We start from the raw sequence: 45,426 nt of genomic DNA, 5'->3' as shown, positions 1-45,426 counted from the left end.
GTTCCAACGCGCGAGGCTCCAGTCCTGGTTCGCGACCAGGTCCACCGATTGGTGCACGACCGCGTCTCCGGTCCACGCCCGCTGCTCCCTGGTCGGGCAGTCGACGTACGCGTCGTGCGCGGTCAGGTCGACGGTCCGCAGACCGACCCGGTAGATCTCGTCCAGCCTCTCGTCGCTCGAGGTGAACGGTTGGACCGCACGCCGCGGGCGGTGCGACTCGCGGAGACGGACGGACCGTACGACGGTCGGATGGTCCAGCAGCAGTACGGCGTACCGTCCGCCGATCGGATCGCCCGAGATGTACCGGTCATCGTGGCCTCGGGTCACGTACCGGAACACCGGAGCGCTGTCGAGCGCCGCCACCGTCGGCACCTCGAGCAACGCCCCCACGACAACCGCACCGGCCGGCCCATCGACCTCCAACTCCAACCGCCCAGCCACCACCATCCCAAAGTCCGCCACCACCAACACCCGATCGCCGTCCCCACCCGAGACCCGATCCCCAGCACCCACCCGCCGACCAAGGACAGCGCTCAACTCGCGCCACACATCACCACGCCCGTTCCCACCCGCGACCGGCTCGTGGGGGATGTGGTGGTGGATGGTGGTTGCGGTTCGGAGATCGCCGGTTAGGTGTGGGATAGGGCGGGGCGCGAGTGCGCCCCACGGCTCGGTTGGTGGGTGGGTCGCGCCTTGAGGGCCGACGATCGAGTGCTCGGCGAGTACCCGTGCGTCCTCCCAGCCGCTGTCGTCGAAGTCGGGCTGTGTCCACCGCGGATCCAGCAGTCTCGCGTCGAGGAACTCAGGCAGTTGCGTCAGCAACATGCTCGGCGGCTCCGCGGCCTGCCACGCGATGCCCGGCGAGCAGCGCCAGGTCTCGTCGGTCCCGATCACCCGATCGCCGGTCCTGAGCTCGGCGACCAGTCCGCCGCCGCCCATCGTGAAGCTCGGCGGCGACGGCTCCCACCACGGCACCGGATGCCCGTAGAACCGCCCGAGCACCGCGACCACGTTCCGCCCCGGAACCAGCAGCGCGCGTACGTCGTACACGTCGTACTCGAGCCGCCGAGGACCATGCCGCACCGGCCCGGCACCGACCTCGGATCCGTTGACATACAGCAAGTACCGAGCATCCGCGCTGATCCGGAGCCAAGCGTCACCCGGTACGTCGGCCACCTCGAACACCCTGCGGAACAGCACCCGCTGGTCGAACCGAGCGCGGTCGAGCGACCCGTACGGCTGCGACCGCGTCGGCCCGCCGAGCGCCGTACCCGCCGACCAGATCCATTGCCCCGTCCACATCCGGCCTCACTCCTCCCGCGCCGACCCGGTGACGAGGATTCTACTTACCACTAGGTAGAATTCAAGAGATCGCGATAGGAAGGTTCCATGACGTCATCCAGCCCCGCACCGACCGGACGGCAGGGCCGCAAGGCCTCGGCCCGGGGCGAGTCCCGGCGCGAGGAGCTGATCGCGGCCGCCGCCACGCTGTTCGCCGAACGCGGCTACGCGACCACGAGCATCGCCGACGTCGCCGCGGCAGTGGGCGTCACGCAGCAGGCCCTGCTCTACTACTTCGGCAACAAGGTCGGCCTGCTGCACGCCGTCATCGACCAGCGTGACGGCGCGAGCCTCGAGTTCGCCGAGGAACTCACCGCGCTCGGCGGGCCCGCCGCCATCGAACAACTCCCCCGCTACGCCCGCCGCAATGTCGCGAACCCGAGCCTCGCCAGCCTCTTCGCGGTGCTGGTCATGGAGAACCTCCGGCCCGGCGACGTCGCCCACGAGCACTTCGTCACCCGCTACCGCAACCTGCGCGCCGTCATCGAGCAGATGATCACCGCCGGCCAGGAATCCGGTGAGTTCAGCCGTACGGTCGACGCCCGCCTGAAGGCCTTCGAGATCCTCGCCTTCATCGAAGGAGCCAACACCCAGTGGCTCCTCGACCCCGACTCCGTCGACCTGGTCGCCGCCACCACGGCCTACGCCACCGACCTCCTCCGCACGCTCACCCCATAGGTTCAGACGGCCGGCGGTACGGCCACGACCTTGCCGTGGATCTCGCCGGCCTCGGCCTGCTGGTGGATTGCGGGTAACTCGCTCAGTGGTATGCGTCGGGCGATCTCGACATGGAGTGCGCCGTCGTCGACGAGTTGTACGAGCTGCGAGAGCACGCCCGCGTCGGGGTGGAGGAAGATCGTTGCCGCGCGCACCTTTCGCTGCTCGTCGCCGGGCGTCGGTACGGTCGGCGTCGTGGAGACGACCACGCCACCGTCGCGGACCCGCGCGACCAGGGCAGTGAACCCGTCGGGCGTGATCGGTGCCAGGTTGAGCAGTACGTCGACCGGCTCGGTGACAGCGTCGAGTACGGGCGTGGCCGTGTGGTCGACGATCTCGTCCGCGCCGGCCGCCCTCACCGTCTCGCTGCTCCGTGGGCTCGCCGTCGCGATGACATACGCACCGGCGCGCTTGGCCAGCTGTACGGCGTACCCGCCGACCGGGCCGCCGGCACCGTTGATCAGCACCCGCTGACCGGCCTTCAGCTCACCGGCCTCGAACAGCGCTTGTGATGCGGTCAGCCCGACGGACGGCAACCCGGCGGCGTCGGCCAGCGGGATGCTGGTCGGCGCCTTGACCAGCGCGTCCGCCGGGCGACGACGTACTGCGCCGCCGAACCGTCGGCATCCATCGGGATGAATCCGACGACGTTCTCGCCCACGCCGAGGCCGTCCACGCCGTCGCCGAGCGCGTCGATCGTGCCGGAAACGTCGTACCCCGGAACGTGCGGCAGCGTCACCGGGATCGGCAGGAATCCGCCGCGGAGACCACCGTCGGCCGGGTTGTACGCCGACCCCGCGACCCGGATGCGCACCTCGCCCGCGCCGGGGATCGGCTGGTCCGCGTCCTCGTAGCGCAGAACCTCCGGGCCGCCCGTCTCGTGGAACCGTACAGCCTTCATGATGTGCCCCTTCGATGATGTGCTTCGGATTCGAAGCAACTGCCATCACCGTAGTACTGCTTCGAACTAGAAGCAAGTGCTTCGAACTAGAAGCACTGATAGAGTCGGCTCATGACCTCCGCGCCACGTTCCCTGGATGCCACGCAGCTGGGCGCGTACTTCGCGCTCATCGAGGCGAGCAGCCTGCTCAAGCACGCCGTCGAGCAGCAGCTGCGGGACGCCGGGGATCTCAGCTACGTGCAGTTCCAGCTCCTCGCCACCCTCGGCGACTCCCCCGCGGGCAGCCGGCGGATGACCGATCTGGCCGACGGAGTCGTGTACAGCCGGAGCGGACTGACGTATCAGGCGCAGACGCTGGAGAAGCGCGGCCTCGTGACCCGTACGCAGTCCTCGGACGACGAGCGCAGCGTCACCGTCACGATCACCGATGAGGGACGTGGTGTGCTCGCGAAGGTCTTCCCCGGGCACATCACGGTCCTCGACGAGCTGCTGTTCGCACCGCTGTCCCGCGCCGACATCGAAACCCTCGCCGACATCCTCGCCCGCGCCCGGGACCACATGCGCCGGACCCCACCAAGGTCCGCAGAGCCACGCCGCCGCCGCAAACCGGCCGGAACGGATCAGTTGCCATAGTTCGGTCCAGGTGGGCCCTCAGTCACGCTCGCCGTGCACCACGCGACCGCCGATGATGGTGTACGTCGGGTTCAGGTCGCGCAGCACGTCGCTCGAGCAGGTCGCGGGGTCGCGGTCCCAGATCGTCAGGTCGGCGAGCCTTCCCGGCGTGAGCATGCCGCGCAGCTGTTCCTCACCGACCAGTCGGGCGGCCTGTGTGGTGTGCAGGGCGACCGCCTCGTCATAGCTGATCGCCTGCTCCGGCCCACGGACGCCGACCACGGTCTCGCGGGTCGTCATACCCCACACCGATCGCATCGCGCCGAACTGCCCGACCGGGAAGTCCGATCCGGCCGCGATCAGCGCGCCCTGGTCGAGCCACCCACGCGCCGGGAACATCGCGGCGACGCGCTCGGTGCCCCAGAACTCCTGCTCGACCTCGGCGGTGTCGTGCTGCAACGGCTGCTGGATCGTGACCGGGATGCCCAGGGCGACCGCGCGAGCTCGCTGTTCGGGTCCGGCCAAACCCGCGTGTTCCATCACGAGCGAGTTCGCGGGCAGGCCCGGATTGCGTTCGAGGACACGCTCGTACACGTCGAGCAGAACGCGCACCGCACGGTCGCCGTACGCATGAGTGCCGACGCGCCAACCCCGCCGTACCACCGCCTCGACCGCCTCCGTGAGCGCGTCGGGCTCCCACAGCAAGGTCCCTGAGAACGTGTGATCGCAGGCGTACGGTTCCTCGGTCGCGCCGGCCTCGAGCCCGCCGTCGAGGCCGAGCTTGACGCCCCACACCCGCAGCCACGGATCGGCCTCGTACCGCCGGTCCTCGAGGGCGTCGAGCAGTTCGTCGAAGTCCGTGACGCCGAACCCGGAGATCAGCGCGCGGACCCGGACGTTCAGCACTCCCGCGTTCCGCGCCGCCTGCAGCGCCGCGTAGTCGTCGAGCGACACCAGGCAGTCCCGAACCGTGCCGATTCCGGTCGCGGCGTACTGGTCGCCGGCAAGCCGCAGACCGTCGACCTGCGTCGCTCGGTCGGGTGCCGGGAAGTGCCGCTCCACGAGGCCGATCGCGCTGTCGATCAGGCGCCCGGTCAGCCGGCCGTCAGCGTCCCGGCCGATCACCCCGCCGGGCGGCGCCGGGGTGTCCTCGGTGATCCCGGCAAGGCGGAGTGCATACGTATTCAGCACGTCGTTGTGACCACCTCGCTTGACCAGTACCGGATGCCGGCCGGTCGCCTGATCCAGCTCGGCCGCCGTCGGCATCCGGCGTTCGGCGAGGTTGAGTTCCTGCCAGTTGGCCGTCGTCCGGATCCACTGCCCCTCGGGAGTGGAGGCGGCGCGGCGGCGGATCAGCTCCAGGAACTCCCCGAGGTCACGGGCCTGCTGCACCGGTACGTCGTGGGCGCTGTGGCCGGCGAAGATCAGGTGCGTGTGCGTGTCGTCGAAGCTCGGCAGTACGGCGGAATCCGGCACGTCGAGGACCTTGGTCCGCGCGGTGACCCAGGCGTCGAGGCCGCCGGGATCGGCCGACAACGCGACGACCCGATCGCCGCGGACGGCGACCGCTCGTCGCGGAGCCGCCCCGGGGACCAGCGTGTGCACCGCTCCGGCTCGGATCAACAGGTCTGCACCGTGTTCGGTCATGATCACCGTTCTACGGCCTCCGGGCAGATCGACCATCAATCCGCCGCCTCCACTGCACATAACCGGACAGATCGCGGCAGTAGGATGCAGATCATGCGTCAGGAGCTCGACGACACGGATCGGCGGATCATCGCCGTTCTGCTGGCGTCGCCGCGGGCCTCCTGGCGCGAGATCGGCACCCGCCTCGGCCTGTCGGAGCGCACCGTCGTCCGCCGGGCCACCCCGCTGTACGCCGACGGAACCCTCCGCGCCACCGCGGTACCCAACCCCTTGTACTTCCCGCAGTTGATCCCGATGGCCCTGCGGATCCGGTGCCGGCCGAGCAAGATCCGGCAGGTCGCCGGCGCCCTGGTCCGCCGTACCGACACGGTGTGGGTCGACATCCTCGGCGTCGGCGACGAGCTCTCCGCGGTCTTCTTCCTCGACGGCGCGGAGGCGCGCAACAACCTCTTGCTGCGTGACCTGCCGGCCACCGACGCCGTCGACTCGTGGACCGCGCACACCTTGCTCCGCGTCTTTCCCACGGCCTTCCGCTGGACCGCCGGCCTGCTGTCCGCCGACGAGATCGCCGGACTCGGGCCCATCGTGCCGCGCCTGCCTACCGCGCCGACGCCGATCAGCCGGATCGACACCGCACTGATCGAAGCGCTCGCCAAGGACGGCCGAGCGACGTACACCGATCTCGGCCAACGCGCCGGCATCACCGCGCTGACCGCGCGCCGCCGCCTCGACGCACTCACCCGCTGCCTCGTCCTCCGCCTCGCCACCGAAGTCGACCTCGCCCTCCTCGGCGCGCACAGCGAAGCATTGCTGTGGATCTCGGTACAGCCGAGCAGCCTCGACCAGACCGCGAGCGCCCTCAGCACCCACCCGCAGGTCCGCTTCGCCGCCGCCACCACCGGCCCGGCGAACCTCCTGATCGCGGTCGCCGCCACCGACCTCGATGCCCTCTACACCTTTCTCACCACCACCCTCGGCCCGCTCAACGGCATCACCTCCATCGACACCACACCTCTCCTCGCCACCGCCAAACGCACAGGTCTCCCCCGCCCCTTCAAGGCGTGATCACTCCGGCCAGCTGTTGTTCTGGATGATGTCGACGAAGTCGGTGCGCCGGAAGGTGGGGTCGAAGTGGGCGAGTACGTCGTCGTTCATGGTGCCGAAGGTGGTGCCGGGGCGGGCCGACATGCCGGTGTAGAAGGCACGCAGGATCTGGTTCTTGAAGTCCGGGCGCGGGTGAGCGGCGACGACCTCGGCGCGCTGGGTGTCGGTGATCTCGTGGAGGTCGAGGCCGAGTACGTCGGTCTCGACGCCGAGCGTGACGACGGCGACCTCGGGTGCGAGCCGGGCGGGGATCTCGGGCGTGGTGTGCAGCGCGATACCGAGCCAGACGCTCTCGGCCGCGCGGTCCGGTACGCCGTGGTCGAGCAGAAAGGCCCGGGCGAGGTCGGCGCCGTCGATCTCGAACCGCTGGTTGGTGGTGCGGTACTTCGCGGTCAGGCCGAGGTCGTGGAACAGGCCGCCGACGTACGCGAGTTCCGGCTCGACCTCGAGTCCGCGCGCGGCCGCCTTCAGGCTGCCCCAGAGGAACACCCGGCGGGAGTGGTGGAACAGGTTGTCGTCGGCAACATCCCGGACCAGGGCTGTCGCCTCGCGGACGAGGGCGGTGCCGGGGATCGTGACTCCGGCGATGATCTCGGTCATGGCGTCTCCAGTCGTCGAGGGGTCTTGAGTCCCATCGTGCTGGCGCGAGGCTCGGGATCGGCAGGCGCAATCTGACGCCTACCCCACAGATGCGGACATCACGAACGCGCGGCGCTGGCGAACCGGTTCCGGTACTGGCTGGGTGACACGCCGAGCCGGGCGACGAACACGCGCCGCAGAGTCTCCGAGCTGCCGAAACCGGCTCCCGCGGCCGTTTGCTCGACCGTGTGCCCGGCGTCGAGAAGTGCTTTGGCGTGGTCGATCCGCACCTGCTCGACATACGTGGCCGGCGTCATGCCGAACTCCGCCTGGAACAGTCGTACGAGGTGCCGTGTACTGACGCCGACCCGATCGGCGAGGTTCTGCGCGCTGTGGTCGAGGCCGGGGTCGGCCGAGATCAGGTCCACGATCTCCCGCAGCGTCGGCGTCCGCGCCCGCCGGAGTTCGAGTGGCGCGGAGAACTGCGACTGACCGCCGGGACGCTGCATGAACACGACAAGACTGCGGGCCACCGCGCGGGCGACGTCCGGCCCGTGGTCGGCCTCCACCAAGGCCAGCGCCAGGTCGATGCCCGCCGACACTCCGGCCGAGGTGAAGACCCCGCGGTCCTCGACGAAGAGCGCGTCCGGCAGTACGTCGATGTCCGGGAAGGCGCGGGCGAGCAGCCGGGTATGCCGCCAGTGGGTGGTCGCCCGACGGCCGGCCAGCGCTCCGGAGGCGGCGAGCGCGAACGAGCCCGTGCAGATCGACACGACCCGGCGCGCCCGCGGCCGCAGTACCTGAATCGCCGCGATCAACTCGGGATCGATGGGCGATCCAACGAGCACGTCACCGCCACACACCACGACGGTATCGGTTCGCGAGACGCCGTCGGCCGGTCCGTCGACCGGCAGGGACGCGCCGGTGGACGTCGAGACCGCTTCGCCCGACGGCGAGACGTACTGCAGGGTGTACCGTCCGCCGAACCGATTCGCCTCCGCGAACACCTCCGCAGGCCCGGCCACGTCCAACGACTTCACGCCGTCGAAGACGACGAACACCACTTTCCGCGCTCTCGGCATGGCACCCAGCGTCCCACCCCGCGCCGGGCCACGCGCAGGCGGTGTCCGGATCTGTGGGATCCGTGTCGCCTTCCGGACTGCCACGACGCCACCCGATCCACAACGCTGGAATCACCACGTCTGCCGGTCCCGGCAACCAACAACGGAGAAGAGCTGATGGACAACACCGAACCGTTGACCACCGCCGCGGGCGCACCAGTCACCGACAACCAGAACAGTATGAGCGCGGGCGAACGCGGGCCGCTGCTGCTGCAGGACCTGTGGCTGATCGAGAAGCTCGCGCACTTCTCCCGCGAGGTGATCCCCGAGCGGCGGATGCACGCCAAGGGCTCCGGTGCGTTCGGGGTCTTCCGGGTCACCGGCGACATCTCGGCGTACACGAAGGCTGCGATCTTCGGTGCTGTCGGCAACGAATGTGAGCTGGTTGCCCGCTTCTCCACGGTCGCGGGCGAGCGCGGTGCCGCGGACGCGGAGCGCGATATCCGTGGGTTCGCCCTGCGGTTCTACACCGAGGAGGGCAACTGGGACGTCGTCGGCAACAACACCCCGGTGTTCTTCCACCGCGACCCGCTGAAGTTCCCCGACCTCAACCGGGCCGTGAAACGCGACCCGCGGACCAATCTCCGCAACCCCGAGAACAACTGGGGCTTCTGGACCAACCTGCCCGAATCCCTGCACCAGGTCACGATCATCATGAGCGACCGCGGCATCCCGAGGTCCTACCGGCACATGCACGGGTTCGGCTCGCACACGTTCAGCCTGATCAACGCCGACGGCGTACGGCACTGGGTCAAGTTCCACTTCCGCACCCAGCAGGGCATCGAGAACCTTACCGACGACGAGGCGGCGGCCGTGATCGCCCGCGACCGCGAGTCGCACGGGCGCGACCTCTACGAGGCGATCGAGCGCGGCGACTTTCCGCGCTGGAAGCTGTACGTGCAGATCATGCCGGAGGCGGACGCGGCGACGTACCGCTTCCATCCCTTCGACCTGACCAAGGTGTGGAGCAAGTCGGACTACCCGCTGATCGAGGTCGGCGAGTTCGAGCTGAACCGCAACCCGGAGAACTACTTCGCCGACATCGAGCAGGCGACGTTCACCCCGGCGAACCTGGTCCCCGGCATCTCCTACAGCCCGGACAAGATGCTCCAGGGCCGGCTCTTCTCGTACGGCGACGCCGCCCGCTACCGGGTCGGCGTCAACCACCACCAGGTCCCTGTCAACTACCCGCGCGGCGCCAAGCTCGTCAACACCTATCACCGCGACGGAGCGATGCGCGTCGACGGCAACCAAGGCGGCGTACCCGGAATCGAGCCCAACAACTTCGGGCGCTGGCAGGAGCAACCGCAGTACGCCGACCCCGCCGAGCCGGTCGGCGCCACCGCGGACCACTTCGACTTCCGCGCGGACGATGACGACTACTTCACCCAGGTCGGCAACCTCTTCCGCCTGATGACGCCGGTCCAGCAACAAGCCCTCTTCGACAACACTGCCCGCGCGATCTACGGAGCCCGCCCCGACACCGTCCGCAAACACATCCACAACTGCACCCAGGCCGATCCGCAGTACGGCGCCGGCGTCCGCACGTCCTGCGAGGCGAACGGCGCCCTGTGATCCCGCTTCAGCCCCGCGACAGGGCTGTCTGTGTCGCCTGATCCGGCTCGGCAGCTTCGAGATTCTCGGTCAGGTGGGCCACGGTGCGGGTGCCGGGGATCAGCAGGATGTTCGGAGCGAGGCCGAGGAGCCAGCCGAGGGCGAGCTGGGCCGACGTCACGCCGAGGCGCTCGGCGTGACGGGCGAGCAGCGGGTGCGACAGCAGGCGTCCACGCTGCTCGCCCGGCAGGCCGAGCGGGCAGAACGGAACGAAGGCGATACCCCGAGCGGTGCACTCGTCGAGCACATCGGTCGACCCTCGCTCGATCAGGTTGAACAGGTTCTGCACGCAGACGATGTCCGTCTGCTCGACCGCTCGCAGCAGATGGTCCCGGGACACGTTGCTGAGGCCGACGCCCTCGATCAGCCCCTCGTCCCGGGCCTTGCCGAGCTCGGCGAGTCCCAGCTCGAAGGTTGCGTCCGGGGGCGCGGCCGGATTCATCAACCGGTAGTTCACCGCCGCGAGCCGGTCGGCCCCGAGCGCGGCCAGGTTCTCCTCGATCCCACGCCGCAACTCCCCCGGTCGCAGGCGACGGACCGAACCCACCTTGCTCACGATCGCCAGGCTCTCCGGGTACGGCGAGAGCGCCTCGCGCAGCACCTGGTTGACCGACCCGCCGCCGTAGAACTGCGCGGTGTCGATGTGATCCACACCGGCGTCCACGGCCGCCCGCAGCACCCGCAGTGCCTCGTCGCGGTCGCGGGGTGGGCCGAAGACGCCGTCGCCGGCGAGTTGCATCGCGCCGTACCCGACGCGATGCACCTGCCTGGGCCCGAGCCCGAACGTCCCGCCGAGGAAGGTCACGGATGCACCTGGGAGCCGACGCCGAGGTCGAGGCGGACCGATTCGAGGATCAGGAAGGTCGTCGTGGCCGTGTAGACGTCCGCGGCGGCCAGGACGCCGAGGTACTTCTTGATCACCGGGCCGGACGCGTACTTCACCTGGGCGGCCTGGTACTCCTTCACCGCCGCCCACACGTTGTTCCCGTACTTCGTGAAGTACGGCGTCGGGTCGACGTTCGCCAGCGCCAGCTTGACGTTGGCGACGATGTCGTCGATGTACTGCCGGTACACGACCATGTCCTGCCGCGTCCCGAGTCGCCCGATGTGGCCGCCGATGTAGTGCTTCCACGGGTATGACAGCGCCTTGGCCGGCGCGGCGATCGAGCCGGGCACGTCCTCGTTGATGTTGAAGAAGTCGAACGGCACCCAGCCGGGCAGGTTCACGTCGACCAGCATCAGTGTGTCGTGGTCCGGGAAGTGGATGTAGATGTTGTCCGGCGTGTGATTCGTCCCGTGGTACGCCAGCTCGACCCGCTCGCCGCCGACCCGCAGTGTCATCCGGTCCTCGAACGTCACGTCCGGCACCGGCCGGGCCGGATCGTTGTCCCGGGCAAGCAAGCGCTTGTTCTCGGTGTGACCGATCCGGACGACCTGGTTGCCGAACAGCGACGACGCGCCGAGGTGGTCGGCGTGGTGGTGCGAGTAGACCAGGTGGGTCACCGTGTTCGGCACCCCGTTGGCGGCCGCGACCTCGTCGATCGAGCGCTGCAGGTTGGCCCCGATCGACGGCGGCGCGTCGAACAGCACGACACCGTCCTTCGTGGTCAGGAACGCGGCCTGGTACGTGCTGTCGGTCACCCAGTAGAGGTTCTTCCGCATGCGCCCGACGAAGTACCCCTGCGCGTTGACCGCGGGCCCCAGCGCCGACGGCGGGATCGGTGCATAGTCCGGCAGCGTGTCCGCGTTCGCGGGCAGCTCTCCGAGCATCGGAACCGCGGCGAGGGCGGCTCCCCCGGCCAGGAAGGTACGACGGTTCGCTGTCATCTCGGTCCTTTCGGGTTCTCAGGCGCCGTACGTCGGCACGATCGCGCCGCTCACCGGGGCGGCGCCGTCACTGACGAGGAAGGCGATGACCTCGGCCACGGCCTCCGGCTCGACCGCATGCGCGAGCAGTTCCGGCGGCAGATACGGCCGGTTCTTCGCGGTGTTGAGCACGGCCGGCGCGACCGCGTTGACCCGGATCCCCCGCGGCCGCAGCTCGACGTCGAGGACCCGGACCAGGTGCACCAGCGCCGCCTTGCTCACGGCGTACGTCGTCATGCCCGCGGTCGGCTCGATACCGGGCCGCGCCGCGACGTGGAGGATCGCGCCACGATCCTTCATGTACGGCACGACCGCCTGCGTGAGCCAGAGCGCCGCGCCCGTGTTGACGTCGAGCATCAGCTTGAGGTCGTCCGGCGTCGCGTCCAGTGCGTCGCCCAGGTGGTAGGTACCGAGCGTGTTCACCAGAACCTCGGGAGGGCCGACCTCGGCCGCGATCCGGTCGACGAGGGTCTTCGCGGCAGCCGGATCGCTGGCGTCGCCGACCACCGACTCGATACCGTCCGGCAACTCCTTCAGCCCGTCGGCACTCCGGTCCACACCGACGACGGTGAAACCGGCCGCGGCCAGTTTGCCGGCGGTCGCGCGGCCGAGTTCGCCACCGGCGCCGACGACGATCGCCACCCGCGCGCTCATGGGTGCACCTGCGATCCGCCGCCGAGATCGAGCCGGATCGACTGCAGGATCGAGAATGTCGTGGTCGTGGTCAGCGCCGGTATGTCGGCCGCTGCCAGCACGCCGGTGTACTTCTCGATGACCGGCGCCGCGGCCTGATCCGTGACCGCGTCGAGGTATCCGGCGACGCCGGCCCAGGCGTTCGCGCCGTACCGGGCGAAGTACGGCGTCGGATCGACCGATCCGAGCGCGGCGTGGGCACTGTCGACGATGTCCGCGATGTAGCGCTGATGCAGTACGACGTCGTCGCGCGTGCCGAGCCGGCCGAGATGACCGCTCAGGTAGTGCGTCCACGAGTACTCCATGGCGCGGTCCGGTGCTTCCAGGTAACCGGGTACGTCCTCGCTCAGGTTGAGGTTGTAGATCGGGACCCAGCCGATGTTCACGATGTCGATCTGCATCAGCGTGTCGTGGTCCGGGAAGTGGATGTAGATGTTGTCCGGCGAGTGGTTCGGCCCGTGGTACGCCAGCTCGACCCGCGAGCCGCCGACCTCCACCGTGTAGCGGTCCTCGAACGTCACGTCCGGCACCGGCCTGGCCCGGTCGTTGTCACGCCGGAGCAGCCTCCGCGTCTCCACGTGACCGATCCGCGTGACATCGCCGAACAGGTACGACGCCCCGGCGTGGTCCGCGTGGTGATGCGAGTACACGAGGTGCGTGACGTTGTTCGGCAGGTCCTCGGCCGCGGTGACCTCGTCGATCGCGCGCCGGAGGTTGTGGCCGATCGTCGGCGGGGCGTCGAACAGCACCACGCCCTGCGGCGTCGCGAGGAACGCCGCCTGGTAGGTGCCGTCGGTGACCCAGAACAGGTTGTCCCGCACGCGATCGACGAAGTATCCGTCGGCATTCAGCTCGGGGCCGAGAGCCGACTCCGGCACCGGACCGTAGTCCGGCAACTGCAACGTACCCATCGGTTGCACTCCCTCCGGTTGGTGGTCCCAGACTCGCCACCGGACAGGTGAGTGAGCGTCACCAGGATCAGGTGATTTCCACGGGTTACGCTGACCGGGTGCCTGGCCAAAGGCTCATCGACCGCCACGACCTGATCGCCACGCTCGACCGCGCCGCGACGAAGCAGGTCACGATCGTCACGGCACCGGCCGGCAGCGGGAAGACGTCCCTGCTGCGCAGCTGGTCCGCACACACGGCACGTCGTACGGCGTACTTCGCGATCCGGCGCGACCAGTACGACGCCCAACTGTTCTGGCTCGACCTGTTGGCCACGGTCGGTGGTCCCGCCTCGGTCAATGGCCCCGCGCCCGTCGACGCCGTACGCTCCGAGCTGGCCGCGCTGGCTCCGGTCGTCCTGATCATCGACGATCTGCACGAACTCACCTCGGCCGAAGCGATCTCGCAACTCAGCGTCCTGCTGACGAGCCTGCCCGCGGACGTGCACGCCGTCATCGCCACCCGCGGTGAGCCCAAGTTGCGCCTGCAACGTCTCCGCCTCGCCGGCGAGCTCGCCGAGCTCCGCGCCGCGCGGCTGCCATTCAGCCGGGCCGAGACGCACGAGCTGCTCGACCTCGCCGGCGTCAAGCTGTCCGGCCACGCGATCGACGTGCTCCAGGAGCGGACCGAAGGCTGGGCCGCCGGTCTGCGGCTCGCGATCCTGTCGCTGTCCGGGCACCCGGATCCGGAGCAGTTCGTGGAGGACTTCTCCGGCACCGACCGGACCGTCGCGGAGTACCTGCTGGCCGAGATGCTCGACCGGCAGCCGGCCGAGGTCCAGCGGCTGTTGCTCCGGACGTCGGTCCTGGACCGGGTCAACGGCGAACTCGCCGACCTTCTGACCGGATCGACCGGCACCGAGCGGATCCTGCTGGCGCTCGAGGACGCCAACGCGTTCGTCGTGTCGCTCGACCACGAGCGGACCTGGTTCCGGTACCACCATCTGTTCCGGGACCTGCTACGCCTGGAGCTTCGGCGTACGGACGATGTCCATCAACTGCACCGCGACGCGGCCCGCTGGTTCACCTCGCACGGCGATGTCGCCGAGGCGGTCCGCCACCTCCAGGCCGCCGGGGACTGGGCCGAGGCGGCCGAGCTGCTGACCGATCACGCGCTCAGCCTCACCCTCGACGGCCAGGCCGCCACGGTCGCCGCGCTCCTGCACTCCTTCCCCACCGGTGCCGACCTGCGCGGCCTGGCGCCGGCCCACGCGGTCGCCGAGCTCAACCAGGCGCGCCCCGAACGAGCCGCCGCCCACCTCGACGTCGCCAGGGCGGATCTCGCCGCCCTGCCCGCCGACCGCGGCTATCGGCTCCGGACCACGATCGCGGCGCTGGACCTGCTCGTCGCACGGCTGCGCGGCAACTTCGACGGCGTCGCCGGAGACCTCGACGCGTTGCCTGCGGCAACCACCATGTCGGCAACGGATCTTGCCCTGAGCAACGACGCGCGCGCGACCGCGTTGCTCAACCTCGGCGTCGCCGCGGCCTGGTCGCTCCGGCTGGCCGACGGAGAGAAGTACCTCCGGCAAGGCGCGGAGCTGGCCCACGAGCTCCGGCGGCCGTACCTCGAGGTCGCGTGCCTCGCCCACCTCGGCTTCACCGCCACGAGCGGCTCGCTGACCCGGGTACGGCGGTACTGCGACGAGGCGATCGCGATGGCGACCCGGCATGGCTGGGCGAGCGAGCCGGTGATCGCGCCGGCGTACATCACGCTGTCCGCGACCGCGAGCTGGACCGGAGAGTTCGAGCTGGCCCAGCTGTGGCTCGACCGCGCCCGGGACGCAGTGCCGACCGACGGCGAACCAGGTGTCCAACTACTCGTCCAGCTCGCCGCCGCGACGCTCGCCGCAGGCCGGTGCCGGTACGACGAGACGCTGGCGGCGCTCGTTGCCGCCAGCAACGTCCGGATGACCGGCAGGCACGCACTCCTGCCACGGGTCCTCGGCTGGATCGTCGAGACTCAGGCCCGCCTCGGACAAGTCGACGAGGCTCGGGCTCAGCTCGCCAGCCTCGACGATCAGCTCGCGGCTACCGCAGAGATCCGAACGGCGGCCGCCGTACTCCACCTCGCCGAAGCACAGCCCGTCGCCGCGCGAGCCGAGCTCCGCGCGGTCCTCGACGGCAGCGCGCCCAGCAACCCACGCCTGACGACGATCGAGGCACATCTCCTCGACGCCCTCGCCGCCCGGGCACTCGGCGACAAGGCAGCCGCGCGCGCATCGACCGAGCGGGCACTGCACCTGGCCGAGTCCGACCGCATCGTCCTGCCGTTCCTGATGACCGGTGCCGCGCCACTCCTCGAAGACCTCCCGACGCACGGTACGACGCACGCCGCCCTGGTCGCCGACATCCTCGACGCGCACGCGGCCGATCCCATCGCACCGGTGGAGACTCTCAGCCGCACCGAGCTACGCGTACTGCGGTACCTCCCGACGAACCTCACCCGCCAAGAGATCGCCGCCAAGCTGTCCGTCTCGCCGAACACGGTGAACACCCACATCCGCCACATCTACACGAAACTAGGCGCCACCGACCGCTCCACCGCGGTTCAGCGAGCTCGCGAACTCCGCCTGCTGTCCGTCGGCAGGGAGTAGACACGGCAGGCGTTGCCGCCGTACAGGTCCTCGCGCTCACCAGCGCTCAAGCTCAACGCGTCATCGAGACCCGCCATGACCTCGCCGTACGAGCCGGCCAGCAGGCACACCGGCCAGTCTGAGCCGAACAGCAGCCGCTCGGTGCCGAACCAGCCGACGACGCGCTCGACGAACGGGCGCAGGTCGTCAGCGGTCCAGCTGGACCAGTCGGCCTCGGTGACCATGCCCGAGAGCTTCACGGCGACGTTCGGCGCCGCGGCAAGGCCGGGCATCAGCTTGCTCCAGGCCGGATCGGCCCCGTCGACGATCCGCGGTTTCGCGATGTGGTCCAGGACGAACTGCAGCTCCGGGAACGCCTGTGCGGTCACGACCGCCGCCGGCAGTTCGCGCGCGCGGACCAGCACGTCGTACACGAGTCCTCGGTGCTGGACCGCTGCCAGACCACGTCGTACGTCGTCGCGCAGTAGCCAGTCGGGGTCCGGCTCGTCGTGGACCTGGTGCCGGATGCCGACCAGCCGCCCCGGGCAGGCGAGCAACTCGTCCAGGTCGTCGCCGACCGTCGGTGAGGTCAGGTCCACCCAGCCGACGACGCCGGCCACGAACTCCGCGTCCAGCCGCAGGAACTCCCGCGTCTCGGCCGGACTGGACAGCGTCTGCACGAGGACGGTGCGATCGATGCCCGAGGCAAGCAGTACGTCGCGCAGGTCGTCCGGCCCGAACGCCCGCCGTACCGGATCCATGAGCGGGCCGGCCATCCACGGGTAGCTGTACCGCGCGGGGTCCCAGAAGTGCTGGTGAGCATCAACCCGCATGGATCAGCCCCGCGTTCCGGAGGTCCGCCCAGAGCGCGGGCGGGATCTCCACGTCCAGCAACGCCAGGTCGTCGTCCAGCTCGGCCACCGTCCGCGCGCCGATCAGCACCGTGCTGACGCGCGGATGCGCGAGCGGGAACTGCAACGCCGCCGCGGCCAGCGGTACGTCGTACTTGCGGCACACGTCCTGGATCGCCAGCGCCTTGGCAACCACCTCGTCCCGCGCCGGGATGTAGTCGAACGACGCGCCCGGCGCCGGATCGACGAGTACGCCGCTGTTGAACACGCCGCCGATCACGACCGACACCTCACGCTCCTCGCAGGCCGGCAGCAGATCGGCCATCGCCGACTGGTCGAGCAGGGTGTAGCGCCCGGCCAGCAGGACAACGTCCAGGTCGCACGAACGGACCAGTTCGGCGAGCGGCGCCGAGTGGTTCATCCCGGCACCGATCGCACGGACGAGTCCGGCCTCACGCAGATCACGAAGAGCGGCGTACCCGGTCGTGGCGGCCTCACTGAGGTGGTCGTCCGGGTCGTGCATCAGCAGTACGTCGAAGCGCTCCAGCCCGGTTCGCTGCAGGCTCTCCTCGACCGAGCGCCGGACGCCGTCGTAGCTGAAGTCCCACACCGGGCCGACCGGCGGTACGTCGACGTAGAAGGGCACACCGTCGTGGTACTGCGTCTCGTCGCGCGGCGCGTCCGGCCGCAGCAACCGGCCGACCTTCGTCGAGATCACCAACTCGTCCCGAGCAGCCGCCGCCACCGCGCGACCGACACGCTGCTCGGCCAGCCCGTGCCCGTACAGCGGAGCCGTGTCCAGGTAGCGGAGGCCGCGCTCGAGCGCGTGCTCGACCACCGCGATCGCGTCGGCATCGCTGATCGCCCGCTGAAAGTTGCCGAGGGCAGCGGTTCCGAGTCCGATCCGCGGCGCGAACAGGTCCGTACGGCCGACCCGCACCTCATTCATCCGAGGTCCTTCCGCCAACCCCGCGCAGTTGCCACCGCTCGCGGGCTTCCTTGCGTACGGCGGTCGACGCGCCCGGGGTCTGCGGCCGCTCGGCGAACCCCTCGTTCACCACGCTCCGCGACTCGAACACGTCCTGCGTCCACGGGATGAACTCGAGCAGCGGCGGACTCTCGCTCAGCACCACCCCGGCGAGATGCTGATGCACCTGCATCATGTCGCCGGCATGCGGAACCAGCCGCAGCCCCCGTGCCGCCGCGTGCTGAGCGACCTGCATCCATTCGGTCACCCCGGCCAGCCGCGTCACGTCCGGCTGGACCACGCGTACGGCGTCCGCCTCGATCAGGCCGGTGAACGCGTGGTACGAGTACAGGCTCTCCCCCGCGGCCACGTCGACCGTCCCGGCAGCCTGCAGGCGGCGATGTGCGCCCAGATCGTCGGCATGTACGGGCTCCTCGATCCAGTCCATCCCGGCTTCGGCCAGTACCGGGAGCATCCGGTGCGCGGTGGCGAGGTCCCAGCGCTGGTTGGCGTCGGCCATCACCGTGATCTCCGGGCCGACCGCCTTCCGGACGGCACGGATCCGGGACGCGTCCTCGCGCCAGTCCGGCGTACCGACCTTGATCTTGACCCGTCGCCAGCCGCGGTCGACCAGCGAGCCGAGGTCCCGTACGACTTCCGCGACGCTGAGGTTCAGCCAGCCGCCGTCGGTGTTGTACGTCTCGATCGGGTCGGCGGACCCGCCGAGCAGCCGCCACAGCGGCACCCCGGCGCGCTGCGCGGCGAGGTCCCAGAGCGCGATGTCGACCATCGACAGGCCCATGTGCACCACGCCGGCGCGGCCGATCCAGTGTGTCGGCAACCAGTACAGACGTTTCCAGGTGCCGAGGATGTCCTCCGACGACGCACCGACCAGCGCGGGCGCGTAGTACCGGTCGACGACGTGGCACAGCAGCTCCGCGCCGGTGTGGACGCCGGAGATCCCGGTGCCGACCCGGCCGTCGGCGGTCCGGATCTCGACCACCGGAACGATCCAGGACGTCAGCGCCGCGGTCGAGTCCGCCAGCGGCTGCGCGAGCGGCACCGCCAGCGCGTACGTCTCGACCGCGACGATCGTATTGCCCTCGTCGCCCGGCGCGAGATCGTTCCGCTCCGGCGACAACAGCCCCCGTGCCTCGTGCGGCATCTCCAGTTCCACGCGCTGACCCCTCCGTTGCGGACCGATTCGACCTTCACATTCAGGCACGCCGGACGGCCCGGAACAATGCCGATGTACGAATACACACGTTTCGTACGACGAATACCGATCACCGCGGGCCTGCGGCGAACGGCTGCTACCGTCCGGAGAAACGGTCGAGCTGCGGAGGAGGCAGCCGTGATGGATGTCGAGCTGTCCTGGCTCCGGACCTGGATCGAGGTCGTCGACTCCGGCGGATTCGCCCGCGCGGCGGCCCGGATGCACCTCTCGCAGCCGCGCGTGTCCGCTCGCGTGGCCAGCCTGGAGCGGGCGCTCGGCTGTGTGCTCATCGAACGCCGGATGCGGCCGCTCACGCTGACCGACGACGGGCAGCGCCTGCTCCCCCGGGCCCGGATGATCGTCACCGCGATGGACGACACGGTCTCCGACATGCGCGCCACGGCCGGCTCGTTCACCGGCAAGCTGGCGGTCGCGAGCTTCGCCAGCGCCAGTTCGGAGTTCCTGCCGGATCTGCTCATGCGGTTACGGACGGCCCACCCGCTGCTGGAGATCGCGGTCCTCGACGGCGACGTCCAGGTGATCGACGACTGGCTGTCGGACCGGCGCGCGGCCGTCGCGCTGCGCCCGCTCCGCCCCGAGCCGTCCGACCATGCGCTGATCCATCGCGGCATCTGGCGCGAGCCGTTCGTCGTCCTCGCGCCGCCCGGCCATGCCGTCCTGGACCACGACACGATCGGCCTCGAGGACGTCGCCGCCCATCCGGTGATCACCATCGGCGATCCGCTCGGCGATCCCAGCCTCGGCTACGAGGCCTGGTCGGCCATGCAGGCCAGCCGGATCGTCCCGTCGGCCGGTGTCGTCTCGCACCAGCCGACGACCCTCGCGGCGATGGTGCGAGCGGGTCACGGCATCGGTCTGGTGAACAGTCTCGCGGCCGCGATGGTGCGCACCGACGGGCTCGTGGTCCGCGAGGTGAGCAGCCAGCAGCTGTACCGCGACGTCGGCCTGTGGTGGCACGCGGAACGCCCGCTGAGCCGTGCCACGCAGGCCTTCGTCGACCTGGTGCTGCAGGCGGACCGGCCGGCCGGGACGTTGCCGATCCCGGACTGACGGCAGTATTCGCCGGACGAATACCGACCATCCGGGATGCGTCGTTGCACGGTCGCGGGCGGCTATGACTGAATGTCCACAAGGTTAATTCCGCGAGTCGCGCCGCATTCGCCGGTGGTCATTCCGAAAAGCGACTCGCCGCATTTGTTCCGTGAAGGAGCCCACCGTGGTCTCAGTCGCCGCCGCCGCTCGGCCGCGGGTGAAAACAGCCGCCGGACCGGCCCATCGGTCGGACTGGAAACTCGCACTCGTCCTCATTCTTCCGGCCACTGCCGGTTTCATCGCCTTCGCCGCGGTCCCGGTATTGCGCGGTATTTACCTGAGCTTCACGAGATTCCGGATCCTGACCCCGGCGACGTGGACCGGGCTGGACAATTACCGGGAGTTGCTCGGCGACACGGTGTTCTGGAAGTCGCTCGCCGTCACCGCCGAGTACGTCGTACTGTCGGTCGGCGTCGGCCTGGCGGTGTCGCTCGCGACCGCGGTGATCATGCACCGGCTGACCCGGTCGGCGGTGATCCGCGGCCTGGTACTGCTGCCGTTCCTGGTCTCCGGGGTGGTCGCCGCGCTGATCTGGCAGTGGATGCTCGACCCGGGCCTCGGCATCGTCAACGTCGTGGTCAAGGCGGTCACCGGGCACGAGATCCTGTTCCTCGGGTCGCAGGGCTGGGTGATCCCGTCGCTGGCGTTCATCGGCGTCTGGAAGTCGATGGGCTACAACGCGATCCTGGTGTTCGCCGGACTGCAGACCATCTCGCCGCAGATCTACGAGGCCGGCCGGATCGACGGCGCCAGCGAGCCGCGGATGTTCCGGCACCTGACGCTGCCGCTGCTGCGACCGATCATGGCGATGGTCGCCGTCCTGACCGTGATCAGCTCGTTCCAGGTCTTCGACCTCGTCGCCGTGACCACCAAGGGCGGTCCGGCCGACGCGTCGAAGGTGCTGCCGCTCTACATCTACGCCAAGGGCTTCAGCGAGTTCGACTTCGGTTACGCGTTGACCATGTCGATGGCGCTGTTCGTGTTGCTGCTGGCAATCACCTTCGTGCAGTTGCGGCTGCTGCGCGCCAACGAGTCCGACACGAACTGAGGTACCCGTGAAGCTCTCACTCGGCAGGACGGCGGCCTGGGTCTACCTGGTCCTGTTCCTGATCGTCACACTCTTCCCGTTCTACTGGATCGTCCGGACCGCGCTGTCCAACAACTACGCGCTCCTCGACCATCCGTCGTCGCTGCTCCCGGTCGATGTGACGCTCGGCCCGTTCGAGCGCGTCCTCGGGCTCGCGACCCGCGCGCAGGCAGTGGCCGAAGGCGGATCGGGTGCGACCATCCAGCTCGGCCTGTACCTGCGGAACTCGGTCATCTACGCCACCACCCTCACCGTCCTGGTGGTGTTCTGCTCGCTGCTCGCCGCGTATGCGTTCGCCCGGCTGCAGTGGCGCGGCCGGGACGTGGTCTTCGGCGTCTTCCTGAGCGCGCTGATGATCCCGGGCATCATGACCCTGCTGCCGAACTTCGTGCTGATCCACGACCTCGGCCTGACCAACACCTTCGCCGGCCTGATCCTGCCCGGCGCGCTGTTCTCGGCGTTCGGCATCTTCTTCCTCCGCCAGTTCCTGCTCGGGCTGCCGGCCGAGATCGAGGACGCCGGGCTGATCGACGGCCTCGGCCGCCTGCAACTACTGTTCCGGATCACGGTTCCGATGAGTCAGGGACCGATCACCACCCTCGCACTGCTGACCTTCATCAACGCCTGGAACGACTACTTCTGGCCGCTGATGATCGCCGGCAACTCCGACGTCCGGCCGCTGACCGTTGCCCTGGGCGTCTTCCAGCAGGCCTCACCGCAGACCCAACCGGACTTCGCCGGCCTGATGGCGGCCGCCCTGGTCGCCGCGTTCCCGATGCTCCTGCTGTTCGTGCTCTTCGGCCGGCGGATCGTCGACTCGATCGGCTTCACCGGGCTCCGGTAGCCGGCCACATCTCCGTTCCGAAAGGGGAAACGGTGAAAACCACACGCCTCACCCGGGCGGTCGCGCTGACCGCCGCCGCACTCGCCGCTGTCGCCGGCTGTTCGAGCGGGGGAAGTTCCGCCGCCGGCGGTACGACGACCGTCAACTGGTGGACCTGGTCACCGGACCAGGCGATCGCCTACCAGCAGTGCGTCCCGGCGTTCGAGAAAGCGCACCCGGACATCAAGGTGAAGATCAGCAACTACAACGTCAGCGACTACTTCACCAAGCTGACGTCCGGCTTCGTCTCCGGCGACGCCCCCGACGCCTTCATGAACAGCGTCACCTTCCTCCAGTCGTACGCCGGCCAGGGCCAACTGCTCGCGATCGACGACTACCTGAAGAAGGACAACCTCGACCTCGGGAAGTACGCGATCGGCGCCGAAGGCTGGAAGTACAAGGACGGCAAGCAGTACGCGCTGCCGATGGACTGGGCCACCGGAGCCCTGTACTACAACAAGGATCTGCTGGCGAAGGCCGGCTACACCGACAAGGACGTCGCCGCGCTCAACTGGACCCACACCGACGGCGGCACGTTCTGGAAGATGATCAAGCACCTGACGGTCGACACGAGCGGCAAGCGCGGCGACCAGCCGGGCTTCAACCCGGCCGCCGTCAAGACCTACGGTCTCGGGAACCTCGAGTCCACCGGCGACCCGTTCGGCCAGAACGCGTGGGGCTGGCTGCTGCCGAACGACGGCATCAACATCCCGGACAAGCCGCAGTGGGCGACGGTCTTCAACTACAACGATCCGAAGGTCGTGCAGTCCGTCCAGCTGGTTCGCAAGCTCACCGACGACGGGTACACGCCGAAGCTCAACCAGTTCACCACCGCCAACAGCCAGCAGGTCGGATCCGGCAAGGTCGCGATGGTGGTCGGCGGCACCTGGGAGGCAGCGACGTACGCCGGACTGAAAGGCACGAAGGTCGGCACCGCACCACTCCCGGCCGGAGCCGACGGCAAGCGAGCGCTGATGACCAATGCCAACGGCAACAACCTCTGGGCCGGCTCGAAGCACCCGGACCAGACCTGGAAGTGGGTGTCCTACCAGGAGAGCGAGGAGTGCCAGACCACCGCCGCGAAGTACAACGCGTCGTTCTTCCCGTCGATCGCCGCCTCGATGAAGGCGCTCGCCGACCAGCAGACCGCGAAGGGCACCGACTTCACCGTGTTCAACAAGTACCTGACCAGCGGTGAGCTCGTACCATGCCCGGTGTACAACAACGGCGCCGCGCTCACGAACGCCATGACGCCGCAGTTCGAGTCGTACTTCACCAACAAGGCCGACGACGGCATCTTCGCGAAGATGCAGGACCAGAGCCGCACACTGCTCGCGGAAGGCAAGTAGACACCTCATGCTGAAGCTGTGGTACGACGAACCCGGGAGTCGCTGGTTCGAGGCACTGCCGATCGGCAACGGCCGTCTCGGCGGCATGGTGTACGGCGGAGCGCCGGCCGAGCGGATCGACCTGTCCGAGTCGACCGTCTGGTCCGGCGGGCCGTCGGCCGTCGACCTCAGCCCAACCGCGCGGGAGCAGGTGCCGAACGTACGGAAACTGCTCCTCGCGGGTGAGTATGCCCAGGCCCAGCAGGCAGCCGAGCAACTGCTGGGCACCAGGGCCTCCTTCGGCACGAACCTGCCGCTGCCGCACCTGTCGCTGACCTTCACCCACGGTACGGCGACCGGCTACCGGCGGACGTTGAGCCTCGACGAGGGGCTGGTCTCGATCCGGTACGACGCCGACGGGATCGAGTACACCCGCGAGGTGCTGGCGTCCCACCCGCACGGCGTGATCGCCGTACGGCTCACGACCTCCCGCCCCGGCGCCCTCGGCTTCACGGCCGGGCTCGACGGATCGGTGTTTCCGGGGCAGACCGGTCACGGGATCAGCTTCCGCGGCCGGGCAGTCGAATCGCTGCACAGCGACGGCGGCACCGGTGCCCAGGTCGAGGTCCGCGTCGAGGTCGTGGCGGTCGGCGGGACGACGCTGCTCACGGACGGCCGGTGCGAGGTTGCAGGTGCCGACTCCGCCGTACTGTTCGTTGCTGTCGGCACCGATTGGGAGGGCGCGGATCCGGGTGGCCGGGTCGACGAACTGCTGGCCGCTGCCGTCGAAGCCGGGTACGACGAGCTCCGGGCCGCGCACCTCGCGGACCACGCGCGCCTGATGCGCCGGGTCACGTTGGACCTCGGCGGCGGGCAGGACGACGTACCGACGGATCGACGCCGCGAACGGCTGGCGGCCGGGGAACGCGACGACGGGCTGCTGGCGCTGTACTTCCAGTACGGCCGCTACCTGACGATCGCCGGATCGCGCGCGGACTCGCCGCTGTCCCTCGCCCTGCAAGGGTTGTGGAACGACGGCCTGGCCAGCAGCGCCTCGTGGAGCAACGACTTCCACCTGGACGTGAACACCCAGCAGAACTACTGGGCCGCCGAATCCGCCAACCTTGCGGAGTGCCACACGCCCCTGTTCCGCTTCCTCGAACGCCTGGCCGAGGCGGGCCGGTCGACCGCGTCCCAGCTGTACGACGCGCGCGGATGGGTCGCGCATACCGTGACGAACGCGTGGGGTTACACGGCTCCGGGCACCGCGCTCGGCTGGGGCGTGAACGTCACCGGAGGGTTCTGGCTCGCCACGCACCTCTGGGAGCACTACGAGTACAGCGGCGACATCAGCTTTCTACGAGCTGCCTACCCCGTGCTGCGCGACGCGGCGCTGTTCCTCCTCGACTACCTCAGCGAGGACCCGGCCACTGGGGAGCTCGTGGCCGGCCCGTCCGAGTCACCCGAGAACTGGTACGTCGCACCCGACGGCACTCGCTGTTCCGTTGCCATGGGCAACACGGTCGACCGGGTCTTCGCCGCCGCGATCCTGCGCGACTGTGCGACCGCCGGCGCGATCCTCGGAACCGACGCCGACCTGCGGCAACGGATCGCGTCAGCGCTGGCCCGGCTGTCGCCGTACCGCGTCGGGCGGCACGGGCAGCTCCAGGAGTGGCTTCACGACTTCGACGAGGCCGACCCCGCCCACCGGCACACCTCCCACCTGTGCGCGTTGTACCCCGAACGCCAGATCACACCACGCACGACGCCGGAGCTGGCCCGAGCGGCCGAGGTCACCATCGAACGCCGCCAGAACGCGCCCGGTTGGGAGCAGACCGAATGGGTCGAAGCCAACTTCGCGCTCTTCCACGCCCGCCTCCTCAACGGTGACAAGGCGCTGGCCCATCTCACCAGCCTCATCACCGACGCAAGCGAGGCGAACCTGCTGAGCTACTCGGTCGGCGGCGTCGCCGGAGCAGCCCAGAACATCTACTCCTTCGACGGCAACGCCGGAGGCACCGCGGCCGTCGCCGAGCTGCTGCTCCAGTCGTCGACCGACGAAGTCGAGCTACTCCCCGCGCTGCCGACCGCCTGGCTGAACGGTTCGGTCAGCGGCCTCCGCGCCCGCGGTGGTCTCACCGTCGACATCACCTGGGCGAACGGCCGGCTGACCGAGGCGACCGTCCACCCGTCGCACACCGCGACCCACAACCTCCGGTACGGCGACGAGGTCGTGGAGGTGACCTCGTCGGCGGGGTCACCGGTGCGGGTGCTGCCTGACGACGCTGCAGGCCGCGAGAATCGCCATGGCCTGCGGATCTCCGGGTCTACTCGGACGGGATGATGCCCAGTTGCTGGAGGACCTTCACGCCGTCGTCGAGGCCGATCTCCTCGGCGATGCGGCCGTCGACGACCTTGAGGACGGTCGTGCCGGTGAAGTGCATGGTCTTGCCGGAGGCGGCGGGGACCGAGCCGATCGGCAGATCGTCGAAGACGACCGGGCCGGTGTGGGTGCCCCCGCCTTCCCACTGGCCGACCACGTAGTCGCCCTCGGCGATCAGGTCGGCGGTACCCCAGAAGTTGAGGTCGGGGAACGCCGTACGGAACCGGGTCGCGAACGCCCGGACCTCGTCGCGGCCGGTCATCGGCTCGTGCAGCGAGTAGTGGAAGCGGATGTCGGCGGCGGCGAGCTCGTCGATGACGGCGGGGTTGAAGTCCTTGCCCCAGAATTCCGTGAACCAGCGCCCGACGACAGCCTTGTTCTCTTCGACCGACATGGAGTTTCTCTTTCTCTCGTGAACCTGCCGGCGAAGGTGTTCGCCGGCAGGTGGAAGACGGCCGGGAGCGGCGATTCGTGAGATGCGGGCGTCAGACCGGTACCAGGCCCAGGGTGCGGTAGAACGCGGACGAGGACGGGTCGCCGTTCGCCCGGAGCTGCGTGGCGCCGGCGTCCACGACCCGGCCGAGCGCGTGCGCCTTCATGATCGTGCCCAGGCCGCAGTGCCGAACCATCGGATTGATCCAGGTGAGGCTGTCGAACCCGACCTCACCCTCGACTCGTACGACCGACAGGCCGACGCTCCGGTCGAGGTCCCAGGCGATCGTCACCACGTCGCTCCCGCGAAACCCGAGCCTGACCATCCGCAGCTCGTCCATGATCAGGCCGAGCATGGCCGAGAACGTCCGCTCCCGGTCCGGCGACTCGCTCGTACCGATCTCGGAGACTGTGGTGAACTCCAGCTGAGTTCCCTCGAACGGGCTCTTCCCGATGATCAGTCCGTCGAGGTCGTAGAGGATCTGTTCCATGGCTCAGCGCTCCGGTCGCAGTACTCCCGGCCGCTGCCGGGCGGGGTGTAGACGTACTGCGGTGCCCGAACGTGAGATCAGTCCTTGAGGCCGGTCATTCGGAGGGTGATGTTGATCCGTCCTGCGTCGAGTCCGCAGCCGTCGGGAGCGGTGTGCGGGTGGACGCGGGTGACACCGTGGTAGGCGAGGCGGGCGGCGCCACCGAAGACGAACAGGTCGCCCGACTGCAGCCGGAGATCGGTGTACGGCTTGCCGCGATGCTCGGTGTTCCCGAAGCGGAAGGTGCAGGCGTCGCCGATGGACAGCGACACCACCGGCGCGAGGGAGCGTTCGTCCTTGTCCTGGTGCATGCCCATCCGCGCCGCGTCGTCGTAGTAGTTCACGAGTGCGGTGTCCGGGGTGTACGCCGCGACCTCGGCGTCGGCGTACCCGGTCGCACTGAGCGCGCGCCGGCCCAGGCGGATCAGCCAGTCGGGGAACGGGAGCACGCGGGCGCCGTTGACGTCGGTAGCTGCTCGCGTGTACTTGTACGGCTGCCAGTGCCAGCCCAGGCAGACCGTGCGTACTGACATCTCGTGGCCGCGGACCTTGGCGGCGCGGATCGGGACCGGGCCGGCAGCCCACTGGTTGAACTGGGTGACGATCCACGTCTGCTGGTCAAGTGTGAGCCAACCGGGGACGTGGGCCGCGCCCTCGGGGATGGTGGGTTCGGCGTCCAGAGGGAACAGCGTCATCGGTCGGCTCCTGGTGTTGCCTCGTGCCAGGGGGTCCCGTCGCGGGTGACGCCGGCGATGCCGGGGAGGTTGTGCAGGCCGACGAGGTTGAGCACGCTCGGGTCGGAGATCTCGCCGGCCAGCAGGGTGCGGGCTGGGTTCCACGGGGTCGACCAGAGGAGGCGCCGGGTCATCTGTGCCCAGCCGAGCGGCGGGCCGAGCATGATCCACACCTCGGCATCAGCCGCCGCGAACCGCCTCGCCTGCCGCAACCAGGACGCCGCTCTCTCCGGCCACGACAGCTCCAGCGCAACCTCACCACCCACCGCCTCCCAGGCCTCCACCACCGCCCGCACACCATCGACCGCCCCGCCCTCACGCCCCGCCCCCACCGCAACCACCCGAGCCCCACGCCCCCAAGCCAATTCCACCAGCGCCGAAACCTCCCGCTCGCCCACCAGGTCGGCGCCCCGCACCGCGCGCTCGCTCGCGGCACCGCTTTCCCCGAGCGAGCCGGAAGGCCGCTCGACCGGCTGTTCGGGGCTGGTTGGGCGGAGGTGTAGGAGTGGGCTGGGCTGGTGGGTGTTGTGCCAGGTGGTCATGCCGCGGCCTCCAGGGTGAGGAGGGTGGTCTTGGCGTCGATGCCGCCGACGTAGCCGCCGGGCGAGCCGTCGGTGCGGAGTACGCGGTGACAGGGTACGACGATCGGCAGCGGATTCGTCGCGCAGGCGGTGCCGACCGCGCGGACTGCCTTCGGGCTACCGACCAGCTCGGCCATCTCCTTGTAGCTACAGGTCCGGCCGTACCCGATGTCCGGCAGACGAAGCTGCACCAACTGCCGGAAACCCCGCGACAGCGACAGGTCCAGCGGTACGTCGAACACCCGCCGGCGCCGCCCGAAGTACTCCTCGACCTCCCGCGCGGCTACGTCCAGCTGCCGCGGAGACCGCAGTACCCGCGGGCTGATCTTCTCCGACAGCGACTGGAGTACGTCGTCGTGGTTCTCGACCGCGAACGCGACGCGGACCAGACCGCGCCGGGTGGCAGCGAGGAGCAGCTTGCCGAGCGGGCTGTCGACGATCGTGTAGGCCACGTCGAGCAGATCCGCCGCCAGCGCCGCGCTCTCGAGCCGGCTGTGCAGCCGGTCCAGGTCGGGCTCCCTCCGGGTATCGCTCATGGTCGTGCTCCCTTCGTGTTCGCGGCCGTCGGACAGTTCTTCCTGAGGTTGACGAGACCGTCGGCCGAGGCTCGTCGGGCCGCGTCGACGGTGCCGCCGAGGATCGCCGCGATCTCGGCGTACGGCATGCCGGCGAGGTACCGGAACGTGATCGCCTGCCGCTGCTTCGCCGGCAGCCGGCCGACGAGTTCCCACACGTCGGTGCCGCCGGGGAGTTGCACCTCGGTCGCGACCTCGGGCAGCCGCTCCACCGGTAAGGGGTTCCGCTTCGCCACGCGATGTACGTCGATCGCCTTCCGCCGCGCGATCGTGACGAGCCAGGCCTCGAGATTCGCCTGGTCTGACAGCTCCGGGTACGCGCGGAGCGCTGCCAGGAACGTCTCCGACCAGGCGTCGTCCGCGTCGTGCGTCCCGAGCAGCGCACGGCAGACCCGCAGAACGGTCGCGCCGTGCTGCGCGACCACCACTTCGAACGGCTGTTTCCTGTTCACCTCAATGGAAACGCCACAACCCCACTCTTTGTGAGGCTGATGCCCGTCAGTGCGGCGCGGCGGGTGGGTTGAAGGCCGCGACCAGGGTGGCGAGGTCGCGTTGGCGGGCGTCGGCCGGCCAAACGGCCCAGGTGCGGCGGATGATCGGGTTGCCGTCGATGGGGTGCCAGTGGACGCCTTGGGGCAGGTTGTTCGCCCACTCCGGCGGCGCCAGGGTGAACGACCTGCCGGACCGGACGGCCGCGAACTTCACCTCCGCGGTGATCGACGGCTCGCCGTCCGCCTCCGCGACCTGGTCGGTCAGACCGTGCGCCCTGAGGATCGCCGACACCTCGTCGTACCACGGCGGCGCGTCCGACCGCGGGAAGCCCAGCCAGCTCATCCCCGCCAGCCGGTCCAGCCGCACACCTGTCGCCTCGGCCAGCGACTGCGAGTGCCCGGCGTCCAGCAGCACCCCGATCGGTTCACGTACGACGAGGAAGGCGTCGAACCGCTCCCCCGCGGGCCGGTACCGGACCAGCGCCAGGTCGAGGTCGCCGGCGTCGAGCGCGGCCAGCTGCCCGGCGCTCGACGCGTGCCGGACATCGACCCGGGTCTCCGGGTACGCCGCCCGCAGTTCGACCAGCGCCGACGGCAGCACGTCGAGCGGCAGCTCCAGCGGTACGCCGACCCGGATCCGCCCGGCAACCGCCGAACCGTCACCGCCTGCCGCCATCACCTCAGCCACGGCCCCGTCGTGGGCGGCCAGAATCGCCCGGGCCCGCCGTACCAGGATGTCGCCGGCCAGGGTCGGCGTCGTACCGCTGTGGCTGCGGGTGAGTAGTTGGACGCCCAACTGGCGCTCGAGCGACTGCACCACCTGCGACAACGCCGACTGGCTCAGATGCAGACGGCGCGCCGCCGCGGACAGCCCGCCCTCCTCGGCAACGGCCACGAACGCACGCAGTTCACGGATCTCCACAGGCCGATTCTGGCCTATCAGGAGCACCGATGGCCCGCTACCGCCACCGGAGATGGCGCGGCGGATGACCGCGGAAGCCGCGCCGGTTGAGCCCACAGACAGCAGTTCGCACCAGTACTCAAGGAGACAGCAAGTGACTGCACAGCTCGACGGCTCGACCGCCCTCGTCACCGGCGGCAACAGCGGAATCGGCCGGGCCATCGCGCTCGACCTGGCCAAGCACGGCGCGCACGTGATCGTGTCCGGCCGGGACGCGGCCCGCGCGGAGGACGTCGTGGCCGCGATCCGGGAGAACGGCGGCAAGGCCGACTTCGTCGCCGCGAACCTGACCGACGAGGCCAGCGCCCGCGAACTCGCCCGCGCCGCCGCCGAGCTCGGCGGCGGACAGGTGGACATCCTGGTCAACAACGCCGGGATCTACCCGTACGGACCGACGGCCGAGACGACGCAGGACGTGTTCGAGAACGTCTACGACATCAACGTGAAGGCGCCGTACTTCCTGGTCGCCGCGGTCGCACCGCTGATGGCCGATCGGGGCAAGGGCGCGATCGTCAACATCGCCACGATGGTCGCACACTACGGCGATCCCGGGTACGCGCTCTACGGCTCCAGCAAGGCGGCGCTCCTGCTGCTTACCAAGGCCTGGGCGGCCGAGTACGGCCCGTCCGGTGTCCGCGTGAACGCGGTCAGCCCCGGCCCGACCCGTACCGAGGGCACCGCGGCGTACGGCGACGCCCTCGACAAGCTCGCCGCGACCACCCCGCACGGCCGCCCCGGCCTGCCCGAGGAGATCGCCGCCGCCGTGACCTTCCTCGTCAGCGACGACGCCGCGTACATCCACGGTGCCCAACTCCCCGTCGACGGCGGCCGCATCGCCGTCTGACCAGCCGGCCGCGGATACCTTGGTGCCATGAGGCTGACGATGAGGTTGATCATGGCGCTCGCGGCATTGCAGGGTCGGCCGATTCGATTGTCCGGGGTCGCGGCCGGCGACGACGATCCCGACAGCGTCGTGATCACCCCGGATCCGCGGCCGCGGATCCGGGGTGGGCGGCGAGCTGGGCGCGGGCACAAGGGGATCGAGTACTCCCCCGGACTGAAGATCGACGTCCTGGCGCCGGCCGGGCCCGGACCGCATCCGCTGGTGGTCTACCTGCCCGGAGGTGGTTTCGTGTCCGCGCGCCGCATGATGGCGGGCAAGCAGCGCCGGTACGTCGCCGACGCCGGGTTCGTTGTCGCGAGCATCGATTACCGCACCACGACCGTTGGCGCGACCTACCATGACGGTCTGGCCGACGTCGCCACCGCTCTCGGGTTCCTGCGTTCGCACGCCGCGGAGTACGACCTCGATCCGGACCGGGTCGCGCTCTGGGGTGAGTCGGCCGGGGCGTACCTCGCCGCGATGGCCGCCACCGATCCGGACAACCGGGTCGACGCGGTCGTCGACCTGTTCGGCGCCTCCAAGCTGGACGAGGTCGCCGCCGGGTTCGACGCCGCGATGGTGGCCGCGATCACCGGCCCGAAGTCCGCGATCCCGGCGTACGTCCTCGGCCCGGGCCGGGCGTTCGCCGACCACCCGGACGAGGTTCGGCAGGCGGACCCGGTCAGCCGCGTCACCCCCGGAACACCACCGTTCCTGCTGCTGCACGGCGACGACGACCGAATCATCGCACCGAGCCAGACAGCACGCCTCCACCAGGCACTCCGCGCCGCCGGCGTCAGCACCACCCGGTACGTCGTGAAAGGCGCCGGCCACGGCGAACTCTCGGACAACCCCGCTCCATGGACCGGCACCCAACTGATGAACCTGATCACCGACTTCCTCCACACAACCCTCATCCAGCACTAGGCCGTATCCGTCAGGCCCCGCGCACCGGTCGGGTGAGAACCCGGTTGTCCTCGTCGAGCGCCCGGAAGATCAACCACCCGTACACCTTCGTCGAGACGGGCCGTGGCATCAGGAACTTGCCCATCAGGTCCATGAACTTGTTGGGCGTCCCCACCACGACATGCCCGCGCCGGCCGAGGTTCCGGAGCGCGACGCGCGCGACTTTCTCCGGAGCCGACATCGGGACGGGCAGCCTGCGGAAGTCGATCCCGTCGGCGTTCGCGACCGCCGGGGTCGCGGTGGGACCGGGAGTCACGACGAGCAGGTCGACCCCCAGCTTCCGGTACTCGAGATTGAGGGCCTGGCCGAGTGACAGGATGTAGGCCTTCGCCGCCCCGTAGTTCGCCAGGTACGGCGCGGGGGCGGCGCCGACGGTGGACGAGACCAGGATGATCGCGCCGCGTCCGCGGTCGGCGAAGCGCCGGCCGTACTCATGGGCGAGCTGCATCGGCACGCTGGTGTTGAGCTTCAGGACGTCCAGCTCAGCCGCCAGGTCGTTGTGCAGGAACGCCCCGGCGACGAAGTTGCCGGCGTTCGGGATGACCATTCCGACGTCGAGGTGCTCGGTGCGGCGCAGCAGCTCGTCCACCGCACCGTCGGCGAACAGGTCCACGGCGACCGACTCGGTCCTGATCCGGTAGCGGCTGGTGAGTTCCTTGCCCAGAGCGTCCAGACGGTCTTTGCCTCTGGCAACGAGAACGAGGTGCAGACCACTGGCAGCCAGTTGATGCGCGAATTGTTCACCGATGCCGGAGGATGCTCCGGTCACGACGGCATACTCGCCGTAGCGTTGCGGAAGGTTGTTCATCTGAGTGACCTTTGCGGTGTCAGGCGAGGGTGCCGAGGGCGGTGATGATGTCGGACACCTCGGTGCGGGTGGTGTAGTTCGGGTGGACGTCGAGCCAGCGGAGCCGGCCAGTGGCGTCGGTCAGGAGGACGGTCGGCATCGGTACCGCGGTGGTGCCGTCGGCGTTGGTTTCGCGCAGGTCGAGCCCGAGTGATCCCTGGACCGCCCGCACCTCGTCCGTCGGTGCGGTGAGCACGCCGAGTGCGCCCGCGATCCGGTTGCCCGGGTCGGACAGCACGGTGAAGGTCAGCTCGTTCTTCTCCTGCATCGAGAGCGAGCCGTCCGGCTTCTGCGGGCTGATCGCGAGCAGCCCGATCCCCCGCTCGGCGAGTACCGGGACGAGGTCCTCCTGGTAGGCCCGCAGCGCGAGGTTGCAGTACGGGCACCACGCGCCCCGGTAGAGCACGATCACGGCAGGCGCACCGGCGAGGGCGGCGTACAGACTGGTCTGGTCCCCATGCACGTCGAGCAGCGGCACGTCCGGAACGACGGAACCGGCAGCCGCGACGCCGCCGGGAACGCCGCGCGCGTCGAGGCCGGTCTGTTCCGCACCGAAAGCCTGCAGCGCCGCCTCGGGCAGCTGCCCGGTCATCCCTTCGTGGAGCGCATGGACGCGTTCGGCGATCGTGACTCGTTCGGCGTCAGGGGTGGCGGTCATACGGGTGTCCTTTCCCGAGCGAACCGGGTGGGATCCGGTTCGGTCTCACCGTGAGACACCACCGAGCTTGCCGAGTAAAAAATGGAGTGGCAACGCCAGAATTCTAGATTGCGCACTCCAGAACCTGTACGCTCGGGAGCGTGAGCATCGGACAAGAGCGGGCGTTGACCCGCAAGGGCGCCATGACCCGGCAGCGCATCGTCCAGGCCGCTGCCGAGCTGATGCTGGAGCGGGGAATCGCGGGTACCCGGCTGGAGGACGTGCAGCTGGCGGCGGGTGTCTCGACCGGGCAGGTGTACCACTACTTCGCGGACAAGCAGGCCCTGGTCCTGGCCGTGGTCGACTTCCAGTCCGACGAGGTGCTGGACGCCCAGGAACCGCTCTTGGCTCGCCTCGACACGATGACCGGGCTCCGCGCCTGGCGGGACGCGATGGTCGAGCACCAGCGTCGCCTCCAGTGCGTCGGCGGCTGCCCGATCGGATCGCTGGGCAGCGAGCTGGCGGAGACCGATCCAGCAGGCCGGCACCGCGTGGCCGCCAGCTTCGAGCGTTGGCACGGCGGCATCCACCACGGCCTGCGACGCATGCAGGAACGCGGGGAGTTGGCCGCCGACGTCGACGTCGACGATCTCGCACTCGAAGCGCTCACCGCGCTCCAGGGCGGTCTCCTGCTGACCCAGATTCAGCGCACCACCCGTCCCCTGGCGGTCGCACTCGACGGCATCATCGCCCGCATCAGCGCCTTGCGAACCCAGGCGGGACAGCTCCGGCGTACAGGCGCGGCCGTTCGATGAGCGCGGGCTCTTCGTCAGGGAGTTTTCGGGCCGGGTGGGGTGTTGAGGTGGTTCGCGAGTTCGGTTCGGGAGCGGACGGCGAGTTTGCGGTAGATCCTGGTCAGGTTGGCCTCGACGGTCTTCACCGACATGAACAGCTGGGCGGCGGTCTCGTGGTTCGACCGGCCGGCGGCGACGAGTTCGGCGACCCGGTGCTCGGTTGCCGTGAGCAACGACGTACGGGGGGTCAGGCGGCCGGAGTCGGCCCGGGCGCGTTCGGCCCACCGCGGTACGCCGAGGTCCTCGAAGGTGGCGGCGGCCGCGTTCAGGGTCTCGACGGCGAGGCCCTTCTGGCCGGCACGGCGGTACACCTGCCCCAGCGCCAGCCGCGACCGGCCCGCCTCGAACGGGCATTCCGTGGCGTCCCGGAGCTGCCGTAGCGCGGCGATCGCCGTGTCCAGGTCGCCGCCCGCGGCGGTGAGCAAGGCCTGGCAGCGATCCGCGGCGACGGTCGCCTCCGGCCGGCCCGCCGCACCTTGACGGCGGAGCAGGGTGATGGCGGCCGCGACCTCGTCGAGCGCGCCGACCTGCAGCGCGGCATCGGCGTAGTCGACCGGCCACAGCAGCTGTTCCAGGTCCACCAGTTCGGTCGTGGCGAAGATGTCCGCGAGCTCACGCAGCGGCTCGAGCGCGGCCTGCCAGTTCCCGGCCGAGACCTCGACGAATCCGAGCTGGGCGAGGAATCCGGCCAGCCAGTAGGTGATCCCGTGCGACCGCGACTGCTCCGCCGCCTCCAGCGCGAGCCCGCGGGCCTCGTCCAGCTCGCCGGAGTACTCCGCGACCAGGATCCGCGCCAGCTGCTCCTGCAGGTTGAAGTCGTTCGCCCACGCGCCCGAACGATCCGCCTCCTCGAGCGCCTTCCGGGCGTCGGCGATCCGGGACCCGCGCACGTGGCACATGATCAGGCAGATGTACAGGCTCGACAGGTCGCCGTACCGTCCCGCCTCGACCGTCCGCCGGATGCCCTCGCGGATCCCCCGCTCCGCGGTCGGATCGTTCCAGGCCGCGTGGAACCCGTGGCCCCACACCCCCTCCGCGGCCGAGACCTCCGTACTCGCGATCAACCGTTCCAGCTGCTCGACCGTCTCCTGCCGGCGGTCCGTGATCCCCCACAGCCACTCCGCGTTCAGCCGCTGGTTCAGGGCCATCAGCTGTACGTCGGTACGCCGTACAGCTGCCGCCTCGTCGGCCGCCAGCCGGGACAGCCGCAGCGTGAGCCGGCCGTGGCCCTCCATCCGGTGGTACTCGCTGAGCTCCTGCAGGATCTCGGCCCGCACCTCGTGGCCGGCCGCCGGCGCGAGCCGGAACGCCTCCTCGGCGAGCGAGCGCGCGGCCCGCAGGTTGCCGGGCAGCCGCGCCTTCCGCAGCAGCACCTGGGCGCGCTCTTCCGCCGACGCCGCCACCGCCGACGCATTCTCCAGCGCGGCCCGCGCCGCGAGTACGTCCCCGGCACCGAGGTACGTGTCCATCGCACCGATCCAGCGCCGGAAGCTGCCCGACGCGTCGACATCGGACGGCGTCGCCAACGCCGCCGCCTCCAGCAGTTCGCCCGCCAACTGCTGAGCACCACGACTCCGCGAGATCTCGGCGGCACGTTCCAGCTCACCGGCGGCTGCCTCGTCGGGGGCGACGATCGACTGCGCGCGATGCCGGGCGCGCTCGACCGGGTCCTCGAGCTTCTCGGCCAGCATCCGGTGCGTACGCCGCCGCGCATCGGGCGCCGCCGCGTCGTACAGCGCCGACGCCAGCAGCGGATGGGTGAACGCGACCAGCGCGCCCGCCCCGACCCGCGCCACGTCCGCATCGGCCGCGGCCTCGAGCGCGGACCGCAGCCGCGTCTCCTCGACCATCCGCTGCAGCTGCGACACCGTCAGCCGCCCGGCCGCGGACACCAGCAGCAGTACGTCGCGGGCGTCCTGCGACAACAGCACCGAGACCTTCTCCCCCAGCAACCCGGCCAGGCTCGGAGGGACCGGGAAGATCGGCTCGTGGCCCTCCTGCGAACTCCAGCGCCACTTCGACAGGTCGGACTGCATCGCCAGCGCGATCATCAGCGCCAGGAACGGGTTCCCGCCGCTGGCCCGCGCCACCCCGGCGCTCATCGGCGGCGTCCACCGCAGCCCGAGCCGTTTGCGGAGCAGCTGCCCGATCGCCCAGTCCGGCAGCGGCCGCAGCTCCACCTCGCGCCGCGGCTCGACAAGCACCCGGATCAGCTCGGCCGCCGCCCCCGGATCAGGTCTCGACGCCAGTACGACGCTCAGCCGGCGCGGGTCGATCGTCCGCAGCGCGAACCCCAGACTGCCGACGCTCGCCTGATCCAGCCACTGGGCGTCGTCGACGATCAGCGTCACCGGCTCAGCGCCGTACAACTGGGTCAGCAGGCCACGGACCGCGAGTGGCACGGCCAAGGCGTCGATGTCGCCGCCTTCCGGCTCGGCGCGCTGCAACGCGACCTCCAGCGCGCGCCGCTGCGGTCCGGGCAGGCGATCGAAGACCGTCTCCGGGCACTGGCTCACCAACTCGGCCAGCCCGGCGAAGGGCAGCCCGCGGTCGAACTGCGTCGGGCCGACCGACAGCACCCTCCGCCCGCGCCGCTGGGCCAGCTGGTCGACCACCTTCAGCAGACTGCTCTTGCCGAGCCCCGGCTCGCCGATCACGACCGCGCTGCCTCCGCCGTCCACGACCTCCCTCAGCACGCCCAAGGCGTCCTCGCGGCCGAACAACCCGTACGCGGCGGCCAGCTCCTCGTCCATCAGGTCATTCTGCGGCACCCGGTCCGGCAGATCGAGGGTCCCGGTCAAGGGTTTTCCCGCCTGCCGTGAGAGCGGTCCCATCCCTACTGTCCCGAAGTACCAGACCGAACCTTGGAGGAAGATCATGAGCACCACCGGACCCGCGGTACTTCTCGTCCACGGCGGCTTCGTCGACGGCTCCGGCTGGCGCGGGGTCTACGACCGGCTCCGCGCCCAGGGCCACCGCGTCGCGATCGTCCAGAACCCGACCGTCTCCCTCGACGGCGACGTGACCGCGGTCAAGCAGGTCCTCGACGAGCTCGACGGACCGGCCGTGCTCGTCGGGCACTCGTACGGCGGCGCCGTGATCACCGCGGCCGGCACCGACGAGCGCGTCGCCGGGCTGGTGTACGTGACCGCGTTCGCGCCGGACAAGGGCGAGTCCGTGAACACCCTGATCGCCGACCCGCCGCCCGGCGCGCCGGTGCCGCCGATCCTGCCGCCGCGCGACGGCTTCCTGTTCCTCGACCGGGACAAGTTCCACGACTCGTTCGCCGGCGACCTGCCCGCCGACGAGGCCGCCTTCATGGCCGACTCCCAGGTGCCGTGGGGCCTCGAAGCCCTCGGCGGGACGATCGCGGAGGCGGCCTGGCGCAGCAAGCCGAGCTGGTACCTGGTCGCCGCCGACGACCGGATGATCCCGCCGCCGGCGCAGCGCCAGATGGCCGAGCGCGCGGGCGCCACGGTCCGCGAGGTCCCGGGCAGCCACTCGGTGTACGTGTCCCAGCCCCAGGCCGTCGCCGACCTCGTCCACACCGCCGTCGAGTCCCTGGCCTAGGAGATCACCATGGCAACGAATCTCACCCGCCGGCAGGTACTGGCGACCGGGGCCGCCGCACTGGTCGCCACCCCAGCCGCCACCGCCCAGGCCGCCACACCCCCGAAGACCAAGCCGACCATCGTGCTGGTCCACGGCGGGTACGCCGACTCGTCGTGCTGGAACAGCGTCATCGCCCAACTGCAGGACGACGGCTACACCACGATCGCCGGATCGAACCCGCTCCGCGGCATCCCCACGGACGCGCCGTACATCGGAAGTCTGCTGGACTCGATCAGCGGACCGGTCGTCCTCGTCGCACACTCCATGGGCGGCACCGTCATCACGAACGCCGCCGCCGGCAAGAGCAACGTCAAGGCACTCGTCTACATCGCGGCGTTCGTCCCCGACGTGGGCGAGACGCAGGGCGAACTCATCAACAAGTTCCCCGGCAGCGAGGTCCTGCCCGTCAGCGTGCCGGTCCCGTACACCAAACCCGACGGCACCACCGGAACCGACCTCTACCTCAGCAAGGACGGCCAGGCAGCCTTCGCCGCCGACCTCTCCACCGAGGCGTTCCGGATCCTGCAGGCCACGCAGCGACCGTTCGACGCCGACTCCTTCGCCTACCCGACCCGGGTCGCGGCCTGGCACACCATCCCCGCCTGGGGGCTGGTGGCCGGCCGCGACAAGGCCATCCCGCCGGCCTGCGAGCGCTTCATGTACAACCGTGCCAACTTCCGCAAGGTCGTCGAAGCACCCACCTCGTCGCACGTGGCGATGATCAGCCACCCTCGGACCGTGGCGAACCTGATCAAGGACGCCGCCCGGTCAACCACCTGAGGAGCTGTACGTCAGATCGGGAGGGGGTCGTAGTTGGCGCCGAAGGGGGCATCCGGCCGGGCGAACTCTCCCATCAGGGCGCGGCGCAGGGGTGTGGTGCGTTCGAGGAACTCGGGGTCGTTGGTGAAGCGGTCGGCCATCCGGACCCAGGGTGGGCTGTAGACGTAGTGGGTGGTGAAGCGGTCGTAGTCGCCGTCGTGGCGGAAGGTGCGGTGCCAGACGCCGTTGTGGAAGACGAGGGCGGCGCCGGCCTCGGCGCACACGACGTGGCCGATGGCGATGTCGCCCTTGCTCTCGCGGATCGAGTCAGGCAGGTTGACCCGCGAGCGGTGGCTGCCGGGGATCAGTTCCATGTTGCCCATGCCCGGGACGGTCTGGTCGGTGAGCAGGTACGAGACGCGGAGCTGGAGCAACGGGACCGGGTAGCCCAGGTCCTTGAAGTCGTACGCGGACGATCCGTCCTGGTGCCACCCGCCGTTCCCGGCGTGGGCCGGCTGCATGGTGTTCCAGCCGGCCTGCAGGATGAAGCGGTCGCCGAGCAGTCCCTGCACCTTCGGAAGGACGTCGGGATGGTCGATCAGCCGCTCGAGGGCCGGCTCGCTCTCGTACGTCCGGCCGATCTGGCCGAACTCGCGGTCGCGGCTCTCGTGCAGACGCTGCGACACGTCGTACGCCTCGGCGGCCTCCTCCTTGGTCAGGACGTTCGGAATCAGGAAGTAGCCCCACGACTCGAAGATGAAACGGTCGGTCTCGGTCAGCTGGCCTTTACCGACGACGGGGTCGAGCATCACGCGGTCCTTTCTCAGGGAACATGTCAGCGGGGGTGCCGGTGCTGCGGGAATGGCGGGAAGGGCGTGTGCGGGGCGGTCTGGTACCAGTAGGCGGTGGTGGCGATGTCGTCCTGGCGTTCGAAGAGGCCGTGATGCCACGCGCCGAGCTGCTGGAGGGTGATCTTGAGGCGGCTGCTGAAGTGGATCGGGTCCGGGAGGTGCCACCGGTACAGGCCGTGCATCGGCAAGGCCTCGGTGGCGAACGGGGACGCCTTCGTCCGGTCGCGGGTCGAGTGGAACGGGTACCCGCAGTACGGCGCGCTGAACGTGCGGATCTCCGGTTCCGGATCCGTGCGCAGCTCGTCCTGGAAGGCCCACGCGCCGCCCGCGTAGTCCTCCAGCCCGGTGCTGCACAACGTCGGGAACTCGTCGTCCTCGTCGACGAAGAACTTCACCTCGCCTTCTCCCCACCAGTACCTGTGCAGCGAGGTGAGCGCGACGTACGTGCCGACGTACGTCCCGCGACCTGACACCTCGTCCAGGATCACATGGTCGGTACCCAGTGGCGCCGTACCGTCGGAGTGTCGCCACTGGGCGTGGAAGTACGGCGTGTCCGCGGCGACCGCGTCGCCGAGGGTGTAGTCGACCTGGTAGAAGACCGCGGGCAGGTCGCCGGCGTGCTGACTCTCGAGGGTGATCCTGGCGGCGCCGCGGAACGGCATCGGGAAGTAGCAGTTCATCCCGCCGGTCGGTGCGACGACGATCGGCGCGGACGTGACCAGCGCGCGGGTACCGAACCCGTTGCAGAAGAAGTCCCCGAGCGGCACCTCGACGGACGGTACGGCGGAGCCGTCCCAGTACGCGCGGAGCACGAGGTCACGCAGTACGAAAGGCCCCGCGCCGGTCCGGTCGTCGACGGTCAGCCAGATGTGCCGGATCACCCCCGGCCCCTCGATCTCGGCCAGGGTGAGCGTCTCACCGGCCGGCAGCGGCAGGTACGCCGACCCCTTGCGACCCGGGCCGAGCGGGGACGCGGCGCGCGCGGCCGAGCCCGGTGCGCCGGTCGGGTTCTCGGCGTTGATCGATCGGCTGACGACACCGGCGGGCAGGACGGGGACGTTGACGGTGGAGAACAAGAAGGATTCCTCTCGAGGGGTCATTTGACGGCGCCCGCGGTCACGCCGCGGTTCAGGGTGCGCTGGAAGATCAGGAAGAAGACCAGGGTCGGGAGCAGCGACAACAGCGATCCGGCGTTCAGTACGGTGATGTCGATCGAGTGCTGGCCCCGTAGCGTCGACAACGCGATCGGTACGGTCTGTGACGACTGGTCGGAGAGCAGGACGACCGGGATGTAGAACTCGTTCCAGGTCCAGATGAAGAAGAACACGACGAGCACGGACAGCGTCGGCCGCAGGATCGGCAGCACGATCCGCCACAGGATCTGCCAGCGGCCGGCGCCGTCCATCGCGGCCGCCTCGAGGATCTCCCGCGGCACCGTCCCCATCACGCTCGCCAGCAGATAGGTGCCGAAGGCCCCTTGCAGTACGACGAACACGATCACGACCGACCACACCGTATTGAACGTGTGCGTGGCCTGTGCGCCGTAGAACAACGGATAGATGAGCGCCTCGTGCGGCAGCATCGTGGACAGCAGCAGGATCGCGAGGATCACGCCGCTCCCCCGGATCCGGCCGACGCCCATCGGGTACGCGCTGAGCAGACCGAGCGCGACACCGCCGAACGCGACCAGGGTGGAGATCAGGATCGAGTTCCACAATGCGACCGGGAAGTTCACCAGCGACAGATAGTGGCTGAAGGCATCGAAACTGAACGTCCGCGGCCAGGCGATCGGCCCGTGGCTCGAATAGTCCGGCCCGGTCTTGAAGGCGTTCAGCACCATCAGCAGGAACGGTGACGACATCACCAGCGCGATCACCCCGGCCGCGACCAGCACGAGCCAGGCCAACGGCGTACGTCGGTCCGTCATCTCAGGCCCCCCGTTCCGAGCGCCGCTGCCAACCGAGCAGTACGGCGGCCACGGCGAAGATCACGACCGCCATCACCGTCGCGATCGTCGACCCGTACCCGACCTGGGACAGCTCGAAGAAGTTCCGGTAGGCGTAGTACGACGGCACCAGCGTCGATCCCTCCGGCCCGCCGCCGGTGAGGATCAGGATCGGCGCGAAGACCTTCAGGGCCGCCACGGTCGCGGTCAGCACCACGATGAAGATCTCCGGCCGTACGGTCGGCAGCGTGATCGCGCGGAACTGCCGCCACCACCCGGCGCCGTCGAGCGCGGCCGCCTCGTACAGCTCGGGATCGACCCGGGACAGCGCGGCCATGAAGATCACCAGCGGGTACCCCAGCTGCAGCCAGACCAGCATCAGCATCACGGAGTAGAGCGCGAGGTCCGGGGAACCCAGCCAGTCCGGCGGGTCGCTGATGCCGACCGAGTGCAGGAACGTGTTGATCGAGCCGCTGCTCGGGTCGAGGATCCAGCTCCAGATGAACCCGGCCACCGCGATCGGCAGGATCTGCGGAAGGTAGTACGTCGCCCGCAGGAAACTCGCGGCCCGCGGGCCGAACCGCTTGCCGAGGAAGTCGACCAGCATCGCCGCGAGCAGGATGCCCAGACCGGTCGGGATCACCACGATCGCGACGATCATGAAGACCGAGTTGCGGAACGACAGCCAGAAGTTCGCGTCGTGCAACAGGTCGATGTAGTTGCCGAGGCCGTTCCAGCGCAACGGGGCGATCCCGCCCTTCCAGCGGAAGAAGCTCAGGACCACGTTCGCCGCGAACGGTACGGCGACCACCGCGGTGAACCCGACACCGATCGGTAGCAGGTACCACCAATAGCCACGCTTCATCGTTTCGTACCGTCGTCGTAGAACTTCTGCAGCGCGTCGAGGTACTGCGCCGCCGTCTCGTTGCGGTTCGACATGGCCTGCATGTGGGTCTGGATGAAGTCGAGGAATCCCGGCACCGGGTAGTCCGGATAGAACGAGAGCGTGTCGGCCTTCACCAGCTGGTCGAAGCGCGCGGTGAACTGCCGGGTGACCGGATCGGTGATCGTCGCGGTGTCACCGGCCAGCGGAAGGCCACCCTTCTGCCCGATCAGGTTCTGTACTTCCGGGCTCAACGTCGTGTTGATCCAGTCGTAGGCGAGCTCCTTGTTCTTGGCCTTGGCCGGCACACCCCACAGGTGACCGGACGACCCCATCGACAGCTGCGCCCCGGGCAGCGTGAAGTAGCCCCACCCGAACTTCGCGTCCTTGCGGATCCGGGCGAACTCACCGTTGTTCCAGATCAGCATCGCCGCCTTGCCGCTGAGGAAGTTCACCGTGGCCTGCTCGAACGACAGCCCGCCGAGCTTGTCCCCGACGTACCCCTTGTCGATCCACTGCTGGAACTTCTCGGTGCCTTCCTTCCACGGACCGCTGTGGAAGTCGACCGGGCTCTTCACGAACATGAAGTCGTCGACCTGCTGCCGGGTCGCCGCCGCCGAGACCAGCGAGTACCAGATCCACATCTGGTTGAAGCCCTGGCTGGTGTTCGCCGAGCTCGAGATCGGGATCTGCCCGGCCGCCTTCAGCTTGTCCATCGCGGCTTCGAACTCCGCGAGACTCGTCGGCACTTTGGTGATTCCGGCCTGCTGGAACTTCGCTTTGTTGTAGTAGAACATCACGTACTCGCCGATGTTCGGTACGCCGTACCACTCGCCGGACCCGGCGTGACCGTTGTCGTCGTACTTCGCGAACGCCGCCATCGCGCCGGTGACCTTCTTGTCCCAGCCGTACTTCGTGACCTGGTCCGTCAGCGGTTCCAGCAGACCCTGCGCGGCGAGCTGCCCGCCGTCCGCGTTGCCCTTGTTGAACTCGACGACGTCCGGTACGTCGTTGCCCGCGAGCGTGATCTTCGCGTTCTGGCGGAACGCGTCGAAGCTGGTCTGCTGGAACTCGACCTTCACGTCCGGATGCTTGGCCTTGAAGAGCTCGAGCGCCTTCTGCCACCCCTGTCCCTGGGCGGACGTCGGGTCCTCGTACTGCACGATCTTGAACGTCTTGCTCGAGTCCCCCGCGGTACCGCCGCCGCACGCGGTGACGGACGCGGCGGCCAGGGCCGCGACGGCGGCGATGACACAGGCTCTGCGCGAGATTGATGGCATGTCAGTCTCCTTGTGAACTGTCAACAGGCGTGACTGGTCGATCCGCCGGCCGGAGAAGGCCGCGGACAGTGGGATATGAGATGGATCAGCCGATCCCTGGTGGACCGACGGACGAACGCTCGACGATCGGGCACGGCATCAGTCGGTGAACCGGTGCCGGTCCGGCGGTACCACGGCTGCGGGCGATGGCCTGTTCGGCCGCCCACTCCCCCATGGCACGGTGCGGGAGCTGGATCGTGGTCAGCCCGGGAAGGATGCTGTCGGCAATGAACTGGTGGTTGTCGAACCCGACCACCGACAGGTCCCGCGGGATCTCCAGCCCGAGTTGCTGGGCGACCTGGTAGAAGCCCATCGCGAGCTGGTCCGAGAAGCAGAACACCGCGGTCGGCCGATCGGGCCGTCGCAGCATCTCCAGTGCGGGCACCCGGCCCGCCGCCGCACTCGGGTCCGCCGCGTCGACGACGAGCGAAGGATCGACCTCGATCCCGGCGTCACGCAGGGCGTGCTCGTAGCCGGTACGGCGGAGTTCACGGGCGACGAACATCGCGTCGGCGACGTTGCAGAACGCGATCCGCCGATGCCCGGCGGCGATCAGCCGCTCGGTGGCCGCCCGCGCGCCGCCGGCCTCGTCGGGCACCACCCAGTCGGCGTCGCCGTCCTTGGGCCGCCCGTCCAGGACGACGATCGGCAACGAGCTCGGCACCATCGGCAGGGCGACCTCGCGATGGAACTCGGCCGCGACGATCAGTGCCTCGATGTTGCGCTGCAGCAGGGCCCGGGTCGCGGGCCCCTCGACCTCCGGGTGGCCGACCGTGTCGATCAGCATCAGCAGGTAGCCCTCCTCGGCGGCCGCCAGCTGCGCACCGGCCAGCATCTGACCCGCGAACGGGATCGAGGCCACCCCGTCCGAGACCAGCCCGATGGTCAGCGACTGCTTGGTCTTCAGCCCCCGGGCCAGCAGGTTCGGGACGTACCCGAGCTCGGCGGCCACCGCCCGGATCCGCTCCGCCACGTCCGAACGCACCCGGCCCTGCCCGCGGTCGTTGAGCACCAGCGACACCGAGGACGCCGACACGCCGACCTGCTCGGCGATATCACGCAACGTCACCATAACCGTCCCTGCCAGCCCTGTCCGTCAAACGATTGCCGTTCCCCGCTGACGAGAGCTTGAATCCGTCAAACGCGTTGACGCAACCCCTGTGCCAAGGCTTCTGGACTAGTACTTTCGGTCAGGTTCGGGACCAGCCGTGCGTGTGATGTGCCGCGGCCCGCCGGTGGGCAGAGTGGGGGCGGTCAGGGAACGTGTGTCGGCTGGAGGGAAGGTTCGGATGCGAAGGGGCTTGGCCATCATCGCCGGGGTTGCCGTTGTGGCGGCCGCGGCGGTCGCGGGGGTTTCGCAGGCGCAGCTGTCGAGTGCTGCTCAAACGGGGCAAGCGGACACGATCAAGTGGGGTGAGTGTGACAAGGACGTCGGCGACGGGCTTCCGGTGCCGCCGGGGATGCAATGCGGGACGCTGAAGGTGCCGCTCGACTACGAGCATCCCGACGGCCGACAGATCGACATCGCCGTCTCCCGGCTGCCGAGCAAGAACCCGGAGAAGCGTCGCGGCATCCTGCTGACCAACCCGGGCGGTCCGAGCCCGGGCATCGGGTACCTCGCGCTGCTCGTCGCGGTGAAGATGCCGCAGAGTGTGCTCGACAGCTACGACCTGATCGGGATGGACCCGCGTGGCATGGGCCGGAGTACGCCGGTCAAGTGCAACCTCACGGACGAGCAGCTGCTCTTCGGCAACATCCCGCCGTACGCGAAGAATGCTGCCGACGTCGCCCAGCGGGCCGAGCAGTCGCGACAGATCGCGAAGCAGTGCGCGACGTCCGCGAGCGCCTGGATGCTGCCGTACGTGAGCGCCGCGAACACTGCCCGCGACCTGGACCGGATCCGGGCCGCGCTGGGTGAGCCGAAGATCTCGTACCTCGGGGCGTCCTGGGGCACGTACCTCGGTGCGGTCTACACGACCATGTTCCCGGAGCGCAGCGACCGGATCGTGCTCGACAGCAA

At 69.5% G+C, this 45,426-nt stretch carries 45 protein-coding genes; 16 read left to right on the top strand and 29 right to left on the bottom strand.

Annotated elements, in window-relative coordinates; genetic code table 11:
- A partial coding sequence (locus VFF46_RS01070) for an alpha-L-rhamnosidase N-terminal domain-containing protein (RefSeq protein WP_325035059.1) occupies nt 1–1,302 on the bottom strand: 1,302 nt, incomplete at its 3' end.
- Between the two features lie 87 nt (nt 1,303–1,389).
- Here VFF46_RS01070 and VFF46_RS01065 point away from each other — a divergent pair.
- Complete coding sequence (locus VFF46_RS01065) at nt 1,390–2,019, top strand: TetR/AcrR family transcriptional regulator (RefSeq protein ID WP_325035058.1); 630 nt, start codon at nt 1,390–1,392, stop codon at nt 2,017–2,019.
- A 2-nt stretch (nt 2,020–2,021) separates the two neighbouring features.
- Here the strand turns inward: VFF46_RS01065 and VFF46_RS01060 are convergent, their stop codons facing one another.
- A complete protein-coding gene (locus VFF46_RS01060) occupies nt 2,022–2,594 on the bottom strand; it encodes a zinc-binding dehydrogenase (protein ID WP_325035057.1) in 573 nt (190 codons plus the stop codon).
- Nucleotides 2,576–2,959, bottom strand: a complete 384-nt coding sequence (locus VFF46_RS01055; protein WP_325035056.1) for an alcohol dehydrogenase catalytic domain-containing protein — start codon at nt 2,957–2,959, stop codon at nt 2,576–2,578. The genes VFF46_RS01060 and VFF46_RS01055 overlap by 19 nt, the downstream gene beginning before the upstream one ends.
- Nucleotides 2,960–3,070: 111 nt before the next feature.
- Here VFF46_RS01055 and VFF46_RS01050 point away from each other — a divergent pair, with 111 nt between their 5' ends.
- On the top strand, nt 3,071–3,592 hold the full coding sequence (locus VFF46_RS01050) for a MarR family winged helix-turn-helix transcriptional regulator (RefSeq protein ID WP_325035055.1): 522 nt from the start codon (nt 3,071–3,073) through the stop codon (nt 3,590–3,592).
- A gap of 18 nt (nt 3,593–3,610) precedes the next feature.
- On the opposite strand, the gene VFF46_RS01045 is transcribed toward VFF46_RS01050, so the two are convergent.
- On the bottom strand, nt 3,611–5,218 hold the full coding sequence (locus VFF46_RS01045; protein WP_325035054.1) for an amidohydrolase: 1,608 nt from the start codon (nt 5,216–5,218) through the stop codon (nt 3,611–3,613).
- A gap of 93 nt (nt 5,219–5,311) precedes the next feature.
- On the opposite strand from VFF46_RS01045, the gene VFF46_RS01040 reads away from it, so the two are divergent.
- Nucleotides 5,312–6,283: an Lrp/AsnC family transcriptional regulator gene (locus tag VFF46_RS01040; RefSeq protein ID WP_325035053.1), complete on the top strand. Its 972-nt coding sequence runs from the start codon at nt 5,312–5,314 to the stop codon at nt 6,281–6,283.
- Here the strand turns inward: VFF46_RS01040 and VFF46_RS01035 are convergent, their stop codons facing one another.
- Nucleotides 6,284–6,922, bottom strand: coding sequence for an HD domain-containing protein (locus VFF46_RS01035; protein ID WP_325035052.1), 639 nt, complete (start codon nt 6,920–6,922; stop codon nt 6,284–6,286).
- 98 nt (nt 6,923–7,020) lie between these two features.
- Nucleotides 7,021–7,983 (bottom strand): GlxA family transcriptional regulator, encoded by a 963-nt coding sequence (locus VFF46_RS01030; RefSeq protein WP_325035051.1) that lies wholly within the window; start codon nt 7,981–7,983, stop codon nt 7,021–7,023.
- Between the two features lie 156 nt (nt 7,984–8,139).
- Here VFF46_RS01030 and VFF46_RS01025 point away from each other — a divergent pair, with 156 nt between their 5' ends.
- Complete coding sequence (locus VFF46_RS01025) at nt 8,140–9,597, top strand: catalase (protein WP_325035050.1); 1,458 nt, start codon at nt 8,140–8,142, stop codon at nt 9,595–9,597.
- Nucleotides 9,598–9,604: 7 nt separating this feature from the next.
- Here VFF46_RS01025 and VFF46_RS01020 read toward each other — a convergent pair whose 3' ends face one another.
- Genes VFF46_RS01020 through VFF46_RS01005 form a run of 4 tightly spaced genes read right to left on the bottom strand, consistent with a single transcriptional unit; the run spans nt 9,605 to nt 13,106 of the window.
- Nucleotides 9,605–10,441, bottom strand: a complete 837-nt coding sequence (locus tag VFF46_RS01020) for an aldo/keto reductase (RefSeq protein ID WP_325035049.1) — start codon at nt 10,439–10,441, stop codon at nt 9,605–9,607.
- Complete coding sequence (locus VFF46_RS01015) at nt 10,438–11,463, bottom strand: MBL fold metallo-hydrolase (protein WP_325035048.1); 1,026 nt, start codon at nt 11,461–11,463, stop codon at nt 10,438–10,440. Before VFF46_RS01015 ends, VFF46_RS01020 begins: the two co-directional genes overlap by 4 nt.
- Before the next feature lie 18 nt (nt 11,464–11,481).
- On the bottom strand, nt 11,482–12,156 hold the full coding sequence (locus VFF46_RS01010; RefSeq protein WP_325035047.1) for an SDR family oxidoreductase: 675 nt from the start codon (nt 12,154–12,156) through the stop codon (nt 11,482–11,484).
- Complete coding sequence (locus VFF46_RS01005; protein ID WP_325035046.1) at nt 12,153–13,106, bottom strand: MBL fold metallo-hydrolase; 954 nt, start codon at nt 13,104–13,106, stop codon at nt 12,153–12,155. Before VFF46_RS01005 ends, VFF46_RS01010 begins: the two co-directional genes overlap by 4 nt.
- 98 nt (nt 13,107–13,204) lie before the next feature.
- Here VFF46_RS01005 and VFF46_RS01000 point away from each other — a divergent pair, with 98 nt between their 5' ends.
- Nucleotides 13,205–15,739: a LuxR C-terminal-related transcriptional regulator gene (locus VFF46_RS01000; protein WP_325035045.1), complete on the top strand. Its 2,535-nt coding sequence runs from the start codon at nt 13,205–13,207 to the stop codon at nt 15,737–15,739.
- On the opposite strand, the gene VFF46_RS00995 is transcribed toward VFF46_RS01000, so the two are convergent.
- From VFF46_RS00995 to VFF46_RS00985, 3 genes are read right to left on the bottom strand one after another with little or no spacing between them, the layout of a single operon-like run.
- Nucleotides 15,694–16,551 (bottom strand): amidohydrolase family protein, encoded by an 858-nt coding sequence (locus VFF46_RS00995; RefSeq protein ID WP_325035044.1) that lies wholly within the window; start codon nt 16,549–16,551, stop codon nt 15,694–15,696. The genes VFF46_RS01000 and VFF46_RS00995 overlap by 46 nt on opposite strands.
- The gene (locus VFF46_RS00990) at nt 16,541–17,518 is read right to left on the bottom strand and encodes an aldo/keto reductase (RefSeq protein WP_325035043.1); all 978 of its coding nucleotides are present in this window, start codon (nt 17,516–17,518) and stop codon (nt 16,541–16,543) included. Before VFF46_RS00990 ends, VFF46_RS00995 begins: the two co-directional genes overlap by 11 nt.
- The gene (locus VFF46_RS00985; protein WP_325035042.1) at nt 17,511–18,713 is read right to left on the bottom strand and encodes a mandelate racemase/muconate lactonizing enzyme family protein; all 1,203 of its coding nucleotides are present in this window, start codon (nt 18,711–18,713) and stop codon (nt 17,511–17,513) included. The genes VFF46_RS00990 and VFF46_RS00985 overlap by 8 nt, the downstream gene beginning before the upstream one ends.
- A gap of 180 nt (nt 18,714–18,893) precedes the next feature.
- Between VFF46_RS00985 and VFF46_RS00980 the strand changes: the two genes are divergently transcribed.
- From VFF46_RS00980 to VFF46_RS00960, 5 genes are all read left to right on the top strand, one after another.
- The gene (locus VFF46_RS00980; protein ID WP_325035060.1) at nt 18,894–19,823 is read left to right on the top strand and encodes a LysR family transcriptional regulator; all 930 of its coding nucleotides are present in this window, start codon (nt 18,894–18,896) and stop codon (nt 19,821–19,823) included.
- Between the two features lie 166 nt (nt 19,824–19,989).
- Nucleotides 19,990–20,913: a sugar ABC transporter permease gene (locus tag VFF46_RS00975; protein ID WP_325035041.1), complete on the top strand. Its 924-nt coding sequence runs from the start codon at nt 19,990–19,992 to the stop codon at nt 20,911–20,913.
- 7 nt (nt 20,914–20,920) lie between these two features.
- The gene (locus tag VFF46_RS00970) at nt 20,921–21,796 is read left to right on the top strand and encodes a carbohydrate ABC transporter permease (protein ID WP_325035040.1); all 876 of its coding nucleotides are present in this window, start codon (nt 20,921–20,923) and stop codon (nt 21,794–21,796) included.
- Nucleotides 21,797–21,828: 32 nt separating this feature from the next.
- The gene (locus VFF46_RS00965) at nt 21,829–23,184 is read left to right on the top strand and encodes a sugar ABC transporter substrate-binding protein (protein ID WP_325035039.1); all 1,356 of its coding nucleotides are present in this window, start codon (nt 21,829–21,831) and stop codon (nt 23,182–23,184) included.
- Nucleotides 23,185–23,191: 7 nt separating this feature from the next.
- Complete coding sequence (locus VFF46_RS00960) at nt 23,192–25,507, top strand: glycoside hydrolase family 95 protein (protein WP_325035038.1); 2,316 nt, start codon at nt 23,192–23,194, stop codon at nt 25,505–25,507.
- Here VFF46_RS00960 and VFF46_RS00955 read toward each other — a convergent pair.
- From VFF46_RS00955 to VFF46_RS00925, 7 genes are all read right to left on the bottom strand, one after another.
- Nucleotides 25,491–25,940, bottom strand: a complete 450-nt coding sequence (locus VFF46_RS00955) for an ester cyclase (protein WP_325035037.1) — start codon at nt 25,938–25,940, stop codon at nt 25,491–25,493. The two genes, VFF46_RS00960 and VFF46_RS00955, sit on opposite strands and share 17 nt — an antisense overlap.
- A gap of 91 nt (nt 25,941–26,031) precedes the next feature.
- A complete protein-coding gene (locus tag VFF46_RS00950; RefSeq protein ID WP_325035036.1) occupies nt 26,032–26,469 on the bottom strand; it encodes a hypothetical protein in 438 nt (145 codons plus the stop codon).
- A gap of 77 nt (nt 26,470–26,546) precedes the next feature.
- The gene (locus VFF46_RS00945) at nt 26,547–27,203 is read right to left on the bottom strand and encodes an alpha-ketoglutarate-dependent dioxygenase AlkB (RefSeq protein ID WP_325035035.1); all 657 of its coding nucleotides are present in this window, start codon (nt 27,201–27,203) and stop codon (nt 26,547–26,549) included.
- Nucleotides 27,200–27,784: a hypothetical protein gene (locus tag VFF46_RS00940; protein WP_325035034.1), complete on the bottom strand. Its 585-nt coding sequence runs from the start codon at nt 27,782–27,784 to the stop codon at nt 27,200–27,202. The genes VFF46_RS00945 and VFF46_RS00940 overlap by 4 nt, the downstream gene beginning before the upstream one ends.
- On the bottom strand, nt 27,781–28,359 hold the full coding sequence (locus tag VFF46_RS00935; protein WP_325035033.1) for a methylated-DNA--[protein]-cysteine S-methyltransferase: 579 nt from the start codon (nt 28,357–28,359) through the stop codon (nt 27,781–27,783). Before VFF46_RS00935 ends, VFF46_RS00940 begins: the two co-directional genes overlap by 4 nt.
- Entirely contained in the window at nt 28,356–28,850 is a 495-nt protein-coding gene (locus VFF46_RS00930) for a sigma-70 family RNA polymerase sigma factor (protein ID WP_325035032.1), read from the bottom strand. Before VFF46_RS00930 ends, VFF46_RS00935 begins: the two co-directional genes overlap by 4 nt.
- Nucleotides 28,851–28,896: 46 nt before the next feature.
- Nucleotides 28,897–29,811: a LysR family transcriptional regulator gene (locus tag VFF46_RS00925; protein ID WP_325035031.1), complete on the bottom strand. Its 915-nt coding sequence runs from the start codon at nt 29,809–29,811 to the stop codon at nt 28,897–28,899.
- A 133-nt stretch (nt 29,812–29,944) separates the two neighbouring features.
- Here VFF46_RS00925 and VFF46_RS00920 point away from each other — a divergent pair, with 133 nt between their 5' ends.
- Together VFF46_RS00920 and VFF46_RS00915 are read left to right on the top strand one after the other, a co-directional pair.
- Nucleotides 29,945–30,694, top strand: coding sequence for an SDR family oxidoreductase (locus VFF46_RS00920; RefSeq protein ID WP_325035030.1), 750 nt, complete (start codon nt 29,945–29,947; stop codon nt 30,692–30,694).
- A gap of 27 nt (nt 30,695–30,721) precedes the next feature.
- Nucleotides 30,722–31,660: an alpha/beta hydrolase gene (locus VFF46_RS00915; protein ID WP_325035029.1), complete on the top strand. Its 939-nt coding sequence runs from the start codon at nt 30,722–30,724 to the stop codon at nt 31,658–31,660.
- A 10-nt stretch (nt 31,661–31,670) separates the two neighbouring features.
- On the opposite strand, the gene VFF46_RS00910 is transcribed toward VFF46_RS00915, so the two are convergent.
- Together VFF46_RS00910 and VFF46_RS00905 are read right to left on the bottom strand one after the other, a co-directional pair.
- Nucleotides 31,671–32,507 (bottom strand): SDR family NAD(P)-dependent oxidoreductase, encoded by an 837-nt coding sequence (locus VFF46_RS00910; protein ID WP_325035028.1) that lies wholly within the window; start codon nt 32,505–32,507, stop codon nt 31,671–31,673.
- 19 nt (nt 32,508–32,526) lie between these two features.
- On the bottom strand, nt 32,527–33,204 hold the full coding sequence (locus tag VFF46_RS00905) for a peroxiredoxin-like family protein (RefSeq protein WP_325035027.1): 678 nt from the start codon (nt 33,202–33,204) through the stop codon (nt 32,527–32,529).
- Nucleotides 33,205–33,344: 140 nt separating this feature from the next.
- On the opposite strand from VFF46_RS00905, the gene VFF46_RS00900 reads away from it, so the two are divergent.
- Nucleotides 33,345–33,998: a TetR/AcrR family transcriptional regulator gene (locus VFF46_RS00900; RefSeq protein WP_325035026.1), complete on the top strand. Its 654-nt coding sequence runs from the start codon at nt 33,345–33,347 to the stop codon at nt 33,996–33,998.
- A 14-nt stretch (nt 33,999–34,012) separates the two neighbouring features.
- On the opposite strand, the gene VFF46_RS00895 is transcribed toward VFF46_RS00900, so the two are convergent.
- Complete coding sequence (locus tag VFF46_RS00895; protein WP_325035025.1) at nt 34,013–36,790, bottom strand: helix-turn-helix transcriptional regulator; 2,778 nt, start codon at nt 36,788–36,790, stop codon at nt 34,013–34,015.
- Nucleotides 36,791–36,914: 124 nt separating this feature from the next.
- Here VFF46_RS00895 and VFF46_RS00890 point away from each other — a divergent pair, with 124 nt between their 5' ends.
- Together VFF46_RS00890 and VFF46_RS00885 are read left to right on the top strand one after the other, a co-directional pair.
- Nucleotides 36,915–37,607, top strand: a complete 693-nt coding sequence (locus tag VFF46_RS00890) for an alpha/beta hydrolase (RefSeq protein ID WP_325035024.1) — start codon at nt 36,915–36,917, stop codon at nt 37,605–37,607.
- A gap of 9 nt (nt 37,608–37,616) precedes the next feature.
- Nucleotides 37,617–38,429, top strand: a complete 813-nt coding sequence (locus VFF46_RS00885) for an alpha/beta hydrolase (RefSeq protein WP_325035023.1) — start codon at nt 37,617–37,619, stop codon at nt 38,427–38,429.
- Nucleotides 38,430–38,440: 11 nt separating this feature from the next.
- Here the strand turns inward: VFF46_RS00885 and VFF46_RS00880 are convergent, their stop codons facing one another.
- From VFF46_RS00880 to VFF46_RS00855, 6 genes are all read right to left on the bottom strand, one after another.
- The gene (locus tag VFF46_RS00880; RefSeq protein WP_325035022.1) at nt 38,441–39,217 is read right to left on the bottom strand and encodes a phytanoyl-CoA dioxygenase family protein; all 777 of its coding nucleotides are present in this window, start codon (nt 39,215–39,217) and stop codon (nt 38,441–38,443) included.
- Between the two features lie 26 nt (nt 39,218–39,243).
- Nucleotides 39,244–40,335, bottom strand: coding sequence for a glycoside hydrolase family 172 protein (locus tag VFF46_RS00875; RefSeq protein WP_325035021.1), 1,092 nt, complete (start codon nt 40,333–40,335; stop codon nt 39,244–39,246).
- Nucleotides 40,336–40,355: 20 nt separating this feature from the next.
- On the bottom strand, nt 40,356–41,186 hold the full coding sequence (locus VFF46_RS00870; RefSeq protein WP_325035020.1) for a carbohydrate ABC transporter permease: 831 nt from the start codon (nt 41,184–41,186) through the stop codon (nt 40,356–40,358).
- Nucleotide 41,187: 1 nt separating this feature from the next.
- Nucleotides 41,188–42,069, bottom strand: coding sequence for a sugar ABC transporter permease (locus VFF46_RS00865; RefSeq protein WP_325035019.1), 882 nt, complete (start codon nt 42,067–42,069; stop codon nt 41,188–41,190).
- The gene (locus tag VFF46_RS00860) at nt 42,066–43,367 is read right to left on the bottom strand and encodes an ABC transporter substrate-binding protein (protein ID WP_325035018.1); all 1,302 of its coding nucleotides are present in this window, start codon (nt 43,365–43,367) and stop codon (nt 42,066–42,068) included. Before VFF46_RS00860 ends, VFF46_RS00865 begins: the two co-directional genes overlap by 4 nt.
- A gap of 85 nt (nt 43,368–43,452) precedes the next feature.
- Nucleotides 43,453–44,475 (bottom strand): LacI family DNA-binding transcriptional regulator, encoded by a 1,023-nt coding sequence (locus VFF46_RS00855; protein ID WP_325035017.1) that lies wholly within the window; start codon nt 44,473–44,475, stop codon nt 43,453–43,455.
- 220 nt (nt 44,476–44,695) lie between these two features.
- Between VFF46_RS00855 and VFF46_RS00850 the strand changes: the two genes are divergently transcribed.
- A partial coding sequence (locus VFF46_RS00850; RefSeq protein ID WP_325035016.1) for an alpha/beta fold hydrolase occupies nt 44,696–45,426 on the top strand: 731 nt, incomplete at its 3' end.

Source organism: Kribbella sp., from assembly GCF_035655035.1.
Classification (GTDB): Bacteria; Actinomycetota; Actinomycetes; order Propionibacteriales; family Kribbellaceae; genus Kribbella.
The sequence above is the reverse complement of the archived record's forward strand: the minus strand, read 5'-3'. Positions and strand labels throughout refer to the sequence as shown.

Excerpts from the sequence above, each read along its gene's own strand:
- VFF46_RS01065 (WP_325035058.1), top strand. The coding sequence starts at position 1,390 with ATGACGTCATCCAGCCCCGCACCGACCGGACGGCAGGGCCGCAAGGCC.
- VFF46_RS01055 (WP_325035056.1), bottom strand. The coding sequence starts at position 2,959 with ATGAAGGCTGTACGGTTCCACGAGACGGGCGGCCCGGAGGTTCTGCGC.
- VFF46_RS01050 (WP_325035055.1), top strand. The coding sequence starts at position 3,071 with ATGACCTCCGCGCCACGTTCCCTGGATGCCACGCAGCTGGGCGCGTAC.
- VFF46_RS01045 (WP_325035054.1), bottom strand. The coding sequence starts at position 5,218 with ATGACCGAACACGGTGCAGACCTGTTGATCCGAGCCGGAGCGGTGCAC.
- VFF46_RS01040 (WP_325035053.1), top strand. The coding sequence starts at position 5,312 with ATGCGTCAGGAGCTCGACGACACGGATCGGCGGATCATCGCCGTTCTG.
- VFF46_RS01035 (WP_325035052.1), bottom strand. The coding sequence starts at position 6,922 with ATGACCGAGATCATCGCCGGAGTCACGATCCCCGGCACCGCCCTCGTC.
- VFF46_RS01030 (WP_325035051.1), bottom strand. The coding sequence starts at position 7,983 with ATGCCGAGAGCGCGGAAAGTGGTGTTCGTCGTCTTCGACGGCGTGAAG.
- VFF46_RS01025 (WP_325035050.1), top strand. The coding sequence starts at position 8,140 with ATGGACAACACCGAACCGTTGACCACCGCCGCGGGCGCACCAGTCACC.
- VFF46_RS01015 (WP_325035048.1), bottom strand. The coding sequence starts at position 11,463 with ATGACAGCGAACCGTCGTACCTTCCTGGCCGGGGGAGCCGCCCTCGCC.
- VFF46_RS01010 (WP_325035047.1), bottom strand. The coding sequence starts at position 12,156 with ATGAGCGCGCGGGTGGCGATCGTCGTCGGCGCCGGTGGCGAACTCGGC.
- VFF46_RS01005 (WP_325035046.1), bottom strand. The coding sequence starts at position 13,106 with ATGGGTACGTTGCAGTTGCCGGACTACGGTCCGGTGCCGGAGTCGGCT.
- VFF46_RS00995 (WP_325035044.1), bottom strand. The coding sequence starts at position 16,551 with ATGCGGGTTGATGCTCACCAGCACTTCTGGGACCCCGCGCGGTACAGC.
- VFF46_RS00990 (WP_325035043.1), bottom strand. The coding sequence starts at position 17,518 with ATGAATGAGGTGCGGGTCGGCCGTACGGACCTGTTCGCGCCGCGGATC.
- VFF46_RS00980 (WP_325035060.1), top strand. The coding sequence starts at position 18,894 with ATGGATGTCGAGCTGTCCTGGCTCCGGACCTGGATCGAGGTCGTCGAC.
- VFF46_RS00960 (WP_325035038.1), top strand. The coding sequence starts at position 23,192 with ATGCTGAAGCTGTGGTACGACGAACCCGGGAGTCGCTGGTTCGAGGCA.
- VFF46_RS00955 (WP_325035037.1), bottom strand. The coding sequence starts at position 25,940 with ATGTCGGTCGAAGAGAACAAGGCTGTCGTCGGGCGCTGGTTCACGGAA.
- VFF46_RS00950 (WP_325035036.1), bottom strand. The coding sequence starts at position 26,469 with ATGGAACAGATCCTCTACGACCTCGACGGACTGATCATCGGGAAGAGC.
- VFF46_RS00945 (WP_325035035.1), bottom strand. The coding sequence starts at position 27,203 with ATGACGCTGTTCCCTCTGGACGCCGAACCCACCATCCCCGAGGGCGCG.
- VFF46_RS00940 (WP_325035034.1), bottom strand. The coding sequence starts at position 27,784 with ATGACCACCTGGCACAACACCCACCAGCCCAGCCCACTCCTACACCTC.
- VFF46_RS00935 (WP_325035033.1), bottom strand. The coding sequence starts at position 28,359 with ATGAGCGATACCCGGAGGGAGCCCGACCTGGACCGGCTGCACAGCCGG.
- VFF46_RS00915 (WP_325035029.1), top strand. The coding sequence starts at position 30,722 with ATGAGGCTGACGATGAGGTTGATCATGGCGCTCGCGGCATTGCAGGGT.
- VFF46_RS00910 (WP_325035028.1), bottom strand. The coding sequence starts at position 32,507 with ATGAACAACCTTCCGCAACGCTACGGCGAGTATGCCGTCGTGACCGGA.
- VFF46_RS00905 (WP_325035027.1), bottom strand. The coding sequence starts at position 33,204 with ATGACCGCCACCCCTGACGCCGAACGAGTCACGATCGCCGAACGCGTC.
- VFF46_RS00895 (WP_325035025.1), bottom strand. The coding sequence starts at position 36,790 with ATGGACGAGGAGCTGGCCGCCGCGTACGGGTTGTTCGGCCGCGAGGAC.
- VFF46_RS00890 (WP_325035024.1), top strand. The coding sequence starts at position 36,915 with ATGAGCACCACCGGACCCGCGGTACTTCTCGTCCACGGCGGCTTCGTC.
- VFF46_RS00885 (WP_325035023.1), top strand. The coding sequence starts at position 37,617 with ATGGCAACGAATCTCACCCGCCGGCAGGTACTGGCGACCGGGGCCGCC.
- VFF46_RS00880 (WP_325035022.1), bottom strand. The coding sequence starts at position 39,217 with ATGCTCGACCCCGTCGTCGGTAAAGGCCAGCTGACCGAGACCGACCGT.
- VFF46_RS00870 (WP_325035020.1), bottom strand. The coding sequence starts at position 41,186 with ATGACGGACCGACGTACGCCGTTGGCCTGGCTCGTGCTGGTCGCGGCC.
- VFF46_RS00865 (WP_325035019.1), bottom strand. The coding sequence starts at position 42,069 with ATGAAGCGTGGCTATTGGTGGTACCTGCTACCGATCGGTGTCGGGTTC.
- VFF46_RS00860 (WP_325035018.1), bottom strand. The coding sequence starts at position 43,367 with ATGCCATCAATCTCGCGCAGAGCCTGTGTCATCGCCGCCGTCGCGGCC.